49 protein-coding genes (1 of these 49 only partly in view) are annotated in these 55,818 nt (G+C 66.3%); 26 read left to right on the top strand and 23 right to left on the bottom strand.

Going from position 1 to position 55,818, the window contains the following annotated elements:
- From arnT to AC0SZ7_RS29200, 5 genes are all read right to left on the bottom strand, one after another.
- Nucleotides 1-1,034, bottom strand: partial view of a lipid IV(A) 4-amino-4-deoxy-L-arabinosyltransferase gene (arnT, locus tag AC0SZ7_RS29220; protein WP_475507649.1) — the 5' portion only. The gene continues 667 nt to the left of window position 1, outside the view; only the first 1,034 of its 1,701 coding nucleotides appear in the window; its start codon is at nt 1,032-1,034; its stop codon lies off the left edge, out of view.
- A 120-nt stretch (nt 1,035-1,154) separates the two neighbouring features.
- Nucleotides 1,155-1,862: a lipopolysaccharide core heptose(II)-phosphate phosphatase PmrG gene (gene pmrG, locus AC0SZ7_RS29215; protein ID WP_475507648.1), complete on the bottom strand. Its 708-nt coding sequence runs from the start codon at nt 1,860-1,862 to the stop codon at nt 1,155-1,157.
- A 248-nt stretch (nt 1,863-2,110) separates the two neighbouring features.
- Complete coding sequence (locus AC0SZ7_RS29210; protein WP_475507647.1) at nt 2,111-2,794, bottom strand: putative quinol monooxygenase; 684 nt, start codon at nt 2,792-2,794, stop codon at nt 2,111-2,113.
- 571 nt (nt 2,795-3,365) lie between these two features.
- On the bottom strand, nt 3,366-3,827 hold the full coding sequence (locus tag AC0SZ7_RS29205) for a tetratricopeptide repeat protein (RefSeq protein WP_475507646.1): 462 nt from the start codon (nt 3,825-3,827) through the stop codon (nt 3,366-3,368).
- Nucleotides 3,828-3,847: 20 nt separating this feature from the next.
- Complete coding sequence (locus AC0SZ7_RS29200) at nt 3,848-4,741, bottom strand: LysR family transcriptional regulator (RefSeq protein WP_475507645.1); 894 nt, start codon at nt 4,739-4,741, stop codon at nt 3,848-3,850.
- Nucleotides 4,742-4,842: 101 nt separating this feature from the next.
- Between AC0SZ7_RS29200 and AC0SZ7_RS29195 the strand changes: the two genes are divergently transcribed.
- Together AC0SZ7_RS29195 and speB are read left to right on the top strand one after the other, a co-directional pair.
- On the top strand, nt 4,843-5,925 hold the full coding sequence (locus AC0SZ7_RS29195; RefSeq protein ID WP_475507644.1) for an extracellular solute-binding protein: 1,083 nt from the start codon (nt 4,843-4,845) through the stop codon (nt 5,923-5,925).
- A 15-nt stretch (nt 5,926-5,940) separates the two neighbouring features.
- A complete protein-coding gene (gene speB, locus AC0SZ7_RS29190; RefSeq protein WP_475507643.1) occupies nt 5,941-6,927 on the top strand; it encodes an agmatinase in 987 nt (328 codons plus the stop codon).
- Between the two features lie 200 nt (nt 6,928-7,127).
- Here the strand turns inward: speB and AC0SZ7_RS29185 are convergent, their stop codons facing one another.
- Nucleotides 7,128-7,277, bottom strand: coding sequence for a DUF6021 family protein (locus AC0SZ7_RS29185; protein WP_475507642.1), 150 nt, complete (start codon nt 7,275-7,277; stop codon nt 7,128-7,130).
- A 171-nt stretch (nt 7,278-7,448) separates the two neighbouring features.
- Between AC0SZ7_RS29185 and AC0SZ7_RS29180 the strand changes: the two genes are divergently transcribed.
- The 4 genes from AC0SZ7_RS29180 (at nt 7,449) to AC0SZ7_RS29165 (ending at nt 10,865) form a co-directional block, all read left to right on the top strand.
- Complete coding sequence (locus AC0SZ7_RS29180; RefSeq protein WP_475507641.1) at nt 7,449-7,571, top strand: hypothetical protein; 123 nt, start codon at nt 7,449-7,451, stop codon at nt 7,569-7,571.
- 144 nt (nt 7,572-7,715) lie between these two features.
- Nucleotides 7,716-8,270 carry a hypothetical protein gene (locus AC0SZ7_RS29175; protein ID WP_475507640.1) on the top strand — a complete coding sequence of 185 codons (555 nt, stop codon included), beginning with the start codon at nt 7,716-7,718 and terminating at the stop codon, nt 8,268-8,270.
- Between the two features lie 141 nt (nt 8,271-8,411).
- Nucleotides 8,412-9,821 carry a D-serine/D-alanine/glycine transporter gene (cycA, locus tag AC0SZ7_RS29170; RefSeq protein ID WP_475507639.1) on the top strand — a complete coding sequence of 470 codons (1,410 nt, stop codon included), beginning with the start codon at nt 8,412-8,414 and terminating at the stop codon, nt 9,819-9,821.
- A 540-nt stretch (nt 9,822-10,361) separates the two neighbouring features.
- Entirely contained in the window at nt 10,362-10,865 is a 504-nt protein-coding gene (locus tag AC0SZ7_RS29165; RefSeq protein ID WP_475507638.1) for a hypothetical protein, read from the top strand.
- 64 nt (nt 10,866-10,929) lie between these two features.
- On the opposite strand, the gene AC0SZ7_RS29160 is transcribed toward AC0SZ7_RS29165, so the two are convergent.
- The 4 genes from AC0SZ7_RS29160 to AC0SZ7_RS29145 all read right to left on the bottom strand — a co-directional run bounded on the left by AC0SZ7_RS29160 (nt 10,930) and on the right by AC0SZ7_RS29145 (nt 13,213).
- A complete protein-coding gene (locus AC0SZ7_RS29160) occupies nt 10,930-11,571 on the bottom strand; it encodes a helix-turn-helix domain-containing protein (RefSeq protein ID WP_475507637.1) in 642 nt (213 codons plus the stop codon).
- A gap of 6 nt (nt 11,572-11,577) precedes the next feature.
- The gene (locus tag AC0SZ7_RS29155) at nt 11,578-11,742 is read right to left on the bottom strand and encodes a hypothetical protein (protein ID WP_475507636.1); all 165 of its coding nucleotides are present in this window, start codon (nt 11,740-11,742) and stop codon (nt 11,578-11,580) included.
- 100 nt (nt 11,743-11,842) lie between these two features.
- Nucleotides 11,843-12,106, bottom strand: a complete 264-nt coding sequence (locus AC0SZ7_RS29150) for a hypothetical protein (RefSeq protein ID WP_475507635.1) — start codon at nt 12,104-12,106, stop codon at nt 11,843-11,845.
- Nucleotides 12,107-12,523: 417 nt separating this feature from the next.
- The gene (locus AC0SZ7_RS29145; RefSeq protein WP_475507634.1) at nt 12,524-13,213 is read right to left on the bottom strand and encodes a peroxiredoxin-like family protein; all 690 of its coding nucleotides are present in this window, start codon (nt 13,211-13,213) and stop codon (nt 12,524-12,526) included.
- A gap of 319 nt (nt 13,214-13,532) precedes the next feature.
- Between AC0SZ7_RS29145 and AC0SZ7_RS29140 the strand changes: the two genes are divergently transcribed.
- Both AC0SZ7_RS29140 and AC0SZ7_RS29135 read left to right on the top strand, forming a co-directional pair.
- Entirely contained in the window at nt 13,533-15,404 is a 1,872-nt protein-coding gene (locus tag AC0SZ7_RS29140) for an FAD-binding monooxygenase (RefSeq protein ID WP_475507633.1), read from the top strand.
- 13 nt (nt 15,405-15,417) lie between these two features.
- Nucleotides 15,418-15,852, top strand: a complete 435-nt coding sequence (locus AC0SZ7_RS29135) for a MarR family winged helix-turn-helix transcriptional regulator (protein WP_475507632.1) — start codon at nt 15,418-15,420, stop codon at nt 15,850-15,852.
- 336 nt (nt 15,853-16,188) lie between these two features.
- On the opposite strand, the gene AC0SZ7_RS29130 is transcribed toward AC0SZ7_RS29135, so the two are convergent.
- Both AC0SZ7_RS29130 and AC0SZ7_RS29125 read right to left on the bottom strand, forming a co-directional pair.
- Nucleotides 16,189-16,554 carry a hypothetical protein gene (locus tag AC0SZ7_RS29130; protein WP_475507631.1) on the bottom strand — a complete coding sequence of 122 codons (366 nt, stop codon included), beginning with the start codon at nt 16,552-16,554 and terminating at the stop codon, nt 16,189-16,191.
- Between the two features lie 483 nt (nt 16,555-17,037).
- Nucleotides 17,038-18,339 (bottom strand): aminotransferase class I/II-fold pyridoxal phosphate-dependent enzyme, encoded by a 1,302-nt coding sequence (locus AC0SZ7_RS29125; RefSeq protein ID WP_475507630.1) that lies wholly within the window; start codon nt 18,337-18,339, stop codon nt 17,038-17,040.
- Nucleotides 18,340-18,367: 28 nt separating this feature from the next.
- Between AC0SZ7_RS29125 and AC0SZ7_RS29120 the strand changes: the two genes are divergently transcribed.
- The 4 genes from AC0SZ7_RS29120 to AC0SZ7_RS29105 all read left to right on the top strand — a co-directional run bounded on the left by AC0SZ7_RS29120 (nt 18,368) and on the right by AC0SZ7_RS29105 (nt 21,289).
- Nucleotides 18,368-19,069, top strand: a complete 702-nt coding sequence (locus AC0SZ7_RS29120) for a glutamine amidotransferase (protein ID WP_475507629.1) — start codon at nt 18,368-18,370, stop codon at nt 19,067-19,069.
- Nucleotides 19,069-19,776, top strand: coding sequence for an MOSC domain-containing protein (locus AC0SZ7_RS29115; protein ID WP_475507628.1), 708 nt, complete (start codon nt 19,069-19,071; stop codon nt 19,774-19,776). The genes AC0SZ7_RS29120 and AC0SZ7_RS29115 overlap by 1 nt, the downstream gene beginning before the upstream one ends.
- 1 nt (nt 19,777) lies before the next feature.
- Nucleotides 19,778-20,008, top strand: coding sequence for a hypothetical protein (locus AC0SZ7_RS29110; RefSeq protein WP_475507627.1), 231 nt, complete (start codon nt 19,778-19,780; stop codon nt 20,006-20,008).
- A 201-nt stretch (nt 20,009-20,209) separates the two neighbouring features.
- Nucleotides 20,210-21,289, top strand: coding sequence for a sigma-54 interaction domain-containing protein (locus tag AC0SZ7_RS29105; RefSeq protein ID WP_475507626.1), 1,080 nt, complete (start codon nt 20,210-20,212; stop codon nt 21,287-21,289).
- Here AC0SZ7_RS29105 and AC0SZ7_RS29100 read toward each other — a convergent pair.
- From AC0SZ7_RS29100 to AC0SZ7_RS29085, 4 genes are read right to left on the bottom strand one after another with little or no spacing between them, the layout of a single operon-like run.
- Nucleotides 21,267-22,382 (bottom strand): LLM class flavin-dependent oxidoreductase, encoded by a 1,116-nt coding sequence (locus AC0SZ7_RS29100; RefSeq protein WP_475507625.1) that lies wholly within the window; start codon nt 22,380-22,382, stop codon nt 21,267-21,269. The genes AC0SZ7_RS29105 and AC0SZ7_RS29100 overlap by 23 nt on opposite strands.
- Nucleotides 22,372-23,382, bottom strand: coding sequence for an LLM class flavin-dependent oxidoreductase (locus tag AC0SZ7_RS29095; protein WP_475507624.1), 1,011 nt, complete (start codon nt 23,380-23,382; stop codon nt 22,372-22,374). Before AC0SZ7_RS29095 ends, AC0SZ7_RS29100 begins: the two co-directional genes overlap by 11 nt.
- Before the next feature lie 38 nt (nt 23,383-23,420).
- Nucleotides 23,421-24,770: an LLM class flavin-dependent oxidoreductase gene (locus tag AC0SZ7_RS29090; RefSeq protein WP_475507623.1), complete on the bottom strand. Its 1,350-nt coding sequence runs from the start codon at nt 24,768-24,770 to the stop codon at nt 23,421-23,423.
- Between the two features lie 54 nt (nt 24,771-24,824).
- Nucleotides 24,825-27,260, bottom strand: coding sequence for a TonB-dependent receptor plug domain-containing protein (locus AC0SZ7_RS29085; protein WP_475507622.1), 2,436 nt, complete (start codon nt 27,258-27,260; stop codon nt 24,825-24,827).
- A gap of 328 nt (nt 27,261-27,588) precedes the next feature.
- Between AC0SZ7_RS29085 and AC0SZ7_RS29080 the strand changes: the two genes are divergently transcribed.
- Nucleotides 27,589-28,596, top strand: coding sequence for a P1 family peptidase (locus AC0SZ7_RS29080; protein WP_475507621.1), 1,008 nt, complete (start codon nt 27,589-27,591; stop codon nt 28,594-28,596).
- On the opposite strand, the gene AC0SZ7_RS29075 is transcribed toward AC0SZ7_RS29080, so the two are convergent.
- Nucleotides 28,547-29,938, bottom strand: coding sequence for a tetratricopeptide repeat protein (locus AC0SZ7_RS29075; protein WP_475507620.1), 1,392 nt, complete (start codon nt 29,936-29,938; stop codon nt 28,547-28,549). The two genes, AC0SZ7_RS29080 and AC0SZ7_RS29075, sit on opposite strands and share 50 nt — an antisense overlap.
- Nucleotides 29,939-30,265: 327 nt before the next feature.
- Between AC0SZ7_RS29075 and AC0SZ7_RS29070 the strand changes: the two genes are divergently transcribed.
- Genes AC0SZ7_RS29070 through AC0SZ7_RS29045 form a run of 6 tightly spaced genes read left to right on the top strand, consistent with a single transcriptional unit; the run spans nt 30,266 to nt 37,336 of the window.
- Nucleotides 30,266-31,807, top strand: a complete 1,542-nt coding sequence (locus AC0SZ7_RS29070) for an ABC transporter substrate-binding protein (protein WP_475507669.1) — start codon at nt 30,266-30,268, stop codon at nt 31,805-31,807.
- The gene (locus AC0SZ7_RS29065; RefSeq protein ID WP_475507619.1) at nt 31,804-32,796 is read left to right on the top strand and encodes an ABC transporter permease; all 993 of its coding nucleotides are present in this window, start codon (nt 31,804-31,806) and stop codon (nt 32,794-32,796) included. The genes AC0SZ7_RS29070 and AC0SZ7_RS29065 overlap by 4 nt, the downstream gene beginning before the upstream one ends.
- Nucleotides 32,793-33,641 (top strand): ABC transporter permease, encoded by an 849-nt coding sequence (locus tag AC0SZ7_RS29060; protein ID WP_475507618.1) that lies wholly within the window; start codon nt 32,793-32,795, stop codon nt 33,639-33,641. The genes AC0SZ7_RS29065 and AC0SZ7_RS29060 overlap by 4 nt, the downstream gene beginning before the upstream one ends.
- Entirely contained in the window at nt 33,638-35,278 is a 1,641-nt protein-coding gene (locus tag AC0SZ7_RS29055; RefSeq protein WP_475507617.1) for a dipeptide ABC transporter ATP-binding protein, read from the top strand. Before AC0SZ7_RS29060 ends, AC0SZ7_RS29055 begins: the two co-directional genes overlap by 4 nt.
- Nucleotides 35,275-36,477: an LLM class flavin-dependent oxidoreductase gene (locus AC0SZ7_RS29050; RefSeq protein ID WP_475507616.1), complete on the top strand. Its 1,203-nt coding sequence runs from the start codon at nt 35,275-35,277 to the stop codon at nt 36,475-36,477. Before AC0SZ7_RS29055 ends, AC0SZ7_RS29050 begins: the two co-directional genes overlap by 4 nt.
- Complete coding sequence (locus tag AC0SZ7_RS29045) at nt 36,470-37,336, top strand: alpha/beta fold hydrolase (protein WP_475507615.1); 867 nt, start codon at nt 36,470-36,472, stop codon at nt 37,334-37,336. Before AC0SZ7_RS29050 ends, AC0SZ7_RS29045 begins: the two co-directional genes overlap by 8 nt.
- Nucleotides 37,337-37,421: 85 nt before the next feature.
- Here the strand turns inward: AC0SZ7_RS29045 and AC0SZ7_RS29040 are convergent, their stop codons facing one another.
- The 3 genes from AC0SZ7_RS29040 to proP form a co-directional block, all read right to left on the bottom strand.
- Nucleotides 37,422-38,387, bottom strand: a complete 966-nt coding sequence (locus AC0SZ7_RS29040) for a ribonuclease Z (RefSeq protein WP_475507614.1) — start codon at nt 38,385-38,387, stop codon at nt 37,422-37,424.
- Nucleotides 38,388-38,425: 38 nt separating this feature from the next.
- Nucleotides 38,426-39,196, bottom strand: a complete 771-nt coding sequence (locus tag AC0SZ7_RS29035; RefSeq protein WP_475507613.1) for a substrate-binding periplasmic protein — start codon at nt 39,194-39,196, stop codon at nt 38,426-38,428.
- 154 nt (nt 39,197-39,350) lie between these two features.
- Nucleotides 39,351-40,853, bottom strand: a complete 1,503-nt coding sequence (gene proP / locus AC0SZ7_RS29030) for a glycine betaine/L-proline transporter ProP (protein ID WP_475507612.1) — start codon at nt 40,851-40,853, stop codon at nt 39,351-39,353.
- 362 nt (nt 40,854-41,215) lie between these two features.
- On the opposite strand from proP, the gene AC0SZ7_RS29025 reads away from it, so the two are divergent.
- From AC0SZ7_RS29025 to AC0SZ7_RS29010, 4 genes are read left to right on the top strand one after another with little or no spacing between them, the layout of a single operon-like run.
- Nucleotides 41,216-41,464, top strand: a complete 249-nt coding sequence (locus tag AC0SZ7_RS29025) for an acyl carrier protein (RefSeq protein WP_475507611.1) — start codon at nt 41,216-41,218, stop codon at nt 41,462-41,464.
- Between the two features lie 32 nt (nt 41,465-41,496).
- On the top strand, nt 41,497-43,398 hold the full coding sequence (locus tag AC0SZ7_RS29020; RefSeq protein ID WP_475507610.1) for an HAD-IIIC family phosphatase: 1,902 nt from the start codon (nt 41,497-41,499) through the stop codon (nt 43,396-43,398).
- Between the two features lie 32 nt (nt 43,399-43,430).
- Nucleotides 43,431-44,588, top strand: a complete 1,158-nt coding sequence (locus tag AC0SZ7_RS29015; RefSeq protein ID WP_475507609.1) for an SGNH/GDSL hydrolase family protein — start codon at nt 43,431-43,433, stop codon at nt 44,586-44,588.
- Entirely contained in the window at nt 44,585-46,024 is a 1,440-nt protein-coding gene (locus AC0SZ7_RS29010; protein WP_475507608.1) for an MBOAT family O-acyltransferase, read from the top strand. Before AC0SZ7_RS29015 ends, AC0SZ7_RS29010 begins: the two co-directional genes overlap by 4 nt.
- 41 nt (nt 46,025-46,065) lie before the next feature.
- On the opposite strand, the gene AC0SZ7_RS29005 is transcribed toward AC0SZ7_RS29010, so the two are convergent.
- The 3 genes from AC0SZ7_RS29005 to AC0SZ7_RS28995 all read right to left on the bottom strand — a co-directional run bounded on the left by AC0SZ7_RS29005 (nt 46,066) and on the right by AC0SZ7_RS28995 (nt 49,697).
- A complete protein-coding gene (locus AC0SZ7_RS29005) occupies nt 46,066-47,715 on the bottom strand; it encodes an SGNH/GDSL hydrolase family protein (RefSeq protein WP_475507607.1) in 1,650 nt (549 codons plus the stop codon).
- A gap of 230 nt (nt 47,716-47,945) precedes the next feature.
- A complete protein-coding gene (locus tag AC0SZ7_RS29000; protein ID WP_475507606.1) occupies nt 47,946-48,902 on the bottom strand; it encodes a LysR family transcriptional regulator in 957 nt (318 codons plus the stop codon).
- A gap of 27 nt (nt 48,903-48,929) precedes the next feature.
- The gene (locus tag AC0SZ7_RS28995; protein ID WP_475507605.1) at nt 48,930-49,697 is read right to left on the bottom strand and encodes an IclR family transcriptional regulator; all 768 of its coding nucleotides are present in this window, start codon (nt 49,695-49,697) and stop codon (nt 48,930-48,932) included.
- 229 nt (nt 49,698-49,926) lie between these two features.
- Between AC0SZ7_RS28995 and AC0SZ7_RS28990 the strand changes: the two genes are divergently transcribed.
- From AC0SZ7_RS28990 to AC0SZ7_RS28980, 3 genes are read left to right on the top strand one after another with little or no spacing between them, the layout of a single operon-like run.
- Nucleotides 49,927-51,057 (top strand): efflux RND transporter periplasmic adaptor subunit, encoded by a 1,131-nt coding sequence (locus AC0SZ7_RS28990; RefSeq protein WP_475507604.1) that lies wholly within the window; start codon nt 49,927-49,929, stop codon nt 51,055-51,057.
- Between the two features lie 36 nt (nt 51,058-51,093).
- Complete coding sequence (locus tag AC0SZ7_RS28985) at nt 51,094-54,234, top strand: efflux RND transporter permease subunit (protein WP_475507603.1); 3,141 nt, start codon at nt 51,094-51,096, stop codon at nt 54,232-54,234.
- Nucleotides 54,231-55,622: an efflux transporter outer membrane subunit gene (locus tag AC0SZ7_RS28980; RefSeq protein ID WP_475507602.1), complete on the top strand. Its 1,392-nt coding sequence runs from the start codon at nt 54,231-54,233 to the stop codon at nt 55,620-55,622. The genes AC0SZ7_RS28985 and AC0SZ7_RS28980 overlap by 4 nt, the downstream gene beginning before the upstream one ends.
- The last annotated feature ends 196 nt before the right edge of the window (nt 55,623-55,818 follow it).

The following is a 55,818-nucleotide window of genomic DNA, read 5'->3' as shown; positions in this document are numbered from 1 at the left end:
GCATGGCCGATCAGCAGGGCCAGCGGCAGCAGGCAGGGCATGATGTAGGTCGGCAGCTTGCCACGGCTGAGGCTGAAGAACACCAGCGGCAAGGCAAACCACAGCATCAGGAACAGCATTGGCGCGCTGCGGCGCTCCTGCCAGCCCTGCGCGAGCGCCTTGGGCAGCCACAGCGTCCAGGGCAGCGCGGCGGCCGCCAGTATCGGCAGGTAAAACCAGAACGGCCGGGCATGCTGGGCATTGTCGCCGGCGAAACGGCGTACGTGCTCATGCCAGAAGAAGAACCGCCAGAAGTCCGGTTCCTGCTGGTGGATGGTCAGCGCCCAGGGCAGGGTCAGCACTGTGCACACCGCCACCGCCAGCCAGCCGTAACGCACCAGTTCGGGCAGGCGCCGCTGCCAGGCCATGTATGGCAAGGCAATCAGCACCGGCAGCAGCAGCGCCAGGAAGCCCTTGGTCATCAGGCCCATGGCGCAGGCACCGCCCAGCAGCGCCCAGGCCAGCAGGCGCGGGCGCCCGCGGGTGCCGTCCAGCGCATACCACAGCGCCACCAGGCTGAGGTTCACCCACAAGGCGAACAGCGGGTCGAGGTTGGCGTAACCGGCCTGGCCGGCCACCAGGCCGAAGCTCATGTAAATCAGGGCACACGCCAGGCTTTTGGTGGGTGACTGCCACAGCCGGCCGGCAATCAGCCAGGCCAGCAGGCCACTGAGGCCCAGCGCCACCGCCGAGGCGATGCGCACCCCGAACAGGTTCTGGCCGAAGAGTGCCTGGCCCATGGCGATGAACCAGTAGCCGCCGGCGGGTTTCTCGAAATAACGCAGGCCCATGAAGTGCGGCGAGGCCCAGTGGCCGCTCAACAGCATCTCCTGGCTGATTTGCGCATAGCGGGTTTCATCGGGAATCCACAGGCCGTGAAACGGCAGCGGCAACACGTAAGCCAGCACAAAGGCGGCCAGGACTATGAGCAGCGCGTGGCGCGCGGTAGTGGCCCGCGACAAGGCGGCCTGCGGGCGGCTTATTGATATATCCATCGGCAATTGATCCGGCATAGTGTCAAGGTGTGTCTGTACGACATAGCCTTGTTACAACAGTATTAAGGGGGCGCAACTATAGAGTAAGCAGTGCCCGTGCAATGATGATGAAACTTTGGATTACAATTTATTCTGTTTTGCCGGTAGTTGAAGCTGCGACAAAGTGTTGGGCCAGGTATCCACGTTGACCACGCCCAGAATAACTGCCGTACCGTGTTCATCCAGCGTCAGCGCAAGCGCGCTGCTGTATTCGGCGCCGGCCGCATGGGGGTAGCCCAGTTGCTTCTCTACCTGGCCGATGCAGCCGCTATGGGTGACGGCTACCAGGTTGCGGTCCGGGACCTTGTGGGCGATGACGTTCTGCAGCAGCGACGTATCGCAGTTGGCCAGCCACTGCGGCGCCGCCACGCCCTGGCCCACCATGTACTGGGCCGTCTGCACGGTTCGGGTCGTCGGGCTGGTGAGCACATCGGCATGGCCCATGCCCAGGGTATTCAAGGCCTGGCCTACCGCCGTGGCGGTATCGCTGCCCAGCCGGGTGATGCCGTCGGCCGGCCCCAGGCAGGGGTTGCTGGACCGGTCGCAGCGTTCGGCGTGGCGCACCAGCATGATCACGTCCCCCGCCTGCCAATGGCCCAGCAGCCCTTGGCTGACGGCATTGTGGCCGCTGCCAAGGTCCACCGGTGAACGGTGCAGGTAGCTGAAAGTACCCACAAGCGCGCCGGCCAGGGCCAGTGCTGCCGCCGCCCACAATGCCTTGTGGATCACGGCGCGGCGCCGCCCTGTTGCGGCTGCGGTGGCTACTTGGGCGCTGAGGCTGTGGGCCATGGTGACACTCCTGCTCGGAAGTTAAACTTTTGTTCAGCTATTTACGGCAAGTTTTGTTACAGCTTGCGCAGCTGATGTGGGGCAGGAAGTTAAAAGGCGGGCCGTTGTATTGCGATGAAAAAGATGTAAAAAAATTGGTGCGCGGAGATGGGTGGTTGTGGCGGGGCGAAATACGTTAAGCAACTGTTAAGGTAAGTGTCAAAAAACTGTGCTAATTGGAAGTATTTTGTATTAATAAAAAAGAAGGGTTATTGAATGTGTTGCAGCTCCCAGCCTTCGGGTGGGCCTTGCAGCAAGCTGTTCAGCCTGGCGATGAACGTGGCGGTGTAGGGTGTGGCGAGGTGCTGTTGATGCGCGGCGGCATCGGCCCAGCGCTCATAGATCACGAATCCGTTGGCATCGTCGCGTTGCTGGTACACGTTGAACACCAGGCAGCCGGGCGCCAGCCGTGATTGCTCGACTACGCCGCGCACCGCGTCGATGAAGCGCTGGCGTTGCGCAGGGCGGGTGCTCAGGCGCACCACGATGTTCTTGCTGGCGGCGGGGGCGTCGATGGCCTTGCGCGTGGGGGCGGGCAGGTCGGCAACGTCTTGCAGCGCGTACAGCCGTTCGGGGCGGGCCAAAGCGCCGGGGAGCAGGGCGGTGGCCGCAGCGAACTGGGGCGAGGCCTGGTTGTCGAGATAGCCGGCCTGGTCGCCCCAGCTTTCGAACACCACCAGGGTCGGGGCACTGCTGCCGATATCGAACATCTGGTTGGCGGCATCCGCACGGCTGTGCGCCGCAGTGGCGCGCATGGCATTGACGAAGGCCTCGCCGGCATCCGGCGCCAGGGTCTGGATGTGCAGGTAATGCACCGGCCCCTGGGTTTCGTCGCCCCACGCCGCGCCCACCGCCAGCAACCCGGCCAATAACATCGCTGTGAACCTGCCCATGGCACCTCCCCCTGAATCAGGAAACTGTAGCAGCAACTGTCTGTTGGGCTCAGCCTGGCACCTGGAGAGGGCTGAACGTTTTGCCCGAAACCACGAAGCCGTAGCAGCTGCCGCAGGCTGCGTCTTGCATGCCCGGTGTATCAGGCGCAGCGCGGCGCCCATGACGCGGCCTGCGGCCGCTGCTACAGAGGGCTTGTGTAGCAGCTGCCGCAGGCTGCGTCTTGCCTGCGCGGTGCATCAGGCTCAGCGCGGCGCCCATGACGCGGCCTGCGGCCGCTGCTACAGGGGGCCTGCGTAGCAGCTGCCGCAGGCTGCGTCTTGCCTGCGCGGTGCATCAGGCTCAGCGCGGCAGCCATGACGCGGCCTGGGGCCGCTGCTACAGAGGGCCCTGCGTAGCAGCTGCCGCAGGCTGCGTCTTGCATGCGCGATGCATCAGGCTCACCGCGACTGCCATGACGCGGCCTGCGGCCGCTGCTACAGGGGTCCTGCGTAGCAGCTGCCGCAGGCTGCGTCTTGCCTGCGCGGTGCATCAGGCTCAGCGCGGCAGCCATGACGCGGCCTGCGGCCGCTGCTACGGGCTGGCGGTGGGTTCGCCGGCCAATTCATCGCGGTACTCCCGCAGGGCCCGCTGGTACTGCGCCAGGTCGTTACCTTCCCGGGCATTCAGCGCCGCATCCAGCATGGTCGCCAGGGCCAGGTTGGCCTGGCCAAGGGTGTGAAGCGTGAGCGCAGTAAACGCCAGCAACACGGCGTTATCCGGAAACTCGGCATTCGCCAGTTGCAGCCGCTGCAGCGATTCATCCGCGCGGCCAACGTTGCGCAGCGTGCTGCTGAAACCTACCAGGAAACCATGGCGGTGCTCGGTTGGCACACCCAGCGCCCAGGCCTTTTCGTAATACACAGCGGCCTGCTGTTCGTCGCCAAAACGGTCGCAGGCGTAGGCGGCGTCTATCTGGCGCCCTACGTCGTCGGGGTATTGCCGCGCCAGCTCTACAGCCTGGGTGTGGGGGAGAGGTAGTTCATCAGTGCCCATACAGCCTCCATTGCCTTGCATCATGAAAAACTCGCCAGCACATCTTCCTCGAACGCCCGCTGCGCTTCACTGGCGCCCTGGCCACGACGGCCGGCCAGGTAAAACGGCACCTCGAACAGCGCCTGGTCTTCTTCGATAGCGCGCAACAGGCCCTTGTCCTCCCAGGGCCGGGCGTAGTGGCGGGGCAGGTAGCCGATGTGCTGCCCGGAGAGAATAAACGCCAAGGTGCCTTCCACCTGTTCCGAGCGCGCCGAACTGTTGGCCACAAGCTGGGCCTCGCGGTTCTGCAGGAACCGGTACGGGTGTTCGACGCGGTCGGCACCGCGCAGCAGCTCGCCGGCATCGCCATCCCCGGTGAACAGCGGGTGGCCCTGGGCGCAGTACAGCTGCTGCACCTCGGTGAACAGCGGCCGGTAGTCGAACGCCGTCTGGCCCCTGGAGAAGTAACCGATGGCCAGGTCCAGGCGCTGCTCCAGCAGCAGCCGTTCCATGTCCGCGGGCATGGTGCTGAGCAGCTCGATGCGCACCGATTCATCACGCTGGCGAAAACGCTGCACCGCCAGGCCCAGGCGTTGAATGACAGTGGGGTCGAGCGCCTCCGAAAAGCCCAGCCGCACCTCGCCCAGCAGGCGCCCGGCAACGCCGTTGGACTGCTGGCGGAATTGCTCGATAGAGGCAAACAGCGTGCGCGCTGCCAGCAGCAGCTGTTCGCCCTTGGCGGTCAGGCGGAAACCGGCCTTGCCACGGCTGCACAGGCGGTAACCCAGGCGCGTTTCCAGGCGTGCCATGTGCTGGCTGATGGTGGGCTGGCTCAGGCCCAATGCGCCTTGGGCGGCGCTGAAGCCGCCAGCCTCGACCACACTGACGAACAGGCGCAGGTGGTGCAGATCCAGGTCGTGCAGTTGGCCCAGCATCAAACATTGCTCCGGTTGAATGTCAGCTTCCGCGCTTCGGTATTTTTTCAATTTAAACCGCGTCGCATCATCGCCGCACGTTCTTTTTCGAGATCACTGTCATGCGCCCATGGTTACTGATGCTGTCCTTTGCACTTGTGCTGCCGGTGCAGGCCGAAGACAAGGTGGTCAACCTTTACAGCTGGGCCGATTACGTCAGCCCGCAGACCCTGCAGCGCTTCGAGCGCGAGACCGGCTACCAGGTACGCTACGACACCTTCGATACGCCGGAAGTACTGGAGACCAAGCTGCTTACCTCCGCCAGCGGCTACGACGTGGTCGTGCCGTCCAGCAGCGTGCTGGCGCGGCTGCTCAAGGCGGGCGCGTTGCAGCCAACCGGCCAGCAGGGCATGCCCGGCTACGGCAACCTGGACCCGGACCTGCTGGGCAAAGTCGCCGCCGTCGACCCCGGCAACCGCTATGCGCTGCCCTACACCTGGGGCACGCTGGGGCTGGGCCTGAACCTTGAGGCGGTGCGCAAGCGCCTGCCGGACGCGCCGCTGGACAGCATCGACCTGCTGTTCAAGCCTGAATACGCCAGCAAGCTCGCCGATTGCGGCATTTCGCTGATCGACTCACCCCAGGAGGTGATCGGCCTGGCCCTGCATTACCTGGGCAAAGACCCCTACAGCACCGACAAGGCGGACCTGGACGCCGCCGCTGCGCTGCTGCACCGGCTGCAACCCTATGTCAGCTACGTCGCCAACGGCCGGCAGATCAACGACCTGGCCAATGGCAGCACCTGCCTGGCGCTGACCTACAACGGCGATGCCGCCACGGCCGCCGACCAGGCGCGCAAGGCCAAAAAGCCGTACCAGGTGCAATACCACATACCGCGCGAAGGCACGCTGATCTGGCAGGACAACCTGGCGATTCCCAAGGACGCTCCGCACCCCGAGGCCGCGCGCGCCTTCATTGCCTTCATGCTGCGCCCCGAGTCAGTCGCCGACCTTACCAACACGCTGTTCTTCGCCAACGCCAACCAGCAGGCCACGCCCCTGGTGGACGAAGCCGTGCGCAACGACCCCGACATTTACCCCGCTGCGCCCATGCGCCAACGCCTGTACGCCGACCAGAGCATGAGCCTTGCCGCCATGCGCCAGCGCACCCGCCTGTGGACCGCCTTCCGCAGCCGCGAACAATAAGAAAGGAGCACACCCATGGAACAAGCCTTCGACAATGACCAGGCCCTGACCCGCCCCAGCCTCTACGGCACGGCAGCCGAAAGCACCTACGGCGGCATTACCAGCTTCATGCGCCGCCGCTACAGCCGCGACCTCGCTGGCGTGGACGTAGTGGTCAGCGGCGTGCCCTTCGACACCGCCACCAGCAACCGCCCCGGCGCGCGCTTTGGCCCGCGGGGCATCCGCAATGCCTCGGTGCAGTCGGCCTGGGCGCGCCACTGGCCCTGGCAATTCGACCCCTTCGACCACCTGGCGGTGATCGACTACGGCGACTGCAGCTTCGACCACGGCCGCCCCGAATCGGTGCCGGCCAGCATCCAGCAGCACGCCGAGCACATCCTCGGCGCCGGCTGCGCGATGCTGACCCTGGGTGGCGACCATTTCATCACCTACCCGCTGCTGGCCGCCCATGCCAAGGTGCACGGCCCGCTGTCGCTGATCCACTTCGACGCCCACAGCGACACCTGGCCGGACGAGGAGGGCCAGCGCATCGACCACGGCACCATGTTCTACCACGCCGCCCGCCAAGGCCTGGTCGACCCGCAGCGCTCGGTGCAGATCGGCCTGCGCACCACCAACGATGACACCCTGGGTTTCCAGGTGCTGGACGCCCGCCAGGTACACCGCCAGGGCGTCGACGCCATCGTCGCAGCGATCCGCGAGCGGGTTGGCGACCATCCGGTCTATTTGACCTTCGACATTGACTGCCTGGACCCCGCGTTCGCCCCCGGCACTGGCACCCCGGTGTGCGGCGGCCTCAGCACCGTGCAGGCGCTGGACATCCTCGGCGGCCTGCGCGGCATCAACCTGGTGGGCATGGACGTGGTGGAAGTGGCGCCAGCCTACGACAACGCCGAGATTACCTCGCTGGCGGCGGCGACGTTGGCGATGGAGATGTTGTGTTTGTATGCGGCGCGCAGGGTAGACAAGGCCGGCCGGGAGGGTGTGGGTCAACAGGGCTAGGGAATTATGTGCGGTTCGGGCGCGTGCGCTTTTCGGCGCAGGCGAAAGCGGGCAACAGCACCGCCACCGCCAGTAAAATCACTTTCATTGCAATGTTCACTCCCTGCCAAACACAAACCGTAGCAGCTGCCGCCAGGCTGCGTCCTGGCCCTGCGCGGTGCCGGTGACGCCGCCTGGCGGCAGCTGCTACGCGATGATAGCTATTTTGCAGGGCCTGGGTCCTTGGCCGGGTTGTCGATGGGCGGCGGGTGGGGTGGGTCGGTGGCCGGGTCTTCGAGGTCTGGCGAGTCGGGGTCGAAGCCCAGGTCGTCGTCCTTGCCGTGGGGCGTGTCGGTTGTGGTCGAAGCCATGAGGGTGCCTCCCTGAAAAGGGCGCGCAGGGGCCGCGCCTACCGTTGAGAAGGCGGGGGCCTGCGCAAGTGCCCGCAACCGGACAGGCGGCAGCCGATGCTATTGCGTGGGGCAGTCAGAGGGGGCAGGATAATGGCTATGTGATATCTCCCACTCCGCGAGGATACAGCCATGGCCCTGCGTATTAGGAAGTTCTCCCAAGGTATCAAGGTGGACATGGGCGGCGCCCAGTTCGGTTCAGGGTTGATGGTGGCATTGATTTTTGGCGGCATTATCTGGGCTATCTTCAATTGACTCAGTAGTCGTAAACCCCTTTAAAACCGCCTTCGGGCGGTTTTTTTATTGCCCGCGAAAAATGGCGTGGGGAATTTTTACCAACTGTTTCAGGATGGGTTCAGTGTGTATCGGCGATGCTACAGTTATCGGCGAGTCGCCTCGGTGCAGCAGACCGCAGGCGTGGTCACCGAATGGAATTCGCCACCACTGATACAGGACGATCACTTGACCGCCATCCTCGCCAACAACGCGGTGTTCTACGGCTGCATGGTGCTGCAAGGCATCCTTGAGCTCATTGCTGCGGAGGGTGAAGGCGTGGGCAGCGGTGACGTTTCCATTGCCGGCGCGCCGTTTTATGAACAGCAGGGTGAAGTCATCAGCGTCAGGGGCTTCGCCTTCACTGGCGGCAGTGAATACGGGGTATTCCAGCTGGTGGCGACCTTGACCGTCGAGGCGGGCGAAGCTGGCGACCAGGTGGCCGTGGTGTTTGGCCGGGACGCGTTGTTCGACGGCCTGCGCAACCCGCTTGAGCCGCCCACGGCGCCAGCCGAACTCAAGCACCGCGACCTTACCGCCAACGACCTGGCAAACGCGTCCTGCCCCTACCTGCTGAAACTCGATGCCGAGGCGTTGCCGTTGGTGAGCTGGGTCATCTACTCGTTGTTCGTCGAATACCGCGTCAGCGCCGAGGCCTTGGAGGAGGACTACTGCGCCTGAGCGCAGTGCCCCTGACGATAGGTCGCGGGCACTGGTTCTGGAGCTGCCGCGGTTTCCATGGCAAGGTACGCGCCAAAGACGGGAACGCCGGCCATGGTTGGCGTTGCCCCAGCACGTGCAACGCAGACACTGGAAACCCGCATGCCCGAGTCAACGGCGACCACGCCACACGCCCCTGAGCCTACGCTCAAACGCAACCTGTCCAACCGTCATATCCAGCTGATCGCCATTGGCGGCGCCATCGGCACCGGCCTGTTCATGGGCTCCGGCAAAAGCATCAGCCTGGCCGGCCCCTCCATCCTGTTCGTGTACATGATCATCGGCTTCATGCTGTTCTTCGTGATGCGCGCCATGGGCGAGCTGCTGCTGTCGAACCTCGAATACAAGTCGTTCATCGACTTCGCCACCGACCTGCTGGGCCCCTGGGCCGGCTTCTTCACCGGCTGGACGTACTGGTTCTGCTGGATCGTCACCGGCATCGCCGACGTCATCGCCGTGTCCAGCTACGCGCACTTCTGGTTTCCCGATGCGCCGCAATGGGCACCGGCCCTGGCGTGCGTGGGGCTGCTGCTGGCGCTGAACCTGATTACCGTGAAGCTGTTCGGCGAAATCGAGTTCTGGTTCGCCATGATCAAGCTGGTAGCCATCGCGCTGCTGGTGGCCACCGGCATCTACCTGGTCGCCAACGCCCCGGCGGCGGTCGCCGGGCATGGCCCCAGCCTGGCCAACCTGTGGAACGACGGCGGCCTGCTGCCGCATGGCTGGATGGGCTTCTTCGCCGGTTTCCAGATATCCATCTTTGCCTTCGTCGGCATCGAACTGGTGGGTACTGCAGCGGCGGAGACCAAGGATCCGCACCGCACGTTGCCGCGGGCGATAAACTCGATTCCGGTGCGCATCATCCTGTTCTACGTCCTGGCGCTGATCACCATCATGGCCGTCACCCCGTGGCGCGAAGTGGTGGCCGACAAGAGCCCGTTCGTCGAGCTGTTCCTGATCGCCGGCTTCCCGGCTGCCGCCGCCTGCATCAACCTGGTGGTGCTGTCCTCGGCGGCGTCGTCGGCCAACAGCGGCATCTTCTCCACCAGCCGCATGCTCTTCGGCCTGGCCGGCGAGGGCCATGCGCCGGGCTCGTTCCAGCGCCTGGCCCGCAGCGGCGTGCCGGCCAATGGCCTGCTGTTCTCCTGCGCCTGCCTGTTGCTGGGCGTGGTGGTGATTTACCTGGTGCCCGACTTGATGCAGGCGTTCACCTTGGTCACCACGTTGTCGGCGCTGCTGTTCATGTTCGTCTGGACCATCATCCTGGTGTCGTACCTGGCCTACCGCAAGCAGCGTCCGCAGCTGCACGCGGCGTCCAGCTACCGCATGCCCGGCGGCCGCCTGATGTGCTGGGTGACCCTGGCGTTCTTCGCCGGCGTGCTGTGCCTGCTGACCCTCAAGGACGACACCCGCCAGGCGCTGTGCTACGCGCCGTTGTGGTTCGTGATACTGGCGGTTGCCTACCCCTTCGTGCGCAAGCGCACGGCACTGGCCGCGTTGGCCAGCGAGTGATGAAAGAGGAGGGCGGCCAATGGCCGCCCTTTTTTTTGTGGTGGGCGCCTACCCGCCGGGGCTGCACCCGGACATATGCCGCGCGGCTCCCAAGGCTGCGTCAGGGCGCGGCATCGCGGAGCCTGTGGACGCGGCCCTGCGGCCGCTGCTACAGGGTTTGTAGCAGCTACTGTCTTGAAACCGCGTTGCCTCCATCGCGATCGGCGGGGTGCGCGCATCCCCGTAGCAGCTGCCGAAGGCTGCGTCCTGGCCCCCACACCAAAATAATCCCGCCTGCTTAGAATGAATATTCATCTGGGTTATTAGTAAATCGTCATTTCGCATATCCATTGCAGGCCTTTCAGCACAGCAGCGCCGACCAGCGACGCTATAGCGTCATAAACCCTGTGCTAGCGTCTATGGCGAACGTTATTGGGCCATCTTGCAGCGCTGCAGCAGCCATTTGCTTCGCTTTACCGGCCCATTGTCCACCGCCAATCGATCCGTAGAATCCGCCCCATCAGCTTCTACCCACCTATCGAATTGAAAGAGGATTTCACCATGATGAACGCAATGCAGATGCCCATGAGCGCCAACATGCCGATGATGCCAATGATGGGCATGCCGATGATGATGGCCACCATGACCATGGACATGATGGAAGATTGCATGATGTGCACCATGAAGCCTGCAGCCGGCATGGACATGGCGATGTTCAAGAACAACGGCGAAATGATGCAGATGATGATGATGAACTGCGGCATGCCGATGATGATGCATTGCGGCAACCTGTCGATGATGTGCATGTCCCAGGCCGCCATGGCCATGCCGATGGGCATGATGATGCCGATGCCAATGATGGGCATGCCCATGCCGATGATGAAGTGCGTGATGGAATGCACCATGATGGCCGACAGCATGGCCTGCAAGATGATGCCGATGCCGGGCATGACCATGGACATGATGAAGAACTGCGGCATGCTCATGATGAAAATGATGAACGACTGCAGCATGCCGATGATGATGAGCTGCAACGGCATGCCGATGATGTGCTGCACCTGCTGATAGCGGTGCAATGAAAAACGCCCCCCGTCTCGAACCGAGCGGGGGCGTTTTCGTTACAGCAGGTTCAGTCGCGCTTTTCCGGGTAGGTCATCACCAGGTACGCCAGCGCTTCGCTGTCTGCCGGGTTGCGGTAGCGGTGCGGCTGGTCGGCGTAGAACAGCAGCGAATCCCCGGTCGACAGCAGGTAGCGCTCGTCGTTGACGCTGACCTCCAGCACGCCCTGGGACACCACCAGGTTTTCCTGCACGCCAGGGCCATGGCCCGCCGAGGTTTCCTCGCCCAGCGCGCCCAGGCGCAATTCGTAGAACTCCACCTGGCGCGCCACGTCGAAGGGGAACAGCGCACGGCTGACGAAGCTGCCGTCGGCGCTGACCAGGCGCTTGCTTGCGCGCGCCGGCAGCAACGCCACGCCGTCGAACTCGCGCTGTTCCAGAAAGGCTGCCACCGACACCTTCAGCGCCTTGGCAATCTTGCACAGCACCTTGATGGACGGCACGCTGCGGCCCGACTCGATCTGCGCCAGCATCGCGCGGCTGACGCCACTGGCGCGCGCCGTGGCGTCCAGCGACAACTGGCGCTTGGCCCGCAGCCGTTGCAGGTTCAGCGCCACGCGCTGGCCTACCAGGTCATCGTCGCTGTGTTCGGGGCTGGAGAACTCGATGGGCAGCTCGAACGAGCTGTCCAGGAAGCCACTGGGCAAGGCCATGCCGGTTCAAGCCTGGCGCGAAGTGTCGGCGCCTTTGAGCGCCTGCGCCCATTGTTCCGGGGTAACGGCATTCTGGCCGCTGTACAGGGCCCACATCAGCTTGCCCAGTTGCTGCGCCTTCTTGCGGTTGCGGTGCAGGGTGAGGTCGATCACGTTGGCGTGGGCAGTCATGGATGTGTTCCTTGGGCAGCGCGGTCAATACCGGAATGGCCTCAGAATAACGGGCTGCGCTTAGAACCTTAAATACTGAATAGGCATTGTATAATGCTATTCAGATATACCTGTAGCCGATCAGGGCCAGCACTGCTTCAAGGCTTGCGTCGGGGCTGGTCAGCGGGCGATCCGCGAGCTGCGTAACCGCAGGCGCCATCGACGCCTGCGCCATTGCCTCCACCACCGGGCCCAGGCTTGAGCAGGTCAGCAGCACAGGCTGGGCCTGGTTGGCCAGTGTGTGCAGGGTCAGGGCAATCTGTTCGTGCAAAGCGGGCGTCAGTGCCCCCTCATGTTCCACCGCGGCCAGCAGGTCCTCGCGCACGGTGTACGGCGGCGGCTACGCCTTGGACGCAAACACCCCCTTAACACAAACGAACACCGCTCCGGCCGGATGTGGAACGTGGTGCGGTCACAGCGCCCGCAATGCCGCCCCACGTTTCACCCCCAGCGCGTATGGCCCGGAGGTACGCGGCGCCTGCGGACGCGGCCTGCGGCCGCTGCTACAGGATCTGCGTAGCAGCAACTGTCTTGAAATGGTGTCGTCTGCATTGCGACTAAAGTCGGCTCCTACGGCGTTTGTGGTAGGAGCCGGCCTTGGCCGCGATGCAGGCGACGCCATCTAAGCGGTATACGCATCCGCGTGCGTCCTGGTTTGCTGGGCACCTTCTACGCTGTCAGCCTTCGAGTTCGATAGCGGCACCGTCCACGACGTGCTCCGCGCCCATGGTCAGGACTCCTGTCAGGCGGTGGCTTGGGCGGGGGCCAGCAGGGCGTCCACCGCATCGATGACCGGTTGCGCCTCGGTGCGCACCAGCCAGTCGGGGCTGACCTGGGCGAAATGCACGCGGCGGTCGGTGCCAATCACCACCACCGTGGGCTGCGGCAGCTCCCACGTGCCGGTGCCGGTCACCGCGCCAATGGTCGAACCCTTGGCCTCGGCCGCCCGCCGCGAGGCGTCGTCGAAGCTGTACAGAATGCCCAGGCGCCGGGCCAGTTGGTTGTCCGGGTCGCTGGCCACCTGCAGGGTCAGCCCGTGGCGTTGCTTGATCTCGATCAGCCGCTCGGGTACCTGCGGGCTTACCGCCACCAGCGGTACGCCGCGGGCGTGCAGCGCGGGTTGCAGGTGGCGCTGGTAATAAGGGATGGCGATGTTGCACGCCGGGCAGCCAGCGAAACGGAAAAACACCAGCACCGCCGGGCCACGGCGCACCAGGGTGTCGAGGTCCAGCTCGCCGCCTTCCACCTTCAGCAACGTGAAGGTGCCCAGGCTGCCGCCGGCGCGCACGAAAGGCTGCCCCGGCGCTTCGTCCACCAGGCGCTGGCGCTGGTCGATGTTGACCTGCAGGGCGGCCGGGTCCCAGGTGCGCACGCGCTCGGCGTGCAGGTCGGCCAGCAGTTGGTTCAGGGAGTGCGGTACGGCGTTGCTCATGGGCAAACCTCATGGCTGTGAAGGGCAGGGCAGCAGGCCTCCGCAGCGTAGGGTCGGGCTGTACGGGGGTGACGTTAGCGGTGGGGAAGGGGGTTGTGAAGGGCTGATTTGTTCTAAGCTAATATGCGCTTTGTGAATTCATATCTAATAGAATGATGTTTTTAGCGCATTTTATAAATCCCCGTAGCAGCGGCCGCCAGGCCGCGTCCGTGCCCCACCCAATACCAGGCCAATAAACAGGAAGCTTGAAGTAGTTCGTATGCTGAGCATATTGTAATGGCGCGTCGCATCCCTTCAATAACAACAAGGACAACGCCCCATGCAATTCCACCTCAACGGCTTCCAGCCCGGTGACCCCGACCTCCATCCCGCCGCCTCCGGCGATACCACGGCGCTGCCCGAAACCGTCGATGTGCTGATCGTCGGCAGCGGCCCTGCCGGGTTGGTGCTGGCCGCGCAGTTGGCCCGGTTCCCCGGCATCGTCACCCGCGTGGTCGAGCGCCGCGCCGGCCGCCTGCAACTGGGCCAGGCCGATGGCATCGCCTGCCGCAGCGTCGAGATGTTCCAGGCGTTCGGCCTGGCCGAGCAGCTGCTGCGCGAGGCCTACTGGGTCAACGAAACGGCCTTCTGGCGGCCGGCCGCTGCTGACCGCCAGCGCATCGAGCGCACGGGCCGCGTGCAGGACACCGAGGACGGGCTGTCAGAGTTCCCCCACGTCATCGTCAACCAGGCGCGCATCCAGGATTACCTGCTGGACAGCATGCTCAAGGCCCCCCAGCGCCTGGCCCCCGACTACAACCTGGAGCTGGCGCACATCAGCCGCGATGCGCATCCCACCCACCCGGTGCTGGCCACGTTGCAGCACACCGGCGGCGAGCCTGCCGTGCAGGTTCGCGCCCGCTACCTGGTGGGCTGCGATGGCGCCCGCAGCCAGGTGCGCGGCGCCATCGGCCAGCAGTTGCGCGGTGACGCTGCCAACCACGCCTGGGGCGTGATGGACGTGCTGGCGGTGACGGACTTCCCTGACGTGCGCCTGAAGGCTGCGGTGCAGTCGGCGGCGGGCAACATGATCCTCATCCCGCGTGAAGGCGGGCACTTGGTGCGCATGTACGTGGACCTTGGCGAGGTGACCGAGGCCAACCGCGCGGCCATCCGGGCCACGGCGGTGGAGGCGTTGATTGCCACCGCGCAGCGCATTCTGCAGCCGTACGTGTTGGAGGTGAAAAACGTGGTGTGGTCGTCGGTGTACGAGGTGGGCCAGCGCCTCACCGACCGTTTCGACGACAGCGTGGACGCTGCCGGGCAACCGCGCGAACCGCGGGTGTTCATTGCCGGCGACGCCTGCCATACCCACAGCGCCAAGGCCGGGCAGGGCATGAACGTGTCGATGCAGGACGCCTTCAACCTGGGCTGGAAACTGGCGGCGGTGTTGCAGGGGCGCAGCCCTGCATCGCTGCTGGCCAGTTATTCCCAGGAGCGCCAGCCGGTGGCCCAGCAGCTGATCGACTTCGACAAGGAGTGGTCGGCCATGATGGGGGCGCCGCCCAGGGACCCGCTCAACCCCGGCGCTGGCGGCGTCGACCCCACCGAGTTGCAGGCCTATTTCGTCCAGGCCGGCCGTTATACCGCAGGCGTCGCCACGCGCTATTGCCCGGGGCCGTTGACGGGGCGTGGCACCTGGCAGGCGCGGGCCAGTGGCTTGGCCATTGGCGCGCGGTTCCATTCCGCGCCGGTAATTCGCCTGGCCGACTCGCGGCCCATGCAGTTGGGCCATGTGGCGCAGGCGGATGGGCGCTGGCGGCTGTACGCCTTCGCCGATGCCTCGGGGCAGGCGCTGGCCGGTTTGTGCGAGTACCTGCTCAATGATGCTGCTTCACCGGTGCGGCGCTTCACCCCGGCCGGTGCCGACCTGGACAGTGTGCTGGATGTGCGCGCCGTGTACCGGCAGGCGCTGCCGCTTGAACAGCTGCCGGCCCTGCTGCTGCCGCGCAAGGGCCGCTTCGGGCTGATCGACTACGAGAAGGCCTTTACCCTCGACCCCGCCGCCGACATTTTCGCCCTGCGCGGCATCGACCCCGAACACGGTGCGCTGGTGCTGGTGCGGCCCGACCAATACATCGCCCACGTGCTGCCACTGGACGGCCACCGTGAACTGGAGGCATTCTTGCAGCCGGTTTTTGTTCCGCAATAGAAGGCAGTCCACTGTGCCGCTTGACGCCCACCCTCGCATTCTCGTGCACACCGGCAGCCTGATACGCCGGGCGCAACAACGCCACGTCGCCATTTGGCAGCGCGAAGTGTCCACGGAGGTCACCAGCGTGCAGTACGCCGTGCTGCTGGTGCTGGAGCAGCGGCCGGGCGTCAGCCAGCGCGAGCTGGGCGACGAGCTTGACCTGGACCGCTCCACCATCGCCGAGTTGGTGGCGCGCATGGTGCGCAACGGCGTGGTGGAGCGCGTGGGCGACCCCCAGGACAAGCGCCGCAACACCCTCTACCTGACCGCGCCCGGCCGCGTGCAACTGGGCGAGCTCAAGCCACGGGTCGACAACGTCGAACAGGTGCTGACCCAGCAGCTGAGTGCCGAGGAGCGCGAGCTGTTGCGCGGCCTGATGGAGCGCCTGCTGGCACCCCTCCCGTAGCAACTGCCGCCAGGCGGCGTCCGGCTGCGCTGCGGTGTTCCTGGAAATACGCGGCGTGTTCGGACGCGACCTTGCGGCCGCTGCTACGGAAGAGCGCGCGCAAAATTTCGCGTAGCAGCTGCCGCCAGGCGGCGTCCGGCTGCGCTGAGGTGTTCCTGGAAATACGCGGCGTGTTCGGACGCGGCCTTGCGGCCGCTGCTACGGGAAGCGCGCGCAAAATTTCGCGTAGCAGCTGCCGCCAGGCGGCGTCCGGCTGCGCTGCGGTGTTCCTGGAAATACGCGGTGTGTTTGGACGCGGCCTTGCGGCCGCTGCTACGGGAAGGTGGGGGGCGAGCCTTATAAATCATCCAGGTCGACCGGAACGCCTTTTTCGTGCTGCCGTGATTTGATGATCTCGACCAGTTTCTTATCATCCAGGTTCTCTGCTTCCGGCACCTGCTTCGGGGTTCTGGCCAACCCCGCCACCGACGCCTCCACCAACGCCCGGGCAATCTCGCTTGCATGTTCCACATGGCGCGCCAGCGCGCGCAAATGCGGCGGGCAGTTCTCGACCAATTCCGCAGCGCCTGCGCTCACCCCCTTCATGTATTCACACGCCTGGGTCAGCACCTCGGCCACAGGCATGCCGTCGCGCACCGCCAGTATCGGCAGGTCGCCTGCACAAGGGCCAAAGGCGTGGTGGGTGGTGAATGAATCGGTCATGGCGTGGGCGCTCCTGCGCAGTGGTTCAAAGGCGGGTCGATCAGCAGTGGTATGCGTGGCAGGGGGGATGTCGGGTGGGTCGGGGGTCGGCTTGACCATGGTGATGCTCCTGACGAATCAATAAACCGCCAGGTTCCGCTGCGAACGGAATGGGTGGCGGCTGTTCGCAGGTTCGCAGACCGGACCGTCAGGTACCCGGCGCACCCGAAGGTGCCCTACGCTCAGCCGCCATAAACGAGATATTGCCGCGAAGGGCAATGGGTATGGCGGCGCTTGGCGCCTGACGAATTCTATCCGGGCTGCGAAACCCGTCCGCTGATTTGGCAGCGGCGGGCGGAGAGTAGCCTCGTCAAAAAGTCAGTGCAAGCTAAAATAGCGAACGACGACAATGGAAACATTTCGTCATTATTTTCTGCGTGTAAGGCGATTATCCCAGATCTTTTGTGAAATTTCCTAGGAAATTTCCGAAGGCGAGGCGCCGCGTCAATACACCGGCTTATAACTCACCCTCAACGCCGCACCCACATCCCTCGCCAACCCCGGCAAATTCTCCATACCCAGATTCGCCACACTCACCCGAATGGCAGCCCCATCCCCCAGCCGAAACGGTTTCCCCGCCTGCACCGCCCACCCATACGACGCCAGTGCCTGCACCGCCGTGGTCTCATCCGCCACCGCGATCCACACATGCAACCCTTCACCCGGGCCCTCGCAGCGCACGCCCTCGGCGTTCAACGCACGAATCAAGCCCAGCCGCCGCTGCGCGTAACTGTCCGCTGCACGCGCAAGCTGCCCATCGGCCACCACCTGCTGCCACAAGCCGGCCGCCAGCCGCTGCAGCAGATGGCTCACCCAGCGTGAGGCCACCGCTTGCAAACGCTGCATGTCGGCCAACAACGCCCCGTTGGCCGCTACCACCGACAGGCGCAAATCGGGGCCAAGGAATTTGCTTACCGAGGTAATGTGCAGCCAGCGCGCGGGCAGGGGTGTGAGCTGTGCTGGCTGGCCCTGGCTGAGTGGCCCCCAGTGGTCATCGAGGATCAGCAGCGTCTGGGGGCTGCCTTGCAAGGCGGCAGCCCACTCGCGCCAACGGGCTGAAGAAAAGCAGCGCCCCGTGGGGTTGTGCGCCCTGGGTGTAAGAATGACCGCGGCCACATCGCCCAACGCTTCAGGCGGGCAGGCGCCGTGCACGTCGCCGCCCAACGGCACGGCCTTGAGCCGCAGGCTCGCCAGCAACGCCAGCACCGGCGGCCAGCACGGGTCTTCGACCAACACCCGGTTGCCCGGCCGGCAGTGCGCGCGCAGGGCTTTTTCCATGGCGTCCATGGCGCCGTGGAACACGCCGATATGTTCGGTGGGCAGCTGTTGGCCGCGCAGCCATTGCGCGGCCATGGTCAGCAGCGCGGGGTGGTCGTTCTGCAAGTCATGCCCCGTGTCGGCGGGCAATTGGCCTAGCCATTCACCTTGCAGGCGCGGCAGCAGCCTGGCATCGACGTTGCCGCTGGCCACGTCACGCAAATGCGCGGGCAGCGCATGGCGCGCCGCAGCCGGCGCAACGCGCTCGGCAACCCGGGTGCCGCGGCGCCCGTCAGTGTCCACCCAACCGGCATCGCGCAAGTGCTTATAGGCCGCCGCCACGGTATTGGGGCTGACCTGCAGCTGGCTGGCCAGCTGGCGCACGGCGGGAAGCAGTTGCCCGGTAACAATTTCGTGGGCACGGATTGCCCGCTCAATCGATTCAGCGATCTCGACAGCGGTGGTGCCTGAAGCCAATAATGTATTCATACATTCACTATATTGTATTGGTACAAATATGAAAAGCGCTTGGGTAGTAAGACATGTACCGTTTGAGGGTATTGGCGTGTATGGCGCTGTGCTGGAGCAGCGTGGCTATCAGCTTCGCGTCATCGAAGCGCCGTTGGCAGCGCTGGCCGAACTTGATCCCCTAGAGCCCGACCTTTTGGTGATGCTGGGCGGCCCGATCGGTGCGTTCGATGAGGCCACCTACCCTTACCTGGGCGAGGCATTGCGCCTGGTGCACCAGCGCCTGGCCAGCGGCAAGCCTTTGCTGGGCATCTGCCTGGGGGCGCAACTGATCGCCCGCGCGCTGGGCGCCGATGTACGGGCCATGGGCTACAAGGAAATCGGCTACGCGCCCGTGACCCTGACCGAGGCGGGCCAGCAGTCGGTATTGGCGCCGCTGCAAGGGGCCGGGCCCGTGCTGCACTGGCACGGCGACCAGTTCCAGATCCCGGCCGGCGCCACCCACCTGGCCCGTTCCGAACACTGTGAAAACCAGGCGTTCAGCGTCGGCAACGCCGTGCTGGCGTTGCAGTTTCACCCCGAGGCCGACCCACGGCAGCTGGAAGCCTGGCTGGTGGGGCACGCCGCGGAACTGGCCGGCGCCGGCATCGACCCACGCACCTTGCGGGCACAGGCGGCAACGGTAGGGGATGACCAGGTGCACTTGAACCAGCAATTGTTCGCGGCCTGGCTCGACCGGGCCGGCGCCTGATGCGCCTGGGCCAACTGGACGCCTTGCTGGTGGGCAAGGCCGTGCCCTTTGCGCGCCGGGGCACCCGCAGCGCCATCGCCAAGCAGCCTGTTGAAGGGGCGTTGACGGCCACGGCCCTGGGCCTTGCGGGCGATGAACAAGGCGACACACGCATTCATGGTGGCGTGGACAAGGCCATCCATCTGTACCCCCGGGAACACTACGCCCGCTGGCAACAGTTAATAGGTGAGCACCCGCTGCTGGAGGGCCCCGGCGCCTTCGGTGAAAACCTGTCCACGTCGGGGCTCACCGAGCAGAGCATCTGCCTGGGCGATGTCATCCGTTGCGGTAGCACGCTGCTCGAAGTCAGCCAGACCCGCCAGCCGTGCTGGAAGCTCAACGACCGTTTCAGCGTGCCCGACATGGCGTTGCGCATGCAGGGCTCAGGCATGACCGGCTGGTATTTCCGGGTAGTGGAAGGCGGGCAAATGCGCGCCGGTGACAGCTTCGACCTGGAGGACCGGCCCTATCCCGGCTGGAGCCTGGCGCGGGTGGTGGCGGTGCTTTACCAGCGCACGCTGGACCGCGAAGAACTGCTGGGGCTGGCGGCGTTGCCGCTGGTGCCGTCGTGGCAGCGGCTGGTGCAGCGCAGGTTGGAACAGGCGCAGGTTGAGGATTGGAGCGGCAGGTTGGGCGGGCCTGTCGAGTCGAGATCAAACGGAGGTTGAAATGGATATGTACAGGGTTGTGGTCCGCAAGGACAAGAAGCATTGGTGCTGTATTGATATCGAACATCTGAACGCGGGTGGCGTTCTGGCAGATGTGGCGGGGCGGTTTTCTCCAGAAGATGGCTTTGATATATCCGTGATGAAGCGAATCGGTGAAAAGCGCCTGCTGGAGGCATCGCCCGCCGGCATGAAAGTGCTGGCTGCCGACCCGATATTTCAGGACCACCCGTAGCAGCTGCCGCCAGGCGGCGTCACTGGCGCCGCCCATATTCCGGCCCACCGCGGCAGGGGCGGACGCAGCCTTCGGCAGCTGCTACGGAGCGCTTTATATGGACAAAACCTAGCCGCCAATGCCTTTTTAATATTTCTGGCTATATACAATTCTGGTTAAAGTCGACACCTGTATTTTCAGCCGTCGTCGCGGGAATTCCTCATGAGCTACACCTCACGCCCCGGGCAGGTGCTGACCCTGCCACAGGGCGATCAACAACCCCTGTCCATCCGGGCCAAGGCGCTGGTCTTTGCCGACCCGCGTTCGCGGCAGCTGCTGGAGTACCTGCAACGGGTTGGGCCGAGCGACGTGCCGGTGTTGATCAACGGCGAGACCGGTACCGGCAAGGAGTTGGTGGCGCGCTACCTGCACAGTGCCAGTGGCCGCACCGGCCGCTTCGTGGCGGTGAATTGTGGGGCGATCAACGAGAACCTGGCGGAGAGCGAGCTGTTCGGCCACGAGGCCGGCAGTTTTTCCGGCGCTACCGGGCGCCGCGCAGGCTGGTTCGAGGAGGCCGATGGCGGCACGTTGTTCCTGGATGAAATCGGTGATTTGCCGTTGCCGCTGCAGGTCAAGCTGCTGCGCGCCCTGCAAGAACAGGAGATTGTGCGCGTTGGTTCGCGCAAGCCCATCAAGGTGGATATCCGCCTGGTGACGGCCACCAACATCGACCTGGAACAGGCCATCGACGCCGGCAATTTCCGCCTCGACCTGTTCTACCGCATCAACGTCGCGCAGGTGCAGGTGCTGCCCCTGCGCGAGCGGCCGCTGGACATCCTGCCGCTGGTGGAGCATTTCCGCAGCCAGTACAGCCAGCGCCTGAAAATAGCCGAGCCGATGCTGTCGGAAGCGGCCACCGCGGCGCTGCTGGAGTACCCGTGGCCGGGCAATATTCGCGAGTTGGAAAACATCGTGCACCTGGCGCTGCTGGTGGCTGGTGACAAGCCCATCCGGCCCGAGCACCTGCGCTTTTCGGCAGGCCTGTCGGCCCAGCGCCTGGCGGCGGATAACAGCAGCACTGCGAAGATTCCGCAGCAGGTGATTCGCGAGCAGTTGCTACGGCTGTTCGAGGTGCCGGGCGATCAACTGCTGCACGACATCGAAGATCTGATCGTGCGCGAAGCCTTCGCCCACTGCGGTTTCAACCAGGTGCGCAGCGCCGAACTGCTGGGCATCACCCGCAACGCCATGCGCACCCTGCTGGTCAACCACGGCATGCTCAAGGGCCGCGACAAGGGCTGATGCGCCGCAGCAACGGCAGCAGTTCAGCACCCAGGTGAATGGCTTCCTCCAGGTGCGGGAAGCCTGACAGCACAAAACTGTCCACGCCCATCTGGTGGTATTCCTCGATACGCTCGGCCACCTGTTCGTAGCTGCCCACCAGCGCCGTGCCGGCACCGCCACGCACCAGGCCGACGCCTGCCCACAGGTTGGCCGACACCTCCAGTTGCCGCGCACCACGGCCACGGCCCTGGGCCAGCTGGGTCTGGCGGCTCTGGCCTACCGACTCGTAGGTGGCCAGTTGCTGCTGGGCGCGCTCGATGGCGTCGCGGGGTAGTTCCTCCAGCAGTTTCTCCACATGCGCCCAGGCCTGCTCGGCCTGGGGCGCGGCGAAAATGTGCAGGCGCAGGCCGAAGCGCAGCGTGCGTTGGCGACGCGCGGCCTGTTCGCGCAGGCGCTGAATGCGCTCGGCGATCATCACCGGCGGCTCGCACCACATCAGGTAGGTTTGCGCGTGCTCGGCGCCCACCTGCTCGGCGGCCTGCGAGGCGCCACCGAAGTAGATCGGCGGGCGTAGCGCCGGCGGCATGATGGCTGCCGTGTCGGCACCCCGGTAGAAGCGCCCGTGATGCTGGCGGCCGTGCCCGGCCCACACGGTTTCGAACGCCTGGAGGAACTCGGCGGTGCGCGCGTAGCGCTCGTCATGTTCGAGAAAATCCCCCAGCGAGCGCTGCTCGAAACGGCTGGAGCCGCTGACCACGTGCAGGCGCAGGCGGTTGTTGCTCAGCAGCTGCAGCGTTGCGGCGCGGTGGGCGGTGTAGGCGGGCAGCTCCAGGCCCGGGCGCAGGGTCAGGAGGAAATTCAGGCGCTGGACTTCCTGGGCCAGCACCGCGGTGATCAGCCAGGGGTCTTCAAAGCCGCTGGCGGTGGGCACCATGATCGAGTCGAAGCCGCCCAGTTCTGCGGCCCGTACTATTTGCCGCAGGTAGTCCAGGGTCGGCGCCCGTTCCCCTTGTTGGAACAGGCCCACCTTGGGCAGGCCGCTGCTGGTGAGGTGGCGGCCGTCGCCGTTGGTGGGCAGGAACCAGTCTATTTCCAGCGGGCTAGCGCTCATGGTGGGCGGCCTTGTGGTGCAGGCCCCTGGCACGCAGCAGCGGCAGGACCTGTTCGGCGAACCGCAGGACTTCGGCCACCGCCGGTTCGCCATGAATGATCACCTGGTCGATGCCCAGGTCGTGCAGTTGCTGCAAGCGCGCGGCCACCTGCGGCGGGTCACCCACCAGCGTCAGCGGGCGGTCGCGGTGGGGGCGCCACAGCTGCGGGTGAATCTCGTCGCGGCGCAGCGCCGCGTGTTCGGCGAACAGCGGCCGCACCTGCCGGTCGGCCATGGGTTGCGTGCCTGTGTCACTGGCTTGCGCCGATTGCCCGGCGGCGTCCCACGCCTGGGCTTCGCTGTCACGCAGGATCAGGCCCAGTGGCAGGGCGAAGCGCAGTGCTGGTTGCAGGGCACGCAGGCGCTGCACCTCGCGCGCCAATTCGTCGGGGTGGGCGCCCGCCAGTTGGCACACCTGCGCATGCTCGGCGATCAGTTCGCTGCCCTGGGAGGCGTCGAGAATCAGCGGTGGTGCGGGCAACGGGCGCAGCCCCAGGCCACCCTGTTCCAGCTGGAAGTAGCGGCCCTGATGGTCCAGCGGCGCGGCGCCCGGGGCCAGCAGGCGGGTCAGCAGGTGAAGGAATTCGCCGACGCGTTCGTTGCGCTGGTCGCGGTTCAGCCACTCGCCGAAGGCGGTGTGCAGGCTGCCGCGTTCGCCATCGGGCAGGTGCACGCTGATGCGCTGGCCGCTGATCGACTGCAGGCTTTGCAGGGTGGCGGCCAGCGCCGCCGGCAGCATCACCTGGGGCGGCACGCCCACGTGCAGCCGCAGCTGGCGGGTGTGGGCACACAGCGCCGCCGCCACGCCCAGGCTGTCCACCGTGCGCGAGTCGGCGGGAATCCACAGCGCGTCCAGGCCTGCGTACTCAACCGCCTGGGCCAGCTGTATCCACTGCCCGGGCGTGCTGGCCGGCTGGCTGCCGGCGGCCAGCGGCAGGTACCAACTGAACTCAAGGGCCATCCAGGTACTCCGACGGCGAAAGACAAGGGTGCATCATCTCACTGTGCCTGCTGGCTGAGTAGCGCCACGCTAAAACGGTTCGCCGGCCGCGCCAGTCCCAGGCTGTCGCGCAGCGTAGTGCCTTCGTATTCCTTGCGGAACAAGCCGCGCCGTTGCAGTTCGGGGGTGACCTGCTCGACGAACACGTCGATGGCCCCGGGGAAGTACGGGAAGAACACGTTGAAGCCGTCGCAGGCGCGGCCCTGGAACCAGGCCTCGAAGGTGTCGGCGATGTCCTGCGCGGTGCCGATCACCGGGTTGCCGCCGGCCAGGCGCAGGTACAGCTGGCGGATGCTGAGGTTTTCCGTGCGCGCCAGTTCCAGCACCTTGTCACGGCGGCTGCCGCGCTGGCCCACCGGGGTCTCGGGCAGCGGGCCGTCGAGGTCGTGGCCGGCCAGGTCGATGTCATCGCCCAGGGTGTCGGCCAGCAGGCGCAGGCCCAGCACCGGGTCGATCAGCGCCTGGAACTCCTCGAACAGCGTCTGTGCCTGTTCGCGGGTCTCGCCAATGAACGGCGTGATGCCGGGCAGTATCTTGATGCTGTCCGGGTCGCGGCCGAACGCGGCGGCGCGCGCCTTGATGTCGGCGTAGAACGCCTTCGCGCGCGCCAGGTCACTGTCCACGGCAAAGATCACGTCGGCCACCCGCGCCGCCAGCGCCTTGCCCGGCTCCGAGGCGCCAGCCTGCACCAGCACCGGGTGGCCTTGGGGCGAGCGCGCCACGTTCAACGGCCCGCGCACGCTGAAGTGCGTGCCCTGGTGGTTGAGCACGTGCAGCTTGGCGGCGTCGAAATACTGCCCACTGGCCTTGTCGCGCACGAAGGCGTCGTCGTCCCAGCTGTCCCACAGGCCGCGCACCACGTCGTGGAATTCCTCTGCGCGCTGGTAGCGGTCGCCGTGGTCCACGTGGTCCTGGCGGCCGAAGTTCCAGGCCTCGTCGCTGACCACCGAGGTCACCAGGTTCCACGCCGCGCGGCCCTTGGACAGGTGGTCCAGGGAGGCGAATTTGCGGGCGATGTGGTACGGCTCGTTGTAGGTGGTGGTGGCGGTGGCGATCAGGCCGATGCGCGAGGTGACGGCGGCCAGCGCGGCCATCAATGTCAGCGGCTCGAAATGCTCGGCGCGCGCGGTGCGGCTGAGGGCGTCATGGTGGTGGCCCCACAGCGCCACCACGTCGGCGACGAACAGGGCGTCGAACTTGCCGCGCTCGGCGGTCTGGGCAATGCGCTTGAAGTGCTCGAAGTCCTGGCTGGCGTCGGCCTGGGCCAGCGGGTGGCGCCAGGCGGCCACGTGGTGGCCGCTGTTGGCCAGGAAGGCGCCCAGCTTGAGCTGGTCGGTACGGCGGGTCATGGGCTAGCTCCCGTTGCAAGGTTGAAGGCCCGGCCGCGTGGCCGGGCGCGCAGGTCAGAAGTTGTAGGTCAGGCCGGTGTACCAGTAGCCGCCGGTGGTGCCGTAGGGCGAGAAATTGCCGTACGGGAAGGCGCCCGAGGTGCTGGCGATGTTGGTGCGCTCGGGGTATTTGTTGAACAGGTTGTTGGCCCCGGCGTTCAGTGTCAGGTTCTTGGTCACGTGGTAGTCCACGTTGAGGTCGGTGATCCAGGCCGCCGAGAAGGTGCGGTCGTAGATCGCGGTGGTGCCGTACTGGGTGTACTCGCCGTAGCGGGTCAGGTTCAGGCCAATGTCGAACTGGTCGATGCTCCAGGTGGTGCCCAGGATCAGCTTGGACTCAGGCAGGCCGTGCTTGAGGTTGCCCTGCGCCTGGCGGCTGTAGCCACCGTCCGGGCCCAGTGCTTCCTGGGCCACCGATGAGGCGTGGATGGCGTCGATCTGCGTGGTGTTCCAGTTGAAGCCCAGGTTGTACTTCAGGCCGCCCCAGGCACCCAGGTTTTGCCGGTACTCGCCCACCAGGTCGACGCCATGGGTGGTGGTGTCCAGGGCGTTGGCGAAGTAGGTGACGTACTGGTTGCTGTCCAGCCCGGCCGCGGCCAGGATGGCCTCGATCTGCGAGGTGCCGCCCAGGTAGCCGGTCTGGGCGATGCGGTCCTTGATCTTGATCTGGTAGGCGTCCAGGGTCACGCTGGTGGCGTCGGTGGGTTGCAGGGTCAGGCCCAAGCTGATGTTGGTGGATTTTTCCGGCTTCAGGGTGCTGGCGCCCAGGGCCTTGCCCACGGCCGAATCCACACCCACGTTGCGGTAGTCGATCAGGTTGCCGTTGACGCTGCTCTGTGAGGTGGAACTGTAGATCTGCTGGGCCAGGGACGGTGCGCGGAAGCCGGTGCTAAAGGTGCCGCGCACGGCCAGTATCGGCGTCAGCTGGTAGCGGGTAGAGAACTTGCCGTTGGTGGTGGTGCCCGAGCCATCGTTGTAGTGCTCGTAGCGCCCGGCCAGGTCCACGTGCCATTTGTCGGTCAGGTCCTGGCCAATTTCGCCGTAGCCGGCGACGCTGGTGCGGCCTTTCTCGGCGGCGTCCTCAGGGGTAGTGCCGGCGCCGGAAATGGTGCCGGGCGCGATCGGCGCGCCGTCGGCACCGGTGGTGAAGTCGCCCGAGGCGTAGGAGGCGACATCGCCCTTGCCGATCTTGTAGCTCTCGTAGCGCTGCTCAAGGCCCCAGGAAACTTGCGTGGGGTGGGCCAGGCCGAAGTCGAAGGCGCGGGTCAGGTCGAGGTTGTTGGTCCACTGGCTGAAGGTCTTCGCGCCGGTGTCCACCGAGGTCGGCGAATCAGGCCCGTAGCTCAGGTTGTAGGTGTGGCGCAGGGTGGCCTCGGCGTGGTCCTGGCCGTAGGTGCTGGACAGGTCGTAGTCCCAGCCGGCCAGCTTGCCCTTGCCACCGAACGCCACCTGGAAGTCGTTTTCGATGAAGCGCAGGGTGTCCTCGATGCCTTCGGGGAAGGGCGTCTGGATGCCGTCGAAGCTCGCTGGTTGGTGGAACGCCAGGGGCTTTTCCGAGTTGCGCCGCGTGTAGGTGGAGAACGAGTACAGAGTGAAGTCATCGTTCACCGGCAGCTCGGCGTTATAGCCAAAGCTGATGTTGCGCGCCTGCGGCAGGCCGGTGCCGTAGTAGGTGTGCTCGTTGCTGGTGACACCCTCGGCGCTGGTGTAGGGGGCGTCGTCGGAGCGGTCGGAGATGTCCTGCTTCTTCACGTCCAGGGCCATGTTGAAGAAGCCGTCGTTGGGCAGCGCGAAGCCCAGGTCGGCGCTTTGCCGGCGGGTGGCGCCGTCACCGTTTTCGTAGTTGCGGCCAAAGCTGGTGGACACGCTGCCGCCGTGGTCCTGCTGCTTGAGCACAATGTTCACTACGCCGCCGATGGCGTCCGAGCCGTACTGCGCCGAGGCGCCGTCGCGCAGCACTTCCACATGGTCCACCAGGGCGGTGGGGATCATGTCCAGGTCCACCGGCTGCGAGCCGGAGTTCAGGTAGGTGCCGTTGTTGAGCAGGGCGCTGTTGTGGCGGCGCTTGCCGTTGACCAGCACCAGCACCTGGTCGCCGTTCAGGCCGCGCAGGCTGATGGGCCGCACCACCGAAGCCGAGCCGTAGCCCGACGACGCTGGCTGGTTCAGCGAGGGCAGGGCGCGGCTGAGGGCGGCGGTAAGGTTGCTTTGGCCAGTGGCCTGCAGTTGGTCGCCGGAAATCACGTCCACCGGCGAGGTGCTTTGGGCCAGCGTACGGGCCTGGCCACGGTTGCCGACCACCACCACGGTGTCCAGCGGGTTGGCCGCCTGGATACCGGTGTCGTCGGCGCCCAGCGCCACGTTGGCGCCGCCAAGGGCGCCGCCCACGGCGAGGAACAGCAGGCTGTAGGGGAAGGGTTTGCGCAAGGGCACGGCTGATGACTGATTCATGGGGTGTAGCGCTCCTGAGGCAACGCCATGGGCGTCGCGAAAAATGGGCATCGAGACGGCTTGTTGGGATCAAGCTCTGGTGAAGGGTGCTCAGCAAGGGCTGTGCCAGCGTTGAAATGGCTTGTGAATCAAAGGGCTAGCGCGAAGGTCGAAGATTTTTTGCTGTTTTTGAAACAGTCCCGCTTCAGGATGCTGGTTTTCCTGCAGCGCCCCCGGCACGCTGCCCCCCCGTAGCAGCGGCCACCAGGCCGCGTCATGGCCGGCACCCACCCAGCTGGCACAACCATTGCTCCCGTGCTGTACATCAACCACCCACGGAGCCCCTTTCATGCCGTCACCCGGTCCCCGCAACCTGCTCACCGATGTACCCGGCATCACCGTCGGCCACGCCACCGATGCCACCGTGCGCAGTGGTGTCACCGTCATCCGCACGGCCGGCGCCTTCACCGCCAGCGTCGACATTCGTGGCGGCGGCCCCGGCGGCCGCGAAACCGCCGCCCTGGAGCCGGAAAACATGGTGGGCCAGCTGCACGCGCTGGTGTTGGCCGGTGGCTCGGTGTTCGGCCTGGGCGCCGCCGATGGCGTGGCAGCGGTGCTGTCGCAAGAGGGCGCTGGCCTGCGGTTGAAACCCGATGGCATGGCCATTCCCATCGTGCCCGCTGCCGTGCTGCACGACCTGGCCAATGGCGGCGACAAGGCCTGGGGGCTGCAGCCGCCGTACCGTGCGCTGGGCCAGCAGGCACTGGCGGCGGCGTCGCAAACCTTCGAGCTGGGCGCCGTGGGCGCCGGGCGTGGCGCCATGGCCGGGGTGCTGCAGGGCGGGCTGGGCTCGGCCTCGCTGGACATTGGCGGCGGCCTGATCGTGGCGGCGCTGGTGGTGGCCAACCCCATCGGTTCGGTGTACATGCCCGACGGCCAGACGTTCTGGGCCTGGCCCTGGGAGATCGCCGGCGAGTTCGGCGGCGTGCGGCCCCTGGGCGACATGGACGTCAGCGACCCTATCCCGCAGTTGTCGCGCCTTGACGAGCTTGGCCGCCTGCACGCCGGCGCCAACACCACCCTGGTGGCGGTGGCCTGCAACGCCGCGTTGAGCACCGCCGACTGCAAGCGCGTGGCAATCATGGCCCAGGACGGCATCGCCCGCGCGGTGCGCCCGGCGCACCTGCCGTTCGACGGCGACACCGTGTTCGCCATGGCTTCCGGCGCACTGGCGCTGGCCGAGGGGCCGCGCCGCCAGGTGGACGTCGGCCGCATCGGCTCGGCCGCCGCCGACTGCGTGGCGCGGGCTATTGCCCGGGGCGTGCACCTGGCGCGTGGCGGCTCGCCACGAGGGTGACCCGCGCCTGGGCCTGCGCGGCCAATTCCGGCAGGCCCAGGGCGCTGTACACGCGCACCAGTTGGCGGTTGGCGGGCATGTCCAGCGGGTCGTAGCCACGGCGCAGCTCCAGCTGTTGCTGGGCGTTCAACCAGTCTTCGCTGCGCAGCCGCGCGTCCAGCTCGATCAGCGCGAACAGGTCGCGCTGGGCGTGGCTGCCACCGATCTCGTTCAGCCGTGGCAGCGCCGCGCCCAGCCTGCGCAAGGCCAACGGGGCGTCGCCGCGGGCATGGGCCAGCAGGCCCTCGGCCAGGGGCAGGGTCACTTCGGCCCACACCGGCTTGCTGTGGGCCGGCGCGGCCTGGCTGTGGCGGCGCAGGTTGGCCAGCAACAGGTCGGCCTCCGGGGCACCGGCGCGGGCCAGGCCGTAGAGGTATTGCACGCTGAGAAACGGCTGCACCGTGTCCTCCACCCGCTTGGCGAGATAGGGCCTGAGGGCATTCCAGCGCGTACCGATGTCCATGCCCGCAAGCTCCATGCGGGTCAGCAGCGACACCGCGCCAATCTGGTCCTGCGAATACTCGGGCAGCCGCCCCCACACATGCTGGTCGTAGATCTGCAGCACCCGCTGCCCATCGCCGCGCCCCAGGTAGAACAGCGCCAGGTGCCACCAGTTGTGGGTGTACATGAACGAGTTCAGTGGTGCCCAGCCAGCCTGCATGCTTTCCAGGAAGTCGATGCCTTCCTCGATGCGCCCTCGGGTCAGCATCACATGGGCCAGCGCGTGCTGCGCCCACGGCTCGTCGGCCTGCAGGCCCAGGGCCACGCGGGCACTGGCTTCGGCCTGGTCCAGCAGGTGGCATTGCTCGTAGGCGAAGGCCAGCATGGCGTGGCTGTGGGCGCTGTCAGGCGCGCCGCGCCGCGCTTGCAGGCCAACGCGCAGCAGCGCCGGCCAGTTGCCGCGGTTGAATTCCAGGTACTGGTTGAGCTTGGCGGCGAACAGCTCGCGTGGGTAGCGCGCCAGCAGCTCGGCGCTCAGGTGCAGCACCTGCTGCAGGTCATCGGCCACCCAGGCCGCCAGCAGGCTGGTGTAGGTGTCGCTGCGCGGGTGGCGGCGTGACGCGGCCAGGGCGCGGCGCAGGAAACGCTCGGCCAGCCCCGGGCCTTCGGGCAACTCGCTGAACATCAGCAGCACACCTGCCAGGGCGTTGACCAGGCGGCTGTCGGGGTCGGCCTCGGCGGCGGCGAGGATGCCCTCGGCCTTGGGCAGGTAGCCGAGCATGCCGGCGACGAAATCGTCGATGGCGGCAACGCTGGCGGGGTGGTCGGTGTCGAGGGGGTTTCCCAGGTAATCCTGTGGCATGGCGAGGCTCGTGGTCCAAATAGCCTTCTACAGGGCAAGGGTTGTGCCAGTGGTGGTGGCCCCCGTGGCATGGGGCGATCGTCAGGGACAGGCTGGAACGCGCTGCTGCTTTTTCCACAATCGTCGCCGGCCACTGTGGTTTTTTCATCAGCCAGCCGCCCCGCAGCCCGGCTGCGCCGCCCATTCCACGGCCTGCCAGGCGCTGGCACAGCCATTGCAAAACCCCTGGCACGTTGTCTTTGCCAAGGAGTTCCCATGCCGCATCCCGTTTCCACCCCCTGGTCGCGCCTGGCCAGGCGCCTGTCCCGGCCGCTGCTGGGCGTGTTCATGGGCGGCCTGCTGGCAGCCGGTGCCGCCCAGGCCGAACCCACTGCGGGCGGGGTGCTGAACCTGGTCGCCCAACCCGAACCACCGTCGCTGATGCACGGCGTGGTCACCCACGTGGCCACCCAGTACGTGGGCGGCAAGATTCTGCAGGGGCTATTGACCTTCGATACCCACCTGCAACCGCAGCCGGTGCTGGCTCGCCACTGGACCATCGCGCCCGACGGCCTGACCTACACCTTCGACCTGCAGCAGGGCGTACAATGGCACGACGGCCAGCCGTTCACCGCCAAGGACGTGCTGTTCAGCTTCAACACCTTCTACCCCGAAGTGGACAAGCGCATGGCCAGCGTCTTCGGCGAATTCGTCGCTTCCATCGACGCGCCAAACGCCAACCAGGTGGTGTTCCACCTGAAGAAACCCTTCGCGCCGTTGCTGTCGTCCCTGGGCAGCGGCCTGCGGCCCATCGTTCCCGAGCACCTGTACGCCGGCACCGATTTCCGCAACAACCCCTACAACCTCAAGCCGGTGGGCACCGGGCCGTTCATGTTTGCCGAGTGGAAGCGCGGCGCCTACATCAAGCTGGTGAAAAACCCGCACTACTGGAAGCCGGGGCTGCCGTACCTGGACGCCATCGTCTTCCACGTGATTCCCGATGCCAGCGCCCGCGCCTCGGCCTTCGAGCGTGGCGATGTGCAGGTGCTGCGCAGCGGCGACGCCGACTATGCCGACATGAAGCGCCTGGGCGCCTTGCCCGGGGTGACCGCCTCCGACAAGGGCTACGAGCTGTACACCGGCCTGGCCTTCCTGCAGATCAACGTGCGCAAGCCACCGCTGGACAACCCCAAGGTGCGCCAGGCGATTGTGTATGCGCTGAACCGGCCATTTATCGTCAACAACATCTTCTTTGGCGGCGGTGAAGTGGCCCAGGGGCCGTTCGCCACGAACTCGCCGTACCACGACCCGCAGTTGCCGCAGTACGCCTATGACCCGGCCAAGGCCCGTGCGCTGATCGCCGAGTCGGGCGTGGACGTGGGCAAGGTGCGCATCCGCCTGCTCAATGGCGAGAAGGGCGGCGCCTGGGAACGCCTGGCCGAATACACCAAGCAGGCCCTGCAGCCGCTGGGCTTCAAGGTGCAGGTGGTGACGTCCGACGCGGCCACCTGGTTCCAGCGCGTCAGCGATTGGGATTTCGACCTGACCTACAACTTCATCTTCCAGATCGGCGACCCGTACCTGACCAACGCCTACCTGTACCGCTCCGACTACATCGTCAAGACTTCGCCGTTCGCCAACGTCAGCGGCTACCAGAACCCGGCGGCCGACGCCTTGTGGGACAAGGTCGCCAACACCCCGGAGGGCGCGGCGCGCCAGGCCCTGTACAGCCAGCTGGAAAACCTGCTGAACACCGACCTGCCGATTGTGCCGATTTTCCAGATGCGCTACCCCACGCTGTACAAACAGACGGTGGGCAACCTGCTGCAGACGGCCACCAGCCTCAACGAGGACTATGACAGCGTCTACCTCAAGGCCCCGGCGCCATGAGCGGCTGGCTGTTCGCCGGCGGGCGCCTGCTGCGCGCCGGGCTGATGATCATCGCCGTGGTGGTGCTGGCCTTCGGGCTGGTGCGCCTGGCCCCCGGCGACCCGGCGCTGCTGATGGCCGGCGAGGCCGGGGTGGACGACGCCAACTACATCGCCCAGCTGCGCCACACCATGGGCCTGGACCAGCCGCTGCTGGCCCAACTGGGCCACTACCTGTACGGGGTGGCACACCTGGACCTGGGCTATTCCTACCGCAACCAGGCCAGTGTCTGGTCGCTGATTGCCGAACGGCTGCCGGCCACGTTGCTGCTGATGGGCTCGGCGTTCGTGCTGTCGGCGCTGCTGGGCGTGGGCCTGGGCGTGCTGGCGGCGCGCAGCCACCAGCGTCGCGGCTGGCTGGATGGCGTCATCTCGCAAGGCGCGCTGCTGCTGTACGCGGTGCCGTCGTTCTGGCTGGCGATGCTGCTGGTGCTGGTGTTTTCCGTGCAGCTGGACTGGCTGCCGGCGTTCGGCATGGAAAGCGTTGGCGAGCCGCTGCATGGCATGGCGCGGCTGGTGGATGCCGCGCAGCACCTGCTGTTGCCGTGCCTGTCGCTGACCTTCCTGTTCCTGGCCCTGTATATCCACCTGACCCGCGCCGCCATGCTCGAAGCGCTGCAGCAGGACTACGTGCGCACGGCCCGCGCCAAGGGCCTGCCTGGCACGCGCATTCTGCAGGCCCATGTGCTGCGCAACGCCTTGCTGCCAGTGGTGACCATGGCCGGCCTGCAACTGGGCCAGCTGGCCAGCGGCGCCTTGTTGATTGAAGTGGTATACGCCTGGCCGGGCATCGGCCGGCTGTTGTACGACGCGCTGACCCAGCGCGACTACGCCTTGTTGTTGGGAGTGTTCCTGGTGATTTCGTTCCTGGTGGTGGGCTTCAATCTGCTCACCGATCTGCTTTACCGCTGGCTCGACCCGCGCATTGGCCACGGGGGGCAGGGCGCATGACCAGGCACACCGTGTGGCAACGCTTTGCCCGCCAACCCGGGCCCCTGGCAGGCGCGCTATTGGTGCTGGTGCTCGCCGCGCTGGCCGTGGCCGCGCCCTGGCTGGTGCCCGGCTCGCCGTGGGACATGACCACCACGCCGTTGCTGGTGCCGTTCGCCGATGGCCACCACGTGCTGGGCAGCGACATGCTCGGCCGCGACATTGCTACCGGCCTGCTGTACGGCGCGCGGGTGTCGTTGTCGGTGGCGCTGCTGGCCAGCGCCGCCACGCTGTTGGTGGGCCTGTTGGTGGGCGCGCTGGCGGGTTACCTGGGCGGCTGGCCGGACGCGCTGCTGATGCGGGTGGCGGAGTTCTTCCAGATCATCCCGCAACTGGTGCTGGCGGTGGTGCTGGTGGCAGCGCTGGAGCCGTCGCTGGGCTCGGTGATCCTGGCCATCGCGCTGGTGGCCTGGCCCGGCATCGCGCGGTTGGTGCGCAGCGAGTTCCTCACCCTGCGCCAGCGTGAATTCGTCCAGGCCGCCCAGGTGCTGGGCCAACGCCCGCTGACCATCATCGCCCGGCAGATATTGCCCAATGCCCTGGGCCCGCTGCTGGTGACCCTGACCTTCGTCATGGCCTCGGCCATCCTCACCGAGGCGGCGCTGGCCTTCCTCGGCCTGGGGGACCCGGACGCCATGAGCTGGGGCTACATGATCAACGCCTCGCGCAATATGCTCCGCGAGGCCTGGTGGATGAGCCTGCTGCCAGGCGTGGCCATCCTGCTGCTGGTGCTGGCGGTGAACCGCATTGGCGAAGGCCTGCGCGTGGCCCTGGAACCGGCCAACCGCCAAGGGGGCCGGCCATGAGCGCGTTGCTGGATATTCAACAGTTGAGCATCGCCTTGCCCGCAGGTGCTGACCGCAGCCATGCGCTGTACGACTTGAGCCTGCAGTTGGAGGCCGGCGAGGTGCTGTGCGTAGTGGGCGAGTCGGGCAGCGGCAAGTCGATGCTGGCCAACGCCGTGCTGCGCATGTTGCCCCAGCACCTGGCGGCCCATGGCGGCGTGGTGCGCTTTGCCGGCCAGGACCTGGCCGCGCTGAGCGAGGCGCAGATGCGCCAGCGGCGCGGGCGTGACATTGCCATGGTGTTCCAGGAGCCCATGAGCGCGTTGAACCCGCTGCTGACGGTGGGCAAGCAGATTGACGAAACCCTGCAGGCTCACGGCCAGCGCAACCGCGCCAAGCGCCAGGCGCGGGTGCTGGAGCTGTTGGGGTACGTGGGCCTGCCGCAGCCCACGCAGCTGTGCCAGCGCTACCCGTTCGAGCTGTCGGGCGGCCAGCGCCAGCGCGTGGTGATCGCCATGGCCCTGGCGTTCGCGCCCAGGTTGCTGATTGCCGACGAGCCCACTTCGGCGCTGGACGTGACCACCCAGGCGCAGATTCTCGACCTGCTCAAGCGCATCCAGCGCGAGACAGGCATGGCCATGCTGTTCATCACCCATGACTTCGCCGTGGTGCAGGCGGTGGCTGACCGGGTGCTGGTGCTGGAGCGCGGCCACCTGATCGAGCAGGGCCCGGCGGCGCAGGTGCTGCAGGCGCCCAGGGCAGCCTATACCCGGCGCCTGCTGGACGCGGTGGCGGCCACCGGTGTGGCGCGGCCGGCGTTGCCCGCGAATGCCGCGCAGGTGTTGGCGGCGCAGGGCTTGCACAAGGCCTTCGTGCGCCGCACCCTGCTGTGGCGCAGCCGCCGGGTGGACGCCCTGGCCGATGTCAGCCTGAGCCTGCGCCAGGGCGAAACCCTGGGTGTGGTGGGTGAGTCGGGTTCCGGCAAGTCCACCCTGGGCCGCGCCCTGGTGCGCCTGCTGGCCCCCGACAGCGGTACGCTGGCGTGGCAAGGCCAGGCCGTGCAGGGCCTGTCCCAGGCACGCCTGCGGCCCCTGCGCCAAGGCGTGCAGATGATCTTCCAGGACCCGTTCGCTTCGCTCAATCCGCGCCAGCGCATCGACCAGATCCTCATGACCGGGCCCCTGGCCCACGGCGTGCCGGTGGCCCAGGCGCGGCAGCGCGCCGAGCGCCTGCTGGAACGCGTGGGCCTGGACGCCGCAGCCATGGCGCGCTACCCGCAGGAGTTCTCCGGCGGCCAGCGCCAGCGCATTGGCATCGCCCGTGCGTTGGCGGTGCAGCCCCAGGTGTTGATTGCCGATGAATGCGTGTCGGCGCTGGATGCGCTGATCCAGGTGCAGATCCTTGAACTGCTGGAGTCGCTGCAGCGCGAGCTGGGCCTGAGCATCGTCTTCATTACCCACGATTTGCGCGTGGCCGCGCGGCTGTGCGACCGCATCGCGGTGATGAAGGATGGCCGCGTGGTGGAAGAGGGCGACAGCCTGCGCGTGCTCGGCCAGCCACGGCATGCCTACACCCGCGCCTTGCTGGCGGCGCTGCCGGGGCCGCCGATTGTCGCTTTGCCCACCGCCGATGCACTGCTCAAGGAACCGAGCCGATGATGAGCCTCAATGCCTTCCTGATGGCCACCGGGCACCACCTGGCCGGCTGGCGCCACCCTGATGCCCAGGCCGATGGCGGCCTGGATTTCGACCACTATCGCCATCTGGCGCGCCAGGCCGAGGCCGCTGGCTTCGACGCCATTTTTCTCTCCGACACCCTGGCCATGCTGCCCGGCGAACTCGGTGCCCTGAGCCGCATGGCGCGCACCGAACATTTCGAGCCGCTGACGCTGCTCGGCGCCCTGGCGGCGGTGACTGAACGCATCGGCCTGATTGCCACCATGACCACCTCCTACAACGACGTCGCCACCGTGGCCCGCAGCTTCGCCGGCCTGGAGGCGTTGGGCAGCGGGCGCAGCGGCTGGAACCTGGTTACTTCCAGCAACGCGCTGGAGGCATACAATTTCGGCCGTGCGCAGCACTACGGCCATGGCGAGCGCTATGGCAACGCCGCCGGTTTTCTGCAGCAGGTGCGCCAGCGCTGGCACGCCCAAGGCATCGCCCCGGTGCAGGTGGTGGCGGGGGCGTCGGAAGCCGGGCGCGAGTTTGCCGCCCAGCACGCCGAGGTACTGTTCACGGCGCAAACGGACCTGGCCAGCGCCCAGGCGTTCTACCGCGATGTGAAGGGGCGCATGGCAGCGTACGGGCGGCGGCCCGAGCAGCTGAAGATTCTTCCGGGGCTGATGCCGGTGGTCGCCACCAGCACCGCCCAGGCATGGGCCCTGCACCAGCAGTTGCAGGGGCTGGTGCAGCCCGAGGTGGGCTTGTCGTTGCTGGCCGACATCGCCGGTGGCAGCGATTTGTCGGCGTACCCGCTGGACGGCCCGTTGCCGGCGCTGCCCAGCACCGAGTCGGGGGTCAGCCGCCGCGAACTGCTGCTGGACGTGGCCCGCCGCGAAGGCCTGAGCATTCGCCAGCTGTACCTGAAAATGGCGCCGGCGCGTGGCCACCGGTTGGTGGTGGGCGACGCAGCGCACATCGCCGACCAGATGCAGCAGTGGTTCACCGAAGGCGCCGCCGACGGCTTCAACATCATGCCGGCGTACCTGCCGGGTGGCCTGGAAAGCTTTATCGCGCAGGTGGTGCCGCTGTTGCAGCAACGCGGGCTGTTCCGCCGTGGCTATGCCGGACGCACGCTGCGCGATCACCTGGGCCTCAACCCTCCTGAATACGACCTGGAGCAACGCCGTCATGCCTGACACTTTCGACCCCACGCTGCTGCCACGGGTGCAGGGCCAGCCCGTGGAGATTCGCCCGGGGCGCTGGCTCAGCATCAGCCACCAACTTGGCCATGCCCATGCCGACACCGTGGTGTTCTTCGCCCATGGCGGCGGTGGCAACCAGGACCAGTGGCGTGAACAATGGCGTGCCCTTGGCCAGGCCGGCTACAGCCTGGTGGCCTGGGACCTGCTGGGCCATGGCCGCAGTGCCAAGCCACGGCAGCGCCAGGCGTATGCCTGGGATGAACTGGTGAACGACCAGCGCGCGGTGCTGGCGCGCTTTGCCGGGCCGCGCAATATCATCGCCGCGCACTCCTTCGGCACCGGGCTTACCCTCAGCGCCGTGCTCGACAGCCCGGTGGCCGTGGAGGCGTTGCTGTTGCTGGGCACCACCCTCAACCGCCCGCTCAAGCCCGGTGGCCTGCTGCGCCTGCCCGCCTGGGCGCTGGAGTTGTTGCGGCCGGTATTGAGCAAGGGCTTTCGCCAGCGGGCCTGGGACGCCAGCGCCGCCCCGGCGCTGGTCGCCTATGAAGAGTCGCTCACCCGCCACAACCCGTTGTACGTGTTCAAGGGCCTGATCGACGGCGCCCGGTGGCCCAGCGCCGCGCAGCTGGCGAGCCTGGAGCTGGCGGTGCAGGTGCTGGCCGGGCGTAGCGACGGCCTCACGCCGGTGGCCGGTGGTGAAGCCTTGGCGCAGGCGCTGCCCCACGCGCAGTTCCGGGTGCTGGAGCAGTGCGGGCATCAGTTGATGCTGGAGCGGCCGGAGGTGGTGAATGAGCTGTTGCTGGGGATGCTGGCTGCCATCCGGGAACCTAGGGCTGCGGTGCGCCTGCCATGACGCGGTCTGTGGGAGCTGGCTTGCCAGCGAGCTGTTGGGGCCAACAAAGCTCGCGGGCAAGCCAGCTCCCACAAGACAGTTGCTGCTACAGGGGGGGTAGCTCCGTCAGGGCGCCGTCGCGGGAAAGGTGGTAGCGGCGCAGGTCGCCGGCCAACACCAACCGGCCGCCATACTGCGCGGCCGCCTCTTCCCGCACATCATCAATACAAGGACTGCGCTGCGGGTTGTTCTGGTACCGCGCACTGAAGTGCGTCAGCACCAGGTTTGGCACCCCCGCAGCTTCCGCGAAGCGCGCCACGGCGGCGGCGGTGCTGTGGCCGTAGCTGGTGCGGGCGCCTGCAAGCACGGGCTCGGTGAAGGTGGCCTCGTGCACCAGTACGTCGGCGCCCTTGGCGACGCTGGCCAGCAGCTCGGGGCGGTCGTTGTCACCGCAGACGATCACCCGGTGGCCGGGGCGGGAAGGGCGCAGGTAGTCGCCCGCCAGAATCAGCCGGCCATCATGCTGCACGTCGCTGCCACGGGCCAGCTCGCCCCACAGTGGCCCGCGCGGCACGCCGTCAGCCAGCAGGCGGGCGGTGTCCAGCCGTGGCTCGGGGTTCAGCTCGTCGAACACGTAGCCATAGCTGGGCACCCGGTGCGACAGCTCAACGGTGCTCACCGCCATGCTCGCGCAGCTCCAGGTGCCCAGGGTTTCCAGGGCGTGCAGGCGCAGCTCGTAGGGCAGGTGGGTGTCGCTGACGGCCAGGCTTTGCAACACCCAGGCCTGCAGGGCGTGCGGCACGATCAGGTCCAGCGCTTCGTTGCGCCCGGACATGCCGGCGCTGGCCAGCAGCCCCGGCAGGCCGAAGCAGTGGTCGCCGTGCACGTGGGTGATGAAGATGGCGCGCAGGTCGCGCACCGACAGGGGCGTGCGCAGCAGCTGGTGCTGGGTGCCCTCGCCGCAGTCCACCAGGTACCAGGCCTTGCCCGCGGCCTCGATGACGGCGGTGGCGCTGACGTTGCGGGCCTTGGTGGGTACCCCCGAGGAGGTGCCCAGAAACTGCAGGTCCATGTGTTGAGTGCCTCGCTGGCAAAACCGCAGTGTAACGCCTAAGGGGCGGCGCCGGCAGCCGCAGGCGTCGGCTTCAGGTAGGCGTCGGCGATGCGCTGCAGGCTACCGTCGGCGCGCAGCGCTTCAACGGCCTGGCGCAGGGTGCGCACTATGCCTTCGTCGCAGCGCCGCGAGCAGGCCAGGTACAGGTCGGCCTTCATCAGCGGCGGGCTCATCTGCAACGGGCGGTCCGACACCCCGCGCCAGATGTAGCGGGTTTCGGGTACGCCGTTGAACCAGGCGTCCACGCGCCCCATCAGCAACAGTTGTGCCGGGTTGTCGCCGATTTTCAGCGGGTAGATCTGCTCGTCGCTGAAACCTTCCTCACGCAGTTTCTGCTCCTGGGCGCTGCCGCGGCCCACGGCGATGCGGGTGAAGGCCTGGCGTGCCTGGGCGTATGATTCCACGCGTTGGCCGAGGCTGAAGAACGCCCGGTCCATGCTCATGATCGGCGCGATCCAGGTGTAGTCGGTTTCGCGGTCCGGGGTGCGTGACAGGGGAATGATCAGTTGGTTGATGCCCTGGCGTACGTCGTGCTGGGCGCGCGGCCAGGGCAGCGACACCAGGTGCAGGTCATAGCCCGCGTTGGCGGCGACCTTCAGGGTGGCCTCGCCGACGATGCCGTGCTGGCCGGTTTCGCCGATCATGCTCAGCGGTGGTGCTTCGGGCAGGTACAGGTCGAGGGTGCGCGCCGCCGCCATCGAAATTGCTGGCAACAACAGCGCGAGCAGCCCGGCGCAGCAGCGCAGCGAACGCTTGATATGACTCATGGCAGTGACTCAAAGCAGATACGGGGGTGATGCTGTTATGGGCAGTAGCATAGTTGCAAACTGCCATGCCGTGTTGTAGCAGCGACCGTCAGGTCGCGTCAGGCCGTGACACCGAGTCGTGGCTGGACGCGGCCTGGGGCCGCTGCTACGGGCATCAATTGATACGCGGGTGCTGCTGCACCAGGTTTTCGCGCTTGGCCTGCAGTTCGGCGATCTGCGCGTCGATGTCCTCGATTTTCTGCTCGATGTTGTCGTGGTGTTCCTGCAGCAGCTCGCGCGCCTCTTCAAGGTCGGACGCCGCAGGCGCTGCGCCGCGCAGTGGCTTGTTGGCGGTTTCCTTCATCGACAGGCCGGTGAGCAGGCCGATCACCGCCACCACCATCAGGTAGTAGGCCGGCATGTACAGGTTGTTGGTGGTTTCCACCAGCCAGGCCGCCAGGGTAGGGGTGAGGCCGGCCACCAGCACCGAGACGTTGAAAGCGCTGGCCAGGGCGCTGTAGCGGATGTGCGTGGGGAACATCGCCGGCAGCGTGGAGGCCATCACGCCAATGAAGAAGTTCAGCAGCACGGCAATAATCAGCAGCCCGGCGAAGATCAGCCCCAGGCTGCCGCTGGTGATCAGCATGAACGCCGGAATGGCCAGCACGAACAGGCCCACGCTGCCGGTGATGATGAAGGGCCGGCGGCCGATCTTGTCACTGAGCAGGCCGAACACCGGCTGCACGAACAGCATGCCGACCATGATCGCGATGATGATCAGCACGCCGCGGTCTTCGCTGTAGTGCAGGTTGTGCGACAGGTAGCTGGGCATGTAGGTGAGCAGCATGTAGTAGGTGACGTTGGTCGCCACCACCATGCCGATGCACGTGACCAGGCTGCGCCAGTGCTGGGTGGCGACCTCCTTGAACGATACTTTCGGGCCGGCGGCCAGGCCTTCGCGGTCGCCCTGTTCGAGTTTCTCCACGTGCTGCTGGAACGCCGGGGTTTCTTCCAGCGCGTTGCGCAGGTACAGGCCGAGCATGCCCAGGGGCAGGGCGAGGAAGAACGGCAGGCGCCAGCCCCATTCCTGGAACTTGTCTTCACCGATCACGGTGGAAATCAGCACCACTACGCCTGCGCCGAAGACGAAGCCGGCGATGGAACCGAAGTCCAGCCAACTGCCCAGGAAGCCGCGCTTGCGGTCCGGGGCGTATTCGGCGACGAAGATCGAGGCGCCAGTGTATTCGCCGCCCACCGAGAAGCCCTGGGCCATTTTCGCCAGCAACAGCAAAATGGGCGCCCAGATGCCAATGCTGTCATAGGACGGGATCAGGCCGATGGCGAAGGTGCTCAGGGACATGATGACGATGGTGGCCGCCAGCACTTTCTGCCGCCCATATTTGTCGCCCAGCGCGCCGAAGAACAACCCGCCCAAGGGGCGAATCAGGAACGGCACGGAGAAGGTCGCCAGCGCCGCGATCATCTGCACGCTGGGGTTGGCGCCGGGGAAGAAGACCTTCCCCAGCACGTAGGCGACGAAGCCATACACGCCGAAGTCGAACCACTCCATGGCGTTGCCCAGCGCCGCGGCGGTGATCGCCTTGCGCATCTTGACGTCGTCGACAATGGTGATGTCTTTCAAGCCGATGGGCTTGACGCGTTTCTTACGTAATTTCATGCCAGTTACTCGGTACCAAGGGTGTCTATGGCATGAGATACGTTGGCACGCTAAATAATTCCATCGTGCCTTCAACGATGCCCCCCCCCCTGTAGCAGCGGCCGCCAGGCCGCGTCAGGGCGCCACGACGAACACTTGGATAAATGGTAGTTACACAGGTGTAACGCCTGTACTACAGTCAAGCCGTTATTCGCACTTTGCCAGTCGTGTTGCGCGTGAACTTCACGTCGCACCGCGCTTGTGCGTGCGCGCAGGAAAAGTTCGAGTTTTGACGCCAGTTAATCGCCGTGCCCCCAGGGCTGAAACAACGGCGTCAAATTTTCAAATAACGCCATGTCGTCATTAAACAGAGAGTCAAACAAATGAGTGCACAGGAAAGTGTTATCTACACCAAATTGACCGAAGTATTCCAGGACGTCTTCGACGAGGATGACCTGACGCTAACCCCCGAAACCACGGCCGATGACGTGGAGGGCTGGGACAGCCTGGCTCATGTGCGGCTTATTCTGTCGGTTAAAAAGGCCTTCGGCATCGAGTTCGCAGCGTCGGAAACAAGCTCGTTCAAGAACGTCGGCGACCTGGTCGCGGCCATTGCCAAGAAGAGCAACTAGTCCGCTTAATTCTTATTACTGGGGAATACACTATGTCCACATTGATCAGCGCACTTCCATGGTTGCTACAACCCCCCGCCGACTTCTCCGTGCACTGCCGCGGTTTAACAGCAGATACCCCCGAACTGGGCCGAAGTATTCAAGCGCTGGCCAATTGCGCCATGGACGGCAACCAACTGCAAAAGCTCGCCAATGCCATTGGCAAGTTGCAGGCACGTGACGCTTCCCTGGCGCCGTTGACGCCGCTGCGGCTGGGTATCCTGGGCAACGGCACCCAGGATTTTGTCGCTGCGGCCCTGGTGGCCAGCGCCGCGCGGCACGGCCTGGCGTTGCAAACGGTGAAGGGTGAATACGACCAGGTGCTGCAGGAAGCCAACGAGGAGCACTCGACGGTCAATGCCTTCCAGCCCCAGGCCGTGCTGATTGCCGTGGACTACCGCGCGCTGCCGTGGCAGCCCACGCCGGGTGATGCCGGCACGGCGCTGGCCAACGTCGAAATGGCCATGAACTACCTGCAAAGCGTGCGCGACGCGGTGCACCGCCACAGCGGCGCAGTGTGCATCGTGCAAACCCTGGCGGCGCCGCCGGAAACCCTCTTCGGCAGCCACGAGCGGCGGGTGCCCGGCACCCCGCTGTGGCTGGTGGACGAATTCAACCGGCGCCTGGTGGACAGCCTGGCCAAGGGCGAAGACCTGCTGCTGGACGTGGCGCAACTGGCGGCCACCGTCGGCCTGGACGCCTGGCACTCGCCGGCGGAATGGAACATGGCCAAGCTGCCGTTCGCCAGCGACTGCCTGCCGCTGTACGCCGACCATCTGGCGCGGCTGCTGGCGGCCTGGCGCGGGCGCAGCCGCCGCTGCCTGATCCTGGACCTGGACAACACCGTGTGGGGCGGGGTCATCGGCGACGACGGCCTGGAAGGCATCAAGGTCGCCCAGGGCGACGCCACCGGCGAGGCGCACCTGGCGGTGCAGCGCATGGCGCTGGCGTTGCGCGAGCGCGGCATCGTGCTGGCGGTGTCGTCGAAGAACACCGAGGAAATAGCCCGCAAGCCGTTCCAGGAACACCCGGAGATGCTGCTGCGCGAAGAGCACTTCGCCGCCTTCCAGGCCAACTGGCAAGACAAGGCCACCAATATAAAAGCCATCGCCGAGTCGCTGGCGCTGGGCCTGGACGCCATGGTGTTCCTCGATGACAACCCGGTGGAGCGCGGCCTGATCCGGCAGATCCTGCCCCAGGTGGCGGTGCCGGAACTGGAAGAAGACCCGGCGTCCTACGCGCGCACCCTGGCCGCCGCCGGCTATTTCGAGGCGGTGCTGTTCTCCGAGGAAGACCGCAAGCGCGCCGCGCTGTACCAGGAAAACGCCCGGCGCATCACCCTGCAGCAGCAGGCCGGCGACGTGAACGCCTACCTGGCCTCGCTGGACATGGAAATCGTGTTCAAGCCGTTCGACGCCATGGGCCGCGCGCGCGTGGCGCAGCTGATCAACAAATCCAACCAGTACAACCTCACCACGCGCCGCTACACCGAGGCCGACGTGCTGGCCGCGGAGCAGGAGGCGGGCACGCTGACCCTGCAGGTGCGGCTGATCGACCGCTTCGGCGACAACGGCATGATCAGCGTAATCATCTGCCGCCCCTCGGCGCCCGACACCTGGGCCATCGACACCTGGCTGATGAGCTGCCGGGTGCTCGGCCGGCAGGTGGAAGACAGCGTGCTGTGCGAGATTCTGGCCCAGGCCCGGCAACGCGGCATCACCCGCCTGGTAGGCGAGTACATCCCGTCGGAACGCAACATGATGGTGCAGAAGCACTACCAGAAGCTGGGCTTTGCCCAGGTGGGCGAGGAGCCCAACGGCACCACGTTGTGGGAGCTGAGCACCGACGTCGAGAAATCGGCACCGCTGATGCGCGTACGGCACGAAAGCGCCTGACCCACCCACTATAAGAAACACGGAGCAGGCTGATGGACGATAATCCGAACGAGGGGCAAAAACCCAGGCTGCCGCGGCGCGACCTGGTGCTGATACCCATGCTGGTCGGCGTCACCCTGGCGGTATTGCTGGGTGCCGGCGAGGGCCTGGCGCGCTATTTCTACCCGTCGCAGCAGCTGGACAGCTGCCAGGTTCCCGACGACATCATGGGCACCCGCTTCAAGCCCGACTGCACTTCCAGCACCAAGGCCCCCGAAGGGCCGTGGGTGACCAACCACTACAACGACTGCGGTTACCGCTCCTCGGGCAGCTGCGCCAGCAAACCGGCGGGCGCGTTGCGCATCGTGGCGTTCGGCTCGTCGCTGACCCAGGGCTACCTGGTGCCGTACGAGCAGTCCTACCCGGTGCGAGTGGGCGCCAGCCTGGCCACGTCCTGCCACCGCGCCATCGACGTGCAGGACGTGGCCAGCATCGGCTACAACTGGAACCGCGCCAAACTGGACTTCGATGAGGCGGTGAAACTGGCCCCAGACCTGCTGATTACCAGCATCGTGCCGTTCGACCTGGAACGCGACCCTGCCGACTTCGAGGCCAGCAGCGCGCCCGCGGCGCCGGCCCCCGAGCCGCCGTTGCTGAACCGCATTTACGTGGCCATCAAGGAACAGGCGCGTTCGGCGTACGTTGCCCAGTACTTCTACTTCAAGAACGCCGAGGCCTTTACCGACCTTTACCTGCACTACGGCGAGAAGGCCAACTTCTTGCGCACGCCGTTCACGCCGTTCTGGCAGAGCCGCCTGGACACCTATGAAAAACTCCTCGCCGACATGGCCGACCAGGCGCGCGCCGCCCACGTGCCGCTGGTGCTGGTGTACGTGCCGCAGCGCGCCCAGGTGGCGATGATCAGTGGCACACGCACGCCGCCCGGCGTCGACCCTTGGGCGTTCAGCCGGGCCATTGGCGAGATCGCCCGCCGCCACGGCATCATCTACGTCAACACCAGTGATGATTTCAGCCATCTGAAAAACGCCGCCGACCTGTATTACCCGGTGGACGGCCACCCCTCGGGTGCAGGCCATGCGGTGATCGCCGATGCCGTGGTGCAGCGGCTGGTGGGCCTGCCCGATGACCGCTTTGCCAGCTGTGCCACGGGGTCGGCCACGGCCGCCCTGCAGCCGAGGACCGAGCCATGAACGTACCGTCATTCGAGTTTCTGGGGTTCGCGGCCATTGCCGCGCTGGTGTTCAACCTGTTCCTGGCAGCGGGCTGGCGCCAGGCGGTGCTGCTGGCCACCAACCTGGTGTTCTTCGCCAGCCTTGTGCCCAGCGCCACTGCCTGCGTGCCGTTCGTGCTGTTCCTGGCATTCGGCTTCGCGTTGATGCGCCTGGTGCAGCGCACGCCGGGGGCTGACCACCGGCTGCTGTTCGCAGGTTCGGTGCTGGCCATCGTGCTGGTGTTCGCCTGGCTGAAGAAGTACGGGTTTTTCCCCTCGGGCATGTTCCTGGCGTTTCCCTACGCCACCATCGGCCTGTCCTACGTGTTCTTCCGCGTGCTGCACCTGGTCATTGACGCGCGCGGCGGCACCTTGCCACCGATCACCGCGCTGGGCTACATCAACTACACGTTGAATTTCACCGCGCTGATCTCCGGGCCGATTCAGCGCTACCCCGATTACAAGGCGCAGGCCGATACGCTGTCGCGCCCCGACCTGATCATTGCCGGGCAGGGCGTGGAGCGCATCTTCATCGGCTTCTTCAAGGTGTTCGTGCTCTCCCACGTGCTGCACGACATGCAACTGCAGGCGCTGGCGTTGTTGCCGCAAACCCCGGGGCTGTGGGGCACGGCGGCCCAGGGCGTGATCATTGCCGTGAGCTACCCGCTGTTCCTGTACTGCAATTTCTCCGGCTACACCGACGTGGTGATCGGCGTGGGCTATTTCTTCGGGTTCAGGTTGCCGGAGAACTTCAACAAGCCCTTCATCGCCGAGAACTTCATCAACTTCTGGGGCCGCTGGCACATGTCGCTGTCCAACTGGTTGAAGACCTACGTCTACAACACCGTGCTGATGAGCCTGATGGAGCGCTTCCCGGCGCGCAGCGTCGAGCCGTTCCTGGGCGTGCTGGCGTTCTTCGTGACGTTTTTCCTGGTGGGTATCTGGCACGGGCAAACCTCGGAGTTCGTCATGTTCGGCCTGTTGCAGGGTGGCGGCGTGGCGGTGAACAAGCTGTACCAGATCCAGATGGCCCAGCGCCTGGGCAAGAAGCCCTACAAAGCCTTGTGCGCCAACCCGCTGTACGTGATTGCCGCGCGCGGGCTGACCTTTGCCTGGTTTGCCTTCACGCTGTTCTGGTTCTGGGCCACCTGGGCGCAGATCGGCGCCTACTATGCGGCGCTGGGCTGGGCCGGCACACTGCTGGTGTGGGGCCTGGTGTGGCTGGGTGCGTCGGTGGTGATCGAGGTGGTGCGCAGGCTGTGGGCGCTGGTGCTGCTGCTAAAGGCCGGCGGCTCGCCGCTGGCGCAGTCGCGGTACACGCGCACGGTGGCGGTTACCGTGGTGGCGACGCTGACCACGGTGTTCATCCTGCTGGCCAACTCACCGGCACCGGATATCGTCTACAAGACGTTCTAGCCCCTGCGGTGCACCCTGATGACGCGGCCTGGCGGCCGCTGCTACGGGAGCAGTGTGGCGATTACGGCCGCCGCCATCCGCGCCTGCAACGCCTGCCCCTGCGCCGTCAGGTGAATGCGGTCGCTGGCGAACAGCGGCGGCGGGTAGGGGCCGGCGGGGCGGTTGAACGCCGGCTCGCTGGCCCAGTCGATCACCGCGTCGCAGCTGTCCAGCGGCGCGCGGAGGGCGGCGTTGACCACCATCAGGGTGCTGTTGGCGCGCGGTTCGGCGCTGCGGATCACGTCGGCCACGCACACCACCTTGGCCCCGGCCTTGTGGGCCAGGGCGGCACCGCGCCGGTAGGTGGCGATGATGTCGTCGGCGCTTTGCCCGGATTGCTGGTCGTTGTAGCCACCTTGCAGAATGACGATCTTGTTTGGCGAATGGCTCGCGGCCAGATTGGGCAGTGCGTATTGCTCCCATAAACCCACGGCGCCTGCCAGCCGGCCGCCATAGCGCGCGGCATTGACCAGCTGGATATCGTCGCGGCCCAACTGGCGAATCATCTGCTGCGGCCAGCCTTGCTGGAACGGCGCGCCGCTGCCATCGGAATGGCTGTCACCCAGCACCACGATCACCCCGCCCGTGGGCGCCGGCAGGCCGAAGGTCTGTGCCAGCGAGGCGTTCAACGCGACACGCGTGTCAGCGTCCAGCGGCCAGGGCACGATGATCGCCGCCGACATATTCACCAGCCCCGAGCGATCGCCGCCGCTCAGGCCCAGGCTGCCACCGGCCAGCGGCGTGACATTGCCGCCGGGGGTGGTTGTGGAAGTGCCGAGCATGTCCAGGGTCTTGCCTTGGGCGTCGGCGCTGCAAACAATGACCGCCGGGGTCTCGGTAGGCACCACGGCGGCGTAGGCGTTGTCGCCCGCGCCGTCGCAGGCGGTGGGCCGCGGGCTGTAGTGGGCGAATTCCAGGCCGGCATTGCGGTCGGCGATATCGCCCACGGTGACGAAACCCACCGGCGCGAACGCCGAGGTGGCCGCGCCGATCACCGCCAGGGTGAAGTGGTTGGCCGCCAGGGTCACGCTGGTGGGCAGGTTCATGTAGGTGTTGGCCGGGTCCCATTCGCCGGCACCGGCGTGGGCGTCGAACAGCACCGCGCGGCTGTTGCCGTGGCGGCGTTCGGCACTGAGCACGGGGCGCAGGGTGGCATCGGACTGAGTGGCATCGTTGCTGCCGCCGCCCTGGTCGTGCCACGTCGTGATGCGGGTGAGGGCGTCGGCTGCCAGCGTGCCGTCGGCGAGGAAGTGCAGCGCCTTGCCTTCTGCGGTAATGGCCGGGCCTTTGTAGCAACGGCTCAGGAGGTGCGTGCCGTAGGCGGTGGGACGCAGCACGGCCAGGGTGAACTGCGCGCCGCTGCCGTGGGTGGAGGAGGCCGTTACAGGCTCGGGCCCCAGGCAGTCGTGCAACAGCGGTTGGGTGACGCTGACCTCGGCGATGCCGGTACCGGCCGTCACCTTCGCGACGCTGACCGTGGCGCCGCCGGGCAACGCCAACGTGTCGCCAGCCTGGTAGCCGCTGCCGGCCACGACCGGCGTGGCGCCGGTGACATACAGCCCGATTACATCCAACGGCAGCGGCGCCGCCTGCACGCCGAGGCTCGCCACCCACAACCACGCCAGCACACAGGGTTTGCAAGGGCGCGCCATGGCCACCTCCACAGTCAAACCAGCAGCGTAGCAGCTGGGCCTTGTGGGAGCTGGCTTGCCCGCGAGCTTTTGGGGGCGCCACACCGCGGGGGCCAGCCCGCGCCCCCCGGCACAACCCCGCCCCGGAGCCGCGGGCCCGGGTGGGCCGGGGCTTCCCCCCGAGCTTTTCGGGCCTCAACAGCTCGCTGGCACGCCAGCTCCCACAGGAAGCGAAGCGCAGCCCGTAAAGGTCACGCGCTTTGCAGCCGTTCCCTGGCCCAGTAGCGCGGGTCGTCCATGACGCGGTTGTCGCTGTGCAGGTGGCCGGGCATGCGTGCCTGCAGGTAGTCGATCCATGACTTGATCTTGGCATCGACGAAACGCCGCGACGAATACAGCGCATACACGTTGCGGTCAGGCGCCTTGTACGCCGGCAGCACCCGTTGCAGGGTGCCGGCCTTCAACGCATTGGCGGCAATGAAGCTGGGCAGCAAGCACAGGCCCATGCCGGCCACGGCGCCCGATAGCAATGCATCGGACAGGTTGACCCGGAACGTCTCGCCCGGGGTGAAGCTTTCCTCACCCTTGGGCCCGACCAGGCTCCAGGTGTCGTCGCGCAAGGGCAGGGCCAGGCGCAGGCAGGTGTGGTGCGCCAGGTCGTCGAGGCTGCGCGGCGTGCCGTGCCGTTGCAGGTACTGCGGCGCGGCGCAGATCACCCCGCAGAAACGCCCCAGCGGCTGGCCGACCATCTCGGAATCGGGCAGGTGCTCGGACAAGGCAATGGCCATGTCGAACTGCTCTTCCACAAGATTCACCGGCCGCCGCTCCAGGGTCAGGTCCAGCGTGACCTGGGGGTGCAGGCGGGTGTAGTCGGGCACCAGCGGCATCAGGCATTCCAGGCCGAACTCGGTCACCGCGTGCACGCGCAGGCAGCCGCTGGCGGTCAGGCAGGCCTCGCCGGCTTCCAGGGTGGCGTCGTCGATCAGCGCCAGGATTTCCCGGCAACGCGCAAGGTAGCGCGTACCCACCTCGGTCAACGAGCGCGAGCGGGTGGTGCGCTGCATCAACCGCGCCTTGAGGATGTTCTCAAGCTCGGTGACCGAGCGTGATGCCTGGGCGGTGGAGATGCCCAGGCTGTGCGCGGCAGCGGTGAAGCTGCCGGTTTCGGTGACTTTGACGAACGCCTGCATCGCGTTGATGAGATCCATTGGTTAAACCCTTGCTGGCAATAGGCTTCAACCGCTGCCGGCCAGCGCCGTGATGCTGGCCTTGCAGGTGTGAAGCGATTCTATGAACAGGTTGGCGCGCGCCTTGAAGCGCGCGGTGGGGGCGACGATGGCCACGGCATGGGGGCCGGCAAACGTGGGCACCAGGATGGAACAGGCACTGATGCCGGTGACGAACTCCTCGTGGTCGAAGGCGATCCCGGTCTGGCGAATGCCGGTCATCTCCGCCAACAGCGTGGCCAGGTCATGGGTGGCCGGGGTCAGGCGTGGCAGCGCCTGGCCCAGGCAGTCGGCGACCTCCCGGTCGGTCAGGGTCGACAGCAACACCTTGCCGTCGGCCGTGGCGTGCATGGGCATCGGCTGGCCCACCGGGAACACCACACGCAGCGGGTGCTCGGCCACCACCCGGTCAATCACCGAGGTCTGGCCTCGGCGCATGCACGACAGGGTCACGCTTTCCTGCACCGCCTCGCTCAACTCGTCCAGCGCCTTGTGGGCGATGGTGACGATGTCCACGTGCGTCTGGTGGACCATTTGCGCGAACGCCGGCCCCAGGCGAAAACCGGTGCCCGGGCGCACCGGCTCCACCAGCGCCTCGCTTTCCAGTGCCGCGACGATGCGCTGCACGGTGGAGCGCGCCAGGCCCACCTGCTGGGCAATGGCCGCCAGGCTCAGGCCCTTCGGGTGCTCGCCCAGGATGCGCATGATGGCGCTGGCGCGGGCAATCACCTGGATGCCGCCTGCGCGTGTCTCGTCGATGTCGTGTTGCTCTTTCACCTGGCCTTGCCCTCGCAAATGTGTCGCGGCTGCCTGCCAGCCGCCAAGGATGGGGGCCGAGTGTACAGATTCATCGTCTTCTGCTGCAGCGCGACCTGTGGTTGCGTCATCGCCGACAACCACATTATGATACAACGAATCGCATCGTGGTTATTTTTTCATCCCTTTAATGTTCCCTGGCGGCTTCCAGCCGACAGGAGGACGCGTGGGTTACACCTGGAGAACGAACATGAAGATCAGTCCCAACCGCAGTCGTTGGTGCGCCTTGCCGCTGTCGGCCCTGCTGCTGTGCGCCTGCAAGGAGGCCCAGCCGCCTGCCGATGTGCGCCCGCCGGAAGTGGGCGTGGTGACCTTGAAGAGCCAGCAGGTGCTGCTGAGCAGTGACCTGCCGGGCCGTACTTCGGCCTACCGCGTGGCGGAAGTGCGCCCGCAGGTCAGCGGCATCGTGGTCAAGCGCCTGTTCGAAGAAGGCGCGGTAGTGAAGAAGGGCCAGCAGCTGTACCAGATCGACCCGGCCACTTATGCCGCTGCCGTGGACAAGGCCCAGGCCAACCTCGACAGCACCCGCAACCTGGCCCAGCGCTACCAGCGCCTGCTGGAAAGCCGCGCCATCAGCCGCCAGCAGTACGACGACGCCGACGCCAACTACCGCCAGGCCCAGGCCGACCTGAAAACCGCGCGCATCAACCTGGAGTACACCAGGGTGCTGGCGCCAATCGACGGCCGTATCAGCCGCTCCGCCGTCACCGAGGGTGCGCTGGTCAGCAACGGCCAGGCCGATGCGCTGGCCTCGATCAACCAGCTGGACCCCATTTATGTCGATGTCACCCAGGCGTCCACCGACATGCTCAAGCTGCGCCGCGAACTGGATTCCGGGCAACTGACCATGGCCGGCCCCGACCAGGTCAAGGTGCAGCTGCGCCTTGAGGACGGCACGGCCTACAGCGAGGCCGGCGCGCTGAAGTTCTCCGAAGTGACGGTGGAACCCACCACCGGCGCCGTCACCCTGCGCGCGGCCTTCGCCAACCCCAGGGGCATCCTGCTGCCGGGCATGTTCGTCCACGCCACGCTGGCCGAAGGCGTGCGCGAGGACGCCATCCTGGTGCCGCAACAGGGCGTAACCCGCGACCTCAAGGGCGAAGCCACGGCGCTGGTAGTGGGCGCCGACAGCAAGGCCGAGCTGCGCCAGCTGAAGAACCTGCGCGCCATTGGCAACCAGTGGCTGGTGGAATCGGGCCTTGCTGCCGGTGACCGGGTGATCACCGAAGGCGTGCAGCGCGCCCGTCCGGGCATGAGCGTGGCGGCGGTGGCGGCGCAAAACGTCGACGTTGCAGCGCCCCTGGCCAGCGCCGCCCGGTAATGGCGGCGTCCCCTTTCTTTCAAGGTAACTGCGTAAATGGCTAACTTTTTCATCAACCGGCCGATCTTCGCCTGGGTGGTCGCGATCGTGATCATGCTGGCGGGCGGGCTTGCGATCCTCAAGCTGCCGATCAACCAATACCCCAACATCGCCGCCCCGGCGGTGAACATCACCGTGACCTACCCGGGCGCCTCGGCGCAGACCGTGCAGGACACCGTGGTGCAGGTCATCGAACAGCAACTGAACAACCTCGACGGCCTGCGCTACATGTCGTCGGAGAGCAACAGCGACGGCAGCACCAACATCACCGTCACCTTCGACCAGGGCACCGACCCCGACATCGCCCAGGTGCAGGTGCAGAACAAGCTGCAACTGGCGACCCCGCTGCTGCCCGAGGAAGTGCAGCGCCAGGGCCTGCGCGTGGCCAAGTACCAGGTCAACTTCATGTTGATCGTGGGGCTGTACTCCGAAGACGGCTCGATGGACGACTTCGACATCGGCAACTACATCGCGTCGAACATGAAAGACCCGGTGCTGCGCACCAAGGGCGTGGGTGACTACCTGATGCTGGGCGCGCAGTACGCCATGCGCATCTGGGTCGACCCGGAAAAGCTGGTGAGCTACCAGCTGACGCCCCAGGATGTGATAGACGCGGTGTCCTCGGAAAACGTGCAGGTGTCGTCCGGCTCGCTGGGCGGCCTGCCGACCCGCAAGGGCGTGCAACTGAACGCCACCATCCTGGGCAAGTCGCGCATGACCACCGCCGAGGAGTTCCGCGAGATTCTGCTGAAGGTCAACCCGGACGGCTCCCAGGTGCGCGTGAAAGACGTCGCCGACGTGGGCCTGGGCGCGGAAAGCTTCTCCATCTCCGGCACCTACAACGGCAAGCCGGCAGCGGCCCTGGCCCTGCGCCTGGCCACCGGCGCGAACCTGCTGGACACCGTGAAGAACGTGCGCGACACCGTGGCGCAGCTGCAACCCTACATGCCCAAGGGCCTGAAGGTAGTGTTCCCCTACGACACCTCGCCGGTGGTGGGCGCCTCGATCCATGAGGTGGTCAAGACCCTGTTCGAAGGTATCGTGCTGGTGTTCCTGGTGATGTACCTGTTCATGCAGAACCTGCGCGCCACGTTGATTCCCACCCTGGCGGTGCCGGTGGTGCTGTTGGGTACGTTCGGCGTGCTGTCGGCGTTCGGCTTCACCATCAACACCCTGACCATGTTCGGCATGGTGTTGGCCATCGGCCTGCTGGTGGACGACGCCATCGTGGTGGTGGAAAACGTGGAACGGGTGATGGTCGAGGATCACCTGTCGCCCAAGGAGGCCACGCAAAAGTCCATGGGCCAGATCCAGGGTGCGCTGGTGGGCATCGCCATGGTGCTGAGCGCGGTGTTCGTGCCCATGGCCTTCTTCGGCGGCGCCACCGGCATCATCTACCGGCAGTTCTCGGTGACCATCGTCTCGGCCATGGCCCTGTCGGTGCTGGTGGCCATGGTCTTTACCCCAGCCCTGTGCGCCACACTGCTCAAACCGGTCAGCCACGACCACCACGACAAGAAAGGTTTCTTCGGCTGGTTCAACCGCACCTTCGACCGTGGCGCCGACCGCTACAAGGGCGGGGTGGCGGCCATTGCCAAGCGCAAGGGGCTGTTCATGCTGGTGTGGGCGGTAATCGTCGCCGGCGTGGTGCTGCTGTTCCCGAAAATCCCCACGGCGTTCCTGCCCGATGAAGACCAGGGCACCATGGTGGTCCAGGTGCAGATGCCGCCGAACACGGCTGCCGGGCGCACCCAGGTGGTGCTGGACCAGGTGCGTGATTACCTGCTGAAGGACGAGCGTGGCATTGTCGACTCGGCCTACACGGTGAACGGCTTCAACTTCGCCGGGCGTGGGCAGAACTCGGGCATGTTGTTCATCGGCCTCAAGCCGTGGGAAGAGCGTGAAGGTCAAGACACCTCGATCTTCAGCCTGGCCGCGCGCCTGCAGAAGCTGGGCTCGGCCATCAAGGACGGCACCGTGGTGGCCATCGTGCCGCCGGCCATTCTCGAACTGGGTAACGCCAAGGGCTTTGACCTGTACCTGCAGGACAACACCGGCATGGGCCATGAAAAGCTGATGGAGGCGCGCAACAAGTTCCTGCAACTGGCCGCGCAGAACCCGCTGCTGATGAACGTGCGCCCCAACGGCCTGAACGACGAACCGCAGTACAAGGTGGTGATCGACGACGAGAAGGCGCGGGCGCTGCAGGTGAGCATCGCCGACATCAACGAGACCATGACCACCGCCTGGGGCTCCTCCTACGTCAACGACTTCGTCGACCGCGGGCGCGTGAAGAAGGTGTACGTGCAGGGCCAGATCGACTCGCGCATTTCGCCCCAGGACTTCGACAAGTGGTACGTGCGCAACAACAAGGGCGAGATGGTCAAGTTCTCGGCGTTCGCTTCGGGCTACTGGACCTACGGCTCACCGAAGCTTGAGCGCTACAACGGCATTCCGGCGGTGGAAATCCAGGGCGAACCGGCACCTGGGCACAGCACCGGCGAGGCCATGGCCGAGGCGGAGAAAATCCTTGCGCAGCTGCCCTCGGGCATCGGCATCCAGTTCACCGGTATTTCCTATGAGGAGCGCTCGGCGGGCTCCCAGGCACCGGCCCTGTACGCCATCTCGCTGCTGATCGTGTTCCTGTGTCTGGCCGCGCTGTATGAAAGCTGGTCGGTGCCGGTGGCGGTGATCATGGTGGTGCCGCTGGGTGTCATCGGTGCGGTCATCGCCACCCTGGCGCGCGGCCTGTCCAACGATGTGTTCTTCCAGGTCGGCCTGCTGACCACGGTGGGGCTGTCGGCGAAGAACGCCATCCTCATCATCGAGTTCGCCAAGGCCCTGCATGAAGAGCACGGCAAGCCGTTGCTGGAAGCCGCGGTGGAAGCGGCGCGCCTGCGCCTGCGGCCGATCATCATGACCTCGCTGGCGTTCATGCTCGGCGTTCTGCCGCTGGCCATTTCCAACGGCGCCGGCTCCGGCAGCCAGCACTCCATTGGCACCGGCGTGGTGGGCGGCATGGTCACCGCGACGTTCCTCGCCGTGTTCTTCGTGCCGATGTTCTTTGTGTTGATCTGCAACCTGTTCAGCAAGAAACCCGCGCAACAACCTGCGGCGGCGGTGGGAGAAGAAGCATGAAACACACAGGCTTGAAACTGGCCGCGCTGGTGGCGGCCATGGCGGTGGGCGGCTGTTCGCTGATCCCGGCGTACCAGCGGCCCGAAGCACCGGTGCCACCGCAGTGGGACGCCCCGGCGCAAACAGTGGCCGGGGGCACCCTGGCCAGCTGGCCGGTGTTCTTCAAGGACGCGCGCCTCAAGGAGCTGATTGGCCAGGCGCTGGAGAACAACCGTGACCTGCGCGTGGCGGCCTTGAACGTCGAGAAAGCGCAGGCGCTGTACCGCATCCAGCGCGCCGACCTGTTGCCCACCATCGGCGCCACGGTGGCGGGCGACAACCAGCGCACGCCGGCTGACCTGAGCACCACCGGGCGCACCCAGGTCACCCACGTCAACAGCGCCGGCATTGGCTTCACGGCTTATGAGCTGGACTTCTTCGGCCGGGTGCGCAGCCTGAACGAGGAGGCGCTGGAAACCTACCTGCAGGACGTGGACGCGCAGCGAAGCGCGCGCATCGCGCTGGTGGCGGAAGTGGCCAGCGCCTGGTACCAGCTGCAGGCCGACCAGCAACTGCTGGCCATCGCCCGGCAGACCCTGGCCAGCCAGCAGGACAGCTATGCGCTGGTGAAAAGCAGCTACGACAACCAGGTGTCCACCGAGCTGGACCTGAGCCAGGCAGAAAGCACCGTGCGCACGGCGCAGTCGAGCCAGGCCCAGTACACCCGCCAGGTGGAACAGGACAAGAACGCCCTGGTGCTGCTGGTGGGCAAGCCGCTGGCACCCGAGGTGTTCCAGGCGGTACAAGGCTTGCCGGCTGGCATGGACGAGAACCTGCCGGTGGGCCTGCCTTCCGACCTGTTGACCCTGCGCCCTGACATCCAGGGCGCCGAACACGCCCTGAAGGCGGCCAACGCCGACATCGGCGCGGCGCGTGCAGCGTTCTTCCCCAGCATCAGCCTGACCGTCTCGGCGGGCTCGGCCAGCAGTGACCTGGGCCACCTGTTCGCAGGCGGGCAGGGCGCCTGGAACTTCGCGCCGAGCATCAACCTGCCGATCTTCAACGCCGGCCGCAACCGCGCCAATCTGGACGCGGTCAAGGTGCAGAAGTCCATCGAAGTGGCCAACTACCAGAAGGCCATCCAGGTAGCCTTCCGCGAAGTGGCGGACGGCCTGGTGGCCCAGGGCACGTTGAACGACCAGGTGAACGCCGACAACCTGCTGGTGACGGCGAACATGCGCAGCTACCAGCTCGCCGACCGGCGTTACCAGGAAGGGGTGGACACCTACCTCAATAGCCTGGATGCACAGCGTAACCTGTTTGCCTCGCAGCAGACCCTGGTGCAAAGCCAGCTGGCGCGGCTGAACAACAGTGTGTCGCTGTACAAGGCGCTGGGCGGCGGGCAGTAAGCCGATCCTGCGTGGCGCCGTGCGGTGCGCGCAGGATTTCGTGCACTGAAGATTTTCAGCGTGGGCAAGGGCCTGCGCAGCCTGCGGCAGCGGCTACAGAACCCACCACGTCTTGTGGGAGCTGGCTTGCCAGCGAGCTTTTATGGCCCCAACAGCTCGCTGGCAAGCCAGCTCCCACAGGATGTAGCCGCAACTG

It is taken from the genome of Pseudomonas sp. JC1203 (assembly GCF_056175065.1).
The sequence above is the reverse complement of the archived record's forward strand: the minus strand, read 5'-3'. Positions and strand labels throughout refer to the sequence as shown.

What these genes read in the sequence shown, in the direction of transcription:
- AC0SZ7_RS29045 (WP_475507615.1), top strand. Translation starts at nt 36,470, where the DNA reads ATGCCTGACACTTTCGACCCCACGCTGCTGCCACGGGTGCAGGGCCAG.
- AC0SZ7_RS29090 (WP_475507623.1), bottom strand. Translation starts at nt 24,770, where the DNA reads ATGACCCGCCGTACCGACCAGCTCAAGCTGGGCGCCTTCCTGGCCAAC.
- pmrG (WP_475507648.1), bottom strand. Translation starts at nt 1,862, where the DNA reads ATGGCCCACAGCCTCAGCGCCCAAGTAGCCACCGCAGCCGCAACAGGG.
- AC0SZ7_RS29165 (WP_475507638.1), top strand. Translation starts at nt 10,362, where the DNA reads ATGATGAACGCAATGCAGATGCCCATGAGCGCCAACATGCCGATGATG.
- speB (WP_475507643.1), top strand. Translation starts at nt 5,941, where the DNA reads ATGGAACAAGCCTTCGACAATGACCAGGCCCTGACCCGCCCCAGCCTC.
- cycA (WP_475507639.1), top strand. Translation starts at nt 8,412, where the DNA reads ATGCCCGAGTCAACGGCGACCACGCCACACGCCCCTGAGCCTACGCTC.
- AC0SZ7_RS28985 (WP_475507603.1), top strand. Translation starts at nt 51,094, where the DNA reads ATGGCTAACTTTTTCATCAACCGGCCGATCTTCGCCTGGGTGGTCGCG.
- AC0SZ7_RS29185 (WP_475507642.1), bottom strand. Translation starts at nt 7,277, where the DNA reads ATGGCTTCGACCACAACCGACACGCCCCACGGCAAGGACGACGACCTG.
- AC0SZ7_RS29005 (WP_475507607.1), bottom strand. Translation starts at nt 47,715, where the DNA reads ATGGCGCGCCCTTGCAAACCCTGTGTGCTGGCGTGGTTGTGGGTGGCG.
- AC0SZ7_RS29200 (WP_475507645.1), bottom strand. Translation starts at nt 4,741, where the DNA reads ATGCTGGGCCAACTGCACGACCTGGATCTGCACCACCTGCGCCTGTTC.
- AC0SZ7_RS29095 (WP_475507624.1), bottom strand. Translation starts at nt 23,382, where the DNA reads ATGGCCCTTGAGTTCAGTTGGTACCTGCCGCTGGCCGCCGGCAGCCAG.
- AC0SZ7_RS29110 (WP_475507627.1), top strand. Translation starts at nt 19,778, where the DNA reads ATGGATATGTACAGGGTTGTGGTCCGCAAGGACAAGAAGCATTGGTGC.
- AC0SZ7_RS29085 (WP_475507622.1), bottom strand. Translation starts at nt 27,260, where the DNA reads ATGAATCAGTCATCAGCCGTGCCCTTGCGCAAACCCTTCCCCTACAGC.
- AC0SZ7_RS29160 (WP_475507637.1), bottom strand. Translation starts at nt 11,571, where the DNA reads ATGGCCTTGCCCAGTGGCTTCCTGGACAGCTCGTTCGAGCTGCCCATC.
- AC0SZ7_RS29195 (WP_475507644.1), top strand. Translation starts at nt 4,843, where the DNA reads ATGCGCCCATGGTTACTGATGCTGTCCTTTGCACTTGTGCTGCCGGTG.
- AC0SZ7_RS29120 (WP_475507629.1), top strand. Translation starts at nt 18,368, where the DNA reads ATGAAAAGCGCTTGGGTAGTAAGACATGTACCGTTTGAGGGTATTGGC.
- AC0SZ7_RS29055 (WP_475507617.1), top strand. Translation starts at nt 33,638, where the DNA reads ATGAGCGCGTTGCTGGATATTCAACAGTTGAGCATCGCCTTGCCCGCA.
- AC0SZ7_RS29015 (WP_475507609.1), top strand. Translation starts at nt 43,431, where the DNA reads ATGGACGATAATCCGAACGAGGGGCAAAAACCCAGGCTGCCGCGGCGC.
- AC0SZ7_RS29115 (WP_475507628.1), top strand. Translation starts at nt 19,069, where the DNA reads ATGCGCCTGGGCCAACTGGACGCCTTGCTGGTGGGCAAGGCCGTGCCC.
- AC0SZ7_RS29100 (WP_475507625.1), bottom strand. Translation starts at nt 22,382, where the DNA reads ATGAGCGCTAGCCCGCTGGAAATAGACTGGTTCCTGCCCACCAACGGC.
- AC0SZ7_RS29145 (WP_475507634.1), bottom strand. Translation starts at nt 13,213, where the DNA reads ATGAGCAACGCCGTACCGCACTCCCTGAACCAACTGCTGGCCGACCTG.
- AC0SZ7_RS29070 (WP_475507669.1), top strand. Translation starts at nt 30,266, where the DNA reads ATGGGCGGCCTGCTGGCAGCCGGTGCCGCCCAGGCCGAACCCACTGCG.
- AC0SZ7_RS29140 (WP_475507633.1), top strand. Translation starts at nt 13,533, where the DNA reads ATGCAATTCCACCTCAACGGCTTCCAGCCCGGTGACCCCGACCTCCAT.
- AC0SZ7_RS29065 (WP_475507619.1), top strand. Translation starts at nt 31,804, where the DNA reads ATGAGCGGCTGGCTGTTCGCCGGCGGGCGCCTGCTGCGCGCCGGGCTG.
- AC0SZ7_RS29210 (WP_475507647.1), bottom strand. Translation starts at nt 2,794, where the DNA reads ATGGGCAGGTTCACAGCGATGTTATTGGCCGGGTTGCTGGCGGTGGGC.
- AC0SZ7_RS28980 (WP_475507602.1), top strand. Translation starts at nt 54,231, where the DNA reads ATGAAACACACAGGCTTGAAACTGGCCGCGCTGGTGGCGGCCATGGCG.
- AC0SZ7_RS29105 (WP_475507626.1), top strand. Translation starts at nt 20,210, where the DNA reads ATGAGCTACACCTCACGCCCCGGGCAGGTGCTGACCCTGCCACAGGGC.
- AC0SZ7_RS29035 (WP_475507613.1), bottom strand. Translation starts at nt 39,196, where the DNA reads ATGAGTCATATCAAGCGTTCGCTGCGCTGCTGCGCCGGGCTGCTCGCG.
- AC0SZ7_RS29060 (WP_475507618.1), top strand. Translation starts at nt 32,793, where the DNA reads ATGACCAGGCACACCGTGTGGCAACGCTTTGCCCGCCAACCCGGGCCC.
- AC0SZ7_RS28990 (WP_475507604.1), top strand. Translation starts at nt 49,927, where the DNA reads ATGAAGATCAGTCCCAACCGCAGTCGTTGGTGCGCCTTGCCGCTGTCG.
- AC0SZ7_RS29075 (WP_475507620.1), bottom strand. Translation starts at nt 29,938, where the DNA reads ATGCCACAGGATTACCTGGGAAACCCCCTCGACACCGACCACCCCGCC.
- AC0SZ7_RS29155 (WP_475507636.1), bottom strand. Translation starts at nt 11,742, where the DNA reads ATGACTGCCCACGCCAACGTGATCGACCTCACCCTGCACCGCAACCGC.
- AC0SZ7_RS29130 (WP_475507631.1), bottom strand. Translation starts at nt 16,554, where the DNA reads ATGACCGATTCATTCACCACCCACCACGCCTTTGGCCCTTGTGCAGGC.
- AC0SZ7_RS29010 (WP_475507608.1), top strand. Translation starts at nt 44,585, where the DNA reads ATGAACGTACCGTCATTCGAGTTTCTGGGGTTCGCGGCCATTGCCGCG.
- AC0SZ7_RS29025 (WP_475507611.1), top strand. Translation starts at nt 41,216, where the DNA reads ATGAGTGCACAGGAAAGTGTTATCTACACCAAATTGACCGAAGTATTC.
- AC0SZ7_RS29080 (WP_475507621.1), top strand. Translation starts at nt 27,589, where the DNA reads ATGCCGTCACCCGGTCCCCGCAACCTGCTCACCGATGTACCCGGCATC.
- AC0SZ7_RS29180 (WP_475507641.1), top strand. Translation starts at nt 7,449, where the DNA reads ATGGCCCTGCGTATTAGGAAGTTCTCCCAAGGTATCAAGGTGGACATG.
- AC0SZ7_RS29040 (WP_475507614.1), bottom strand. Translation starts at nt 38,387, where the DNA reads ATGGACCTGCAGTTTCTGGGCACCTCCTCGGGGGTACCCACCAAGGCC.
- proP (WP_475507612.1), bottom strand. Translation starts at nt 40,853, where the DNA reads ATGAAATTACGTAAGAAACGCGTCAAGCCCATCGGCTTGAAAGACATC.
- AC0SZ7_RS29000 (WP_475507606.1), bottom strand. Translation starts at nt 48,902, where the DNA reads ATGGATCTCATCAACGCGATGCAGGCGTTCGTCAAAGTCACCGAAACC.
- AC0SZ7_RS29050 (WP_475507616.1), top strand. Translation starts at nt 35,275, where the DNA reads ATGATGAGCCTCAATGCCTTCCTGATGGCCACCGGGCACCACCTGGCC.
- AC0SZ7_RS29020 (WP_475507610.1), top strand. Translation starts at nt 41,497, where the DNA reads ATGTCCACATTGATCAGCGCACTTCCATGGTTGCTACAACCCCCCGCC.
- AC0SZ7_RS29125 (WP_475507630.1), bottom strand. Translation starts at nt 18,339, where the DNA reads ATGAATACATTATTGGCTTCAGGCACCACCGCTGTCGAGATCGCTGAA.
- AC0SZ7_RS29205 (WP_475507646.1), bottom strand. Translation starts at nt 3,827, where the DNA reads ATGGGCACTGATGAACTACCTCTCCCCCACACCCAGGCTGTAGAGCTG.